52 protein-coding genes, 1 tRNA gene and 1 pseudogene (1 of these 54 running past the window's edge) are annotated in these 55,538 nt (G+C 70.8%); 23 read left to right on the top strand and 31 right to left on the bottom strand.

Going from position 1 to position 55,538, the window contains the following annotated elements; translation table 11 throughout:
• From SSP08S_RS27625 to SSP08S_RS27600, 6 genes are all read left to right on the top strand, one after another.
• Positions 1–244, top strand: the 3' portion of a protein-coding gene (locus SSP08S_RS27625) for an ABC transporter substrate-binding protein (RefSeq protein WP_019070882.1). Its footprint begins 728 nt before the window's first position; 244 of the gene's 972 nt are visible here — the last part of the coding sequence; the start codon falls outside the window, past its left edge; it ends in the stop codon at positions 242–244.
• A 216-nt stretch (positions 245–460) separates the two neighbouring features.
• The gene (locus tag SSP08S_RS27620; protein WP_043259743.1) at positions 461–2,899 is read left to right on the top strand and encodes a GcvT family protein; all 2,439 of its coding nucleotides are present in this window, start codon (positions 461–463) and stop codon (positions 2,897–2,899) included.
• A 21-nt stretch (positions 2,900–2,920) separates the two neighbouring features.
• Positions 2,921–4,204 (top strand): serine hydroxymethyltransferase, encoded by a 1,284-nt coding sequence (gene glyA, locus SSP08S_RS27615; RefSeq protein WP_019070880.1) that lies wholly within the window; start codon positions 2,921–2,923, stop codon positions 4,202–4,204.
• Positions 4,201–5,433, top strand: a complete 1,233-nt coding sequence (locus SSP08S_RS27610) for a sarcosine oxidase subunit beta family protein (RefSeq protein ID WP_019070879.1) — start codon at positions 4,201–4,203, stop codon at positions 5,431–5,433. Before glyA ends, SSP08S_RS27610 begins: the two co-directional genes overlap by 4 nt.
• 12 nt (positions 5,434–5,445) lie before the next feature.
• The gene (locus SSP08S_RS27605) at positions 5,446–8,673 is read left to right on the top strand and encodes a sarcosine oxidase subunit alpha family protein (protein WP_019070878.1); all 3,228 of its coding nucleotides are present in this window, start codon (positions 5,446–5,448) and stop codon (positions 8,671–8,673) included.
• Complete coding sequence (locus tag SSP08S_RS27600) at positions 8,666–9,277, top strand: sarcosine oxidase subunit gamma (RefSeq protein ID WP_026178874.1); 612 nt, start codon at positions 8,666–8,668, stop codon at positions 9,275–9,277. The genes SSP08S_RS27605 and SSP08S_RS27600 overlap by 8 nt, the downstream gene beginning before the upstream one ends.
• A 64-nt stretch (positions 9,278–9,341) precedes the next feature.
• Here SSP08S_RS27600 and SSP08S_RS27595 read toward each other — a convergent pair whose 3' ends face one another.
• Positions 9,342–10,802 carry an MFS transporter gene (locus SSP08S_RS27595; protein ID WP_019070876.1) on the bottom strand — a complete coding sequence of 487 codons (1,461 nt, stop codon included), beginning with the start codon at positions 10,800–10,802 and terminating at the stop codon, positions 9,342–9,344.
• A gap of 264 nt (positions 10,803–11,066) precedes the next feature.
• On the opposite strand from SSP08S_RS27595, the gene SSP08S_RS27590 reads away from it, so the two are divergent.
• Both SSP08S_RS27590 and SSP08S_RS56090 read left to right on the top strand, forming a co-directional pair.
• The gene (locus SSP08S_RS27590; protein WP_019070875.1) at positions 11,067–12,842 is read left to right on the top strand and encodes a tannase/feruloyl esterase family alpha/beta hydrolase; all 1,776 of its coding nucleotides are present in this window, start codon (positions 11,067–11,069) and stop codon (positions 12,840–12,842) included.
• A 141-nt stretch (positions 12,843–12,983) separates the two neighbouring features.
• On the top strand, positions 12,984–13,316 hold the full coding sequence (locus SSP08S_RS56090; RefSeq protein WP_043259746.1) for a DUF2218 domain-containing protein: 333 nt from the start codon (positions 12,984–12,986) through the stop codon (positions 13,314–13,316).
• A gap of 19 nt (positions 13,317–13,335) precedes the next feature.
• Here the strand turns inward: SSP08S_RS56090 and SSP08S_RS27580 are convergent, their stop codons facing one another.
• From SSP08S_RS27580 to SSP08S_RS27555, 6 genes are all read right to left on the bottom strand, one after another.
• A complete protein-coding gene (locus SSP08S_RS27580) occupies positions 13,336–13,863 on the bottom strand; it encodes an NUDIX hydrolase family protein (RefSeq protein ID WP_019070873.1) in 528 nt (175 codons plus the stop codon).
• Between the two features lie 24 nt (positions 13,864–13,887).
• Positions 13,888–15,027 (bottom strand): amidohydrolase family protein, encoded by a 1,140-nt coding sequence (locus SSP08S_RS27575; RefSeq protein WP_019070872.1) that lies wholly within the window; start codon positions 15,025–15,027, stop codon positions 13,888–13,890.
• 2 nt (positions 15,028–15,029) lie between these two features.
• The gene (locus SSP08S_RS27570) at positions 15,030–16,433 is read right to left on the bottom strand and encodes a glutamine synthetase family protein (protein WP_019070871.1); all 1,404 of its coding nucleotides are present in this window, start codon (positions 16,431–16,433) and stop codon (positions 15,030–15,032) included.
• 36 nt (positions 16,434–16,469) lie between these two features.
• Positions 16,470–17,282, bottom strand: a complete 813-nt coding sequence (locus SSP08S_RS27565) for an SAM-dependent methyltransferase (protein ID WP_019070870.1) — start codon at positions 17,280–17,282, stop codon at positions 16,470–16,472.
• Between the two features lie 113 nt (positions 17,283–17,395).
• Positions 17,396–18,244, bottom strand: a complete 849-nt coding sequence (locus SSP08S_RS27560) for a hypothetical protein (RefSeq protein ID WP_019070869.1) — start codon at positions 18,242–18,244, stop codon at positions 17,396–17,398.
• A 97-nt stretch (positions 18,245–18,341) separates the two neighbouring features.
• The gene (locus SSP08S_RS27555) at positions 18,342–18,689 is read right to left on the bottom strand and encodes a hypothetical protein (protein ID WP_019070868.1); all 348 of its coding nucleotides are present in this window, start codon (positions 18,687–18,689) and stop codon (positions 18,342–18,344) included.
• Positions 18,690–18,860: 171 nt separating this feature from the next.
• Between SSP08S_RS27555 and SSP08S_RS27550 the strand changes: the two genes are divergently transcribed.
• A complete protein-coding gene (locus SSP08S_RS27550; RefSeq protein WP_019070867.1) occupies positions 18,861–19,328 on the top strand; it encodes a potassium channel family protein in 468 nt (155 codons plus the stop codon).
• 16 nt (positions 19,329–19,344) lie between these two features.
• Here the strand turns inward: SSP08S_RS27550 and SSP08S_RS27545 are convergent, their stop codons facing one another.
• The 4 genes from SSP08S_RS27545 to SSP08S_RS27530 all read right to left on the bottom strand — a co-directional run bounded on the left by SSP08S_RS27545 (position 19,345) and on the right by SSP08S_RS27530 (position 24,878).
• Positions 19,345–20,883 (bottom strand): carboxylesterase/lipase family protein, encoded by a 1,539-nt coding sequence (locus SSP08S_RS27545; protein ID WP_019070866.1) that lies wholly within the window; start codon positions 20,881–20,883, stop codon positions 19,345–19,347.
• Positions 20,884–20,991: 108 nt separating this feature from the next.
• A complete protein-coding gene (locus SSP08S_RS27540; protein ID WP_019070865.1) occupies positions 20,992–22,473 on the bottom strand; it encodes an MFS transporter in 1,482 nt (493 codons plus the stop codon).
• 86 nt (positions 22,474–22,559) lie between these two features.
• Positions 22,560–23,771 carry a sensor histidine kinase gene (locus SSP08S_RS27535; RefSeq protein ID WP_019070864.1) on the bottom strand — a complete coding sequence of 404 codons (1,212 nt, stop codon included), beginning with the start codon at positions 23,769–23,771 and terminating at the stop codon, positions 22,560–22,562.
• A gap of 69 nt (positions 23,772–23,840) precedes the next feature.
• Positions 23,841–24,878: a zinc-dependent alcohol dehydrogenase gene (locus SSP08S_RS27530; protein ID WP_019070863.1), complete on the bottom strand. Its 1,038-nt coding sequence runs from the start codon at positions 24,876–24,878 to the stop codon at positions 23,841–23,843.
• Between the two features lie 252 nt (positions 24,879–25,130).
• Between SSP08S_RS27530 and SSP08S_RS27525 the strand changes: the two genes are divergently transcribed.
• The gene (locus tag SSP08S_RS27525; RefSeq protein WP_019070862.1) at positions 25,131–25,628 is read left to right on the top strand and encodes a MarR family winged helix-turn-helix transcriptional regulator; all 498 of its coding nucleotides are present in this window, start codon (positions 25,131–25,133) and stop codon (positions 25,626–25,628) included.
• A gap of 4 nt (positions 25,629–25,632) precedes the next feature.
• On the opposite strand, the gene SSP08S_RS27520 is transcribed toward SSP08S_RS27525, so the two are convergent.
• The 4 genes from SSP08S_RS27520 to SSP08S_RS27505 are packed head-to-tail and all read right to left on the bottom strand — an operon-like array spanning position 25,633 to position 29,462.
• Positions 25,633–26,325: a response regulator transcription factor gene (locus SSP08S_RS27520; RefSeq protein WP_019070861.1), complete on the bottom strand. Its 693-nt coding sequence runs from the start codon at positions 26,323–26,325 to the stop codon at positions 25,633–25,635.
• Between the two features lie 38 nt (positions 26,326–26,363).
• The gene (locus SSP08S_RS27515; RefSeq protein WP_019070860.1) at positions 26,364–28,361 is read right to left on the bottom strand and encodes an FtsX-like permease family protein; all 1,998 of its coding nucleotides are present in this window, start codon (positions 28,359–28,361) and stop codon (positions 26,364–26,366) included.
• Between the two features lie 16 nt (positions 28,362–28,377).
• The gene (locus SSP08S_RS27510) at positions 28,378–29,100 is read right to left on the bottom strand and encodes an ABC transporter ATP-binding protein (protein WP_019070859.1); all 723 of its coding nucleotides are present in this window, start codon (positions 29,098–29,100) and stop codon (positions 28,378–28,380) included.
• A complete protein-coding gene (locus SSP08S_RS27505) occupies positions 29,097–29,462 on the bottom strand; it encodes a hypothetical protein (RefSeq protein ID WP_019070858.1) in 366 nt (121 codons plus the stop codon). The genes SSP08S_RS27510 and SSP08S_RS27505 overlap by 4 nt, the downstream gene beginning before the upstream one ends.
• 152 nt (positions 29,463–29,614) lie before the next feature.
• Here SSP08S_RS27505 and SSP08S_RS27500 point away from each other — a divergent pair, with 152 nt between their 5' ends.
• Complete coding sequence (locus SSP08S_RS27500; RefSeq protein ID WP_019070857.1) at positions 29,615–30,778, top strand: sensor histidine kinase; 1,164 nt, start codon at positions 29,615–29,617, stop codon at positions 30,776–30,778.
• 31 nt (positions 30,779–30,809) lie between these two features.
• Here SSP08S_RS27500 and SSP08S_RS27495 read toward each other — a convergent pair whose 3' ends face one another.
• Together SSP08S_RS27495 and SSP08S_RS27490 are read right to left on the bottom strand one after the other, a co-directional pair.
• Positions 30,810–31,622 (bottom strand): SAM-dependent methyltransferase, encoded by an 813-nt coding sequence (locus SSP08S_RS27495; RefSeq protein ID WP_019070856.1) that lies wholly within the window; start codon positions 31,620–31,622, stop codon positions 30,810–30,812.
• Positions 31,623–31,689: 67 nt separating this feature from the next.
• A complete protein-coding gene (locus tag SSP08S_RS27490) occupies positions 31,690–32,514 on the bottom strand; it encodes an alpha/beta hydrolase (RefSeq protein WP_019070855.1) in 825 nt (274 codons plus the stop codon).
• A 119-nt stretch (positions 32,515–32,633) separates the two neighbouring features.
• Between SSP08S_RS27490 and SSP08S_RS27485 the strand changes: the two genes are divergently transcribed.
• Together SSP08S_RS27485 and SSP08S_RS27480 are read left to right on the top strand one after the other, a co-directional pair.
• Positions 32,634–33,407, top strand: coding sequence for a sulfite exporter TauE/SafE family protein (locus SSP08S_RS27485; protein WP_019070854.1), 774 nt, complete (start codon positions 32,634–32,636; stop codon positions 33,405–33,407).
• Positions 33,408–33,429: 22 nt separating this feature from the next.
• Entirely contained in the window at positions 33,430–34,179 is a 750-nt protein-coding gene (locus SSP08S_RS27480; RefSeq protein ID WP_019070853.1) for a cobalt-precorrin-6A reductase, read from the top strand.
• Here the strand turns inward: SSP08S_RS27480 and SSP08S_RS27475 are convergent.
• From SSP08S_RS27475 to SSP08S_RS27460, 4 genes are all read right to left on the bottom strand, one after another.
• On the bottom strand, positions 34,166–34,651 hold the full coding sequence (locus SSP08S_RS27475; RefSeq protein ID WP_019070852.1) for a hypothetical protein: 486 nt from the start codon (positions 34,649–34,651) through the stop codon (positions 34,166–34,168). The two genes, SSP08S_RS27480 and SSP08S_RS27475, sit on opposite strands and share 14 nt — an antisense overlap.
• A gap of 43 nt (positions 34,652–34,694) precedes the next feature.
• Positions 34,695–36,773 carry an MDR family MFS transporter gene (locus SSP08S_RS27470; protein ID WP_019070851.1) on the bottom strand — a complete coding sequence of 693 codons (2,079 nt, stop codon included), beginning with the start codon at positions 36,771–36,773 and terminating at the stop codon, positions 34,695–34,697.
• Positions 36,774–36,830: 57 nt separating this feature from the next.
• Complete coding sequence (cobF, locus tag SSP08S_RS27465; protein WP_019070850.1) at positions 36,831–37,604, bottom strand: precorrin-6A synthase (deacetylating); 774 nt, start codon at positions 37,602–37,604, stop codon at positions 36,831–36,833.
• A gap of 91 nt (positions 37,605–37,695) precedes the next feature.
• Positions 37,696–38,226 (bottom strand): DUF309 domain-containing protein, encoded by a 531-nt coding sequence (locus SSP08S_RS27460; RefSeq protein ID WP_019070849.1) that lies wholly within the window; start codon positions 38,224–38,226, stop codon positions 37,696–37,698.
• 100 nt (positions 38,227–38,326) lie between these two features.
• Between SSP08S_RS27460 and SSP08S_RS27455 the strand changes: the two genes are divergently transcribed.
• Positions 38,327–38,400, top strand: a tRNA-Pro gene (locus SSP08S_RS27455).
• A gap of 64 nt (positions 38,401–38,464) precedes the next feature.
• Here SSP08S_RS27455 and SSP08S_RS27450 read toward each other — a convergent pair.
• The 3 genes from SSP08S_RS27450 to SSP08S_RS27440 form a co-directional block, all read right to left on the bottom strand.
• Positions 38,465–39,280: an SAM-dependent methyltransferase gene (locus tag SSP08S_RS27450; RefSeq protein ID WP_026178871.1), complete on the bottom strand. Its 816-nt coding sequence runs from the start codon at positions 39,278–39,280 to the stop codon at positions 38,465–38,467.
• A 63-nt stretch (positions 39,281–39,343) separates the two neighbouring features.
• Positions 39,344–39,580 carry a DUF397 domain-containing protein gene (locus SSP08S_RS27445; protein WP_019070847.1) on the bottom strand — a complete coding sequence of 79 codons (237 nt, stop codon included), beginning with the start codon at positions 39,578–39,580 and terminating at the stop codon, positions 39,344–39,346.
• A gap of 1 nt (position 39,581) precedes the next feature.
• The gene (locus SSP08S_RS27440; protein ID WP_019070846.1) at positions 39,582–40,457 is read right to left on the bottom strand and encodes a Sco1979 family transcriptional regulator; all 876 of its coding nucleotides are present in this window, start codon (positions 40,455–40,457) and stop codon (positions 39,582–39,584) included.
• Between the two features lie 309 nt (positions 40,458–40,766).
• Between SSP08S_RS27440 and SSP08S_RS56085 the strand changes: the two genes are divergently transcribed.
• The 5 genes from SSP08S_RS56085 to SSP08S_RS27415 all read left to right on the top strand — a co-directional run bounded on the left by SSP08S_RS56085 (position 40,767) and on the right by SSP08S_RS27415 (position 43,816).
• Positions 40,767–41,291 carry an ATP-binding protein gene (locus tag SSP08S_RS56085; protein ID WP_026178870.1) on the top strand — a complete coding sequence of 175 codons (525 nt, stop codon included), beginning with the start codon at positions 40,767–40,769 and terminating at the stop codon, positions 41,289–41,291.
• Between the two features lie 58 nt (positions 41,292–41,349).
• Positions 41,350–41,859 carry a hypothetical protein gene (locus SSP08S_RS27430; protein WP_019070844.1) on the top strand — a complete coding sequence of 170 codons (510 nt, stop codon included), beginning with the start codon at positions 41,350–41,352 and terminating at the stop codon, positions 41,857–41,859.
• A 151-nt stretch (positions 41,860–42,010) separates the two neighbouring features.
• Positions 42,011–42,658 carry a hypothetical protein gene (locus SSP08S_RS27425; protein WP_026178869.1) on the top strand — a complete coding sequence of 216 codons (648 nt, stop codon included), beginning with the start codon at positions 42,011–42,013 and terminating at the stop codon, positions 42,656–42,658.
• 55 nt (positions 42,659–42,713) lie between these two features.
• On the top strand, positions 42,714–43,142 hold the full coding sequence (locus tag SSP08S_RS27420; RefSeq protein WP_245607970.1) for a DUF6153 family protein: 429 nt from the start codon (positions 42,714–42,716) through the stop codon (positions 43,140–43,142).
• 74 nt (positions 43,143–43,216) lie between these two features.
• Positions 43,217–43,816 (top strand): DUF305 domain-containing protein, encoded by a 600-nt coding sequence (locus SSP08S_RS27415; protein ID WP_019070841.1) that lies wholly within the window; start codon positions 43,217–43,219, stop codon positions 43,814–43,816.
• A gap of 64 nt (positions 43,817–43,880) precedes the next feature.
• Here the strand turns inward: SSP08S_RS27415 and SSP08S_RS27410 are convergent, their stop codons facing one another.
• Entirely contained in the window at positions 43,881–45,008 is a 1,128-nt protein-coding gene (locus SSP08S_RS27410) for a DUF5954 family protein (protein WP_026178868.1), read from the bottom strand.
• 165 nt (positions 45,009–45,173) lie between these two features.
• Between SSP08S_RS27410 and SSP08S_RS27405 the strand changes: the two genes are divergently transcribed.
• Together SSP08S_RS27405 and SSP08S_RS27400 are read left to right on the top strand one after the other, a co-directional pair.
• A complete protein-coding gene (locus SSP08S_RS27405) occupies positions 45,174–45,836 on the top strand; it encodes an NUDIX domain-containing protein (RefSeq protein WP_019070839.1) in 663 nt (220 codons plus the stop codon).
• 88 nt (positions 45,837–45,924) lie between these two features.
• Positions 45,925–46,923, top strand: coding sequence for an aldo/keto reductase (locus SSP08S_RS27400; RefSeq protein WP_019070838.1), 999 nt, complete (start codon positions 45,925–45,927; stop codon positions 46,921–46,923).
• On the opposite strand, the gene SSP08S_RS27395 is transcribed toward SSP08S_RS27400, so the two are convergent.
• The 6 genes from SSP08S_RS27395 to iolC are packed head-to-tail and all read right to left on the bottom strand — an operon-like array spanning position 46,913 to position 53,928.
• Positions 46,913–47,698 (bottom strand): GntR family transcriptional regulator, encoded by a 786-nt coding sequence (locus SSP08S_RS27395; protein WP_019070837.1) that lies wholly within the window; start codon positions 47,696–47,698, stop codon positions 46,913–46,915. The genes SSP08S_RS27400 and SSP08S_RS27395 overlap by 11 nt on opposite strands.
• A gap of 33 nt (positions 47,699–47,731) precedes the next feature.
• Complete coding sequence (locus SSP08S_RS27390; RefSeq protein ID WP_019070836.1) at positions 47,732–49,225, bottom strand: CoA-acylating methylmalonate-semialdehyde dehydrogenase; 1,494 nt, start codon at positions 49,223–49,225, stop codon at positions 47,732–47,734.
• Between the two features lie 29 nt (positions 49,226–49,254).
• A complete protein-coding gene (iolD, locus tag SSP08S_RS27385) occupies positions 49,255–51,132 on the bottom strand; it encodes a 3D-(3,5/4)-trihydroxycyclohexane-1,2-dione acylhydrolase (decyclizing) (RefSeq protein ID WP_019070835.1) in 1,878 nt (625 codons plus the stop codon).
• Positions 51,129–52,028 carry a 5-deoxy-glucuronate isomerase gene (gene iolB / locus SSP08S_RS27380; RefSeq protein ID WP_019070834.1) on the bottom strand — a complete coding sequence of 300 codons (900 nt, stop codon included), beginning with the start codon at positions 52,026–52,028 and terminating at the stop codon, positions 51,129–51,131. The genes iolD and iolB overlap by 4 nt, the downstream gene beginning before the upstream one ends.
• A 14-nt stretch (positions 52,029–52,042) precedes the next feature.
• Positions 52,043–52,921 (bottom strand): Cgl0159 family (beta/alpha)8-fold protein, encoded by an 879-nt coding sequence (locus SSP08S_RS27375; RefSeq protein ID WP_019070833.1) that lies wholly within the window; start codon positions 52,919–52,921, stop codon positions 52,043–52,045.
• Between the two features lie 38 nt (positions 52,922–52,959).
• Positions 52,960–53,928: a 5-dehydro-2-deoxygluconokinase gene (gene iolC, locus SSP08S_RS27370; protein WP_019070832.1), complete on the bottom strand. Its 969-nt coding sequence runs from the start codon at positions 53,926–53,928 to the stop codon at positions 52,960–52,962.
• A gap of 291 nt (positions 53,929–54,219) precedes the next feature.
• On the opposite strand from iolC, the gene SSP08S_RS27365 reads away from it, so the two are divergent.
• Positions 54,220–55,239 (top strand): sugar ABC transporter substrate-binding protein, encoded by a 1,020-nt coding sequence (locus SSP08S_RS27365; RefSeq protein WP_026178867.1) that lies wholly within the window; start codon positions 54,220–54,222, stop codon positions 55,237–55,239.
• Positions 55,239–55,538, top strand: a pseudogene (locus SSP08S_RS56080) (ABC transporter permease); the annotation flags it as partial. The gene SSP08S_RS27365 and the pseudogene SSP08S_RS56080, both read left to right, overlap by 1 nt.

Genomic DNA, 55,538 nt, shown 5'->3' with positions numbered 1-55,538 from the left:
CTGTGACGCCGTCGCGTCGAAGATCGCCTGCGACTACCCGGTCTACAACCTCGACAAGATCGTCAGCGCGAAGTTCGCCAAGTCGGGCAGCCCCGCCTACAACCTGGTGAAGAACTTCAACTGGACGAACGAGGACCAGAACACCGTCGCCAAGTACATAGCGCAGGACAAGCTGTCCGACGACGCGGCGGCGAAGAAGTGGGTCGACGCCAACCAGGCCAAGGTGGACGCCTGGCTCAAGTAGCCGTAGCGGAAAGCCGGTTGACCATGCCCGGTGGGCGGTGCGCGCAGGTGCGTACCGCCCACCGGGCATCGCCGTGTTCCGGCCGGTGATCAGGGGCGCCGCCCGGCGTCCCGGACCCCTTGACACCCGCTCCTCGCGCCGGGCACATTGAGTTGCGCAACCTGAAGCATGTTGCGCAGACAGCAACCGGATTGCTTTCTAGCCGGAGGTGCGGCGATGGCGGGACCCCGAGTGGTCATCATCGGAGCGGGTGTCGTGGGGGCGGCGCTCGCGGACGAGATCTCCGCGCGAGGCTGGACCGAAGTGACCGTGGTCGACCAGGGCCCGCTGCCCGCCACCGGGGGCTCCTCTTCGCACGCTCCCGGGCTGGTCTTCCAGACCAACTCCTCAAAGACCATGACCGAGTTGGCCCGCTACACGGTCGAGAAGTTCTGCTCCCTCGACGTCGACGGCAAGCCCTGCTTCCTCCAGGTCGGCGGCCTCGAAGTCGCCACGACCCCCGAGCGCGTCGCCGAACTCCACCGCCGCCACGGCTGGATCACCGCCTGGGGCATCGAGGCCCGCCTGCTCACCCCCGAGGAGTGCCTCGCACAGCACCCGCTCCTCAACCCCGACAAGGTCCTCGGCGGCCTCCTGGTCCCCACCGACGGCCTCGCGAAGGCCGTCCTCGCCGTCGAGGCGCAGATACGCCGCGCCACGGACCGGGGCGTGACCTTCCTGGCCCGCCACGAGGTCCTGGACGTCCAGCGGGCCGACGGCCGCGTCACCGGCGTCCTCACCGACCAGGGCGAGCTCCCCGCCGACATCGTGGTGTGCTGCGCCGGCATCTGGGGCCCGAAGATCGCCCGCATGGTCGGCATGAACCTCCCGCTGACCCCGCTCGGCCACCAGCTCGCCTGGACCGGTCCAGTACCGGCCCTCGCCGGCCAGACCGAGGAAGCGGTCCGCCCGATCCTGCGCCACCAGGACGCCGACCTCTACTACCGCGACCGCTTCGACGCCATCGGCATCGGCTACTACGGCCACCGCCCGATGCCGATCTCGGCCGACGAGATTCTCTCGGTCGACGAGGCGGCCGACATGCCGTCGGTCCTGAAGTTCACCGAGGACGACTTCGCACCCGCCTGGACCGAGACCCAGTCCCTGCTCCCCGCGACGAAGGACGCGAAGGTCGAGGAGGGCATCAACGGCCTCTTCTCCTTCACCACCGACAACTTCCCGCTCCTCGGCGAGTCCCCGGAGGTCAAGGGCTTCTGGGTCGCCGAGGCGGTCTGGGTGACGCACTCGGCGGGCGTCGGCCGGGCGATGGCGGAGTGGCTGGTCGACGGTTACTGCTCGTCCTTCGACCTCCACGAGTGCGACGTCAACCGCTTCGAGCAGCACCAACTCGCCCCGGAATACGTCCTGGCCCGCGACTGCCAGAACTTCGTCGAGGTCTACGACATCCTCCACCCCCTCCAGCCCTCCGGTAGGCCCCGCCCGATCCGCACCAGCCCCTTCCACACCCGCCAGCAGGAACACGGCGCGGTCTTCCTGGAGGCGAACGGCTGGGAGCGCCCCCAGTGGTACGAGGCCAACTCGGGCCTGGTGGAAGGCCGTTCGATCCCGACCCCCAACGACTGGGCGGCCCAGTACTGGTCCCCGATCGTCGGCGCCGAGGCCCAGGCCACCCGCGAGACCGTCGCGATGTACGACATGACGGCCCTCAAGCGACTCGAAGTGACCGGTCCAGGCGCCGCCGACTTCCTGGAGGGCCTGGTCACCGGCAAGGTAGCCAAGTCGGTCGGCTCGGTGACGTACACCCTCCTCCTGGACGAGGACGGCGGCATCCGCAGCGACATCACCGTCGCCCGCCTCGCCCGCGACCAGTTCCAGGTCGGCGCCAACGGCAACCTCGACCTCGACTGGTTCACCCGTCACCTCCCCTCCGACGGAACGGTCCAGGTCCGCGACATCACCCCCGGCACCTGCTGCATCGGCCTGTGGGGCCCCCTGGCGCGCAAGGTCCTCCAGCCTCTGACGGACGAGGACTTCACGAACGAGGGCCTCAAGTACTTCCGCGCCAAGCGGGCCTACATTGGAACGGTCCCGGTCACCGCCATGCGCCTCTCCTACGTCGGCGAACTCGGCTGGGAGCTCTACACCACCGCCGACCAGGGCCAGAAACTCTGGGACACCCTGTGGCAGGCCGCGCAGCCCCTCGGCGGTGTCATCGCGGGCCGCGGCGCCTTCAACAGCCTCCGCCTGGAGAAGGGGTACCGCTCCTTCGGCACCGACATGACCTACGAGCACGACCCCTACGAGGCCGGCGTCGGCTTCGCCGTCAAGCTCGACAAGGGCGACTTCATCGGCAAGGCAGCCCTGGAACGCCGAAAGGCAGACGTACAACGGCAGTTGACCTGCCTCACCATCGACGACCCCGGCTCGGTCGTCATGGGCAAGGAGCCGGTCTACGACGGCGAACGCGCCGTCGGTTACGTCACCAGCGCCGCCTACGGCTACACGATCGGCAAGGGCATCGCCTACGCCTGGCTGCCTACCGAACTCGCAACCCCCGGCACCCAGTTGCACATCGGCTACTTCGACGAGCGCGTCGAGGCAGTCGTAGCGGCGGAGCCACTGTTCGACCCGACGATGTCCCGCCTCCGCGGTTAGCCGGAAGGACACCAACGCCGAATGAACGCGCTGAACACCCCCCTCGCCGAACTGGACCCCGAGGTCCACGCCGCGCTCCGTGCCGAACTCCACCGCCAGCAGTCCACGTTGGAGATGATCGCCTCCGAGAACTTCGCCCCCTCCGCCGTACTGGAGGCGCAGGGCTCGGTTCTCACCAACAAGTACGCGGAGGGCTATCCCGGCCGCCGCTACTACGGCGGCTGCGAACACGTCGACGTCACCGAGCGGTTGGCGATCGAGCGGATCAAGTCCCTCTTCGGTGCGGGCTACGCGAACGTCCAGCCGCACTCGGGCGCCCAGGCCAACACGGCGGTCTTCTTCGCCCTGTTGAAGCCCGGCGACACGATCCTCGGCCTCGACCTCGCGCACGGCGGCCACCTCACCCACGGCATGCGCCTCAACTACAGCGGCAAGATGCTGAACGTGGTGCCGTACCACGTCTCCGAGACCGACAACCTGGTCGACATGGACGAGGTGGAGCGCCTCGCCAAGGAACACGGCCCCAAGATGATCATCGCGGGCTGGTCGGCGTATCCACGCCAGTTGGACTTCGCGGCCTTCCGGCGGATCGCCGACGAGGTGGGCGCCCTGCTGATGGTCGACATGGCGCACTTCGCGGGCCTGGTGGCCGCGGGCCTGCACCCGAACCCGGTCCCGCACGCCCACGTGACCACGACGACAACGCACAAGACCCTCGGCGGCCCGCGCGGCGGAGTCATCCTCACCAACGAGGCCGACCTCGCCAAGAAGATCAACTCGGCGGTGTTCCCCGGCATGCAGGGCGGCCCGCTGGAGCACGTCATCGCCGCGAAGGCGGTCTCGTTCAAGGTCGCGGCCTCACCCGAGTTCGCCGAACGCCAGGCCCGCACGCTCGCCGGCTCCCGCATCCTCGCCGAACGCCTCACACGGCCGGACGTGGCGGACACCGGGGTGAAGGTCCTCACGGGTGGCACGGACGTCCACCTGGTCCTGGTCGACCTGCGCGACTCCGAGCTGGACGGCAGGCAGGCGGAGGACCTCCTCCACGAGATCGGCATCACCGTCAACCGCAACGCCGTCCCCTTCGACCCGCGCCCGCCCATGGTCACGTCCGGCTTGCGCATAGGCACCCCGGCACTCGCCACGCGAGGCTTCACGGAGGAGGACTTCGCGGAGGTCTCGGACGTGATCGCGCTCGCCCTCCAACCGGCCCCGGACACAGGCGAGTTGCGCACCCGCACGGAGGCCCTCGCCGCGAAGCACCCGCTCTACCCGCACCTGTCCGAGGAGGACGACCCCCGATGACCCCGCGCACCCCGGGCGCCGACCTCCCCGAACACCCCGACTGGCTCTGGCGCACACCCGAGCCGAAACGCTCGTACGACGTGATCGTGGTCGGCGGCGGAGGCCACGGCCTGGCCACCGCCCACTACTTGGCGAAGAACCACGGCATCACGAACGTCGCGGTGCTGGAGAAGGGCTGGCTCGCGGGCGGCAACATGGCCCGCAACACCACGATCATCCGCTCCAACTACCTCTGGGACGAGAGCGCGGGCATCTACGAGCACGCGCTGAAGCTGTGGGAGGGGCTGGAGGAGGAGTTGGACTACCCGATCCTCTTCTCCCAGCGAGGAGTGCTCAACCTCGCCCACAGCCTCCAGGACGTCCGGGACAGCGTGCGCCGCGTGGAGGCGAACCGCCTGAACGGCGTGGACGCCGAGTGGCTCGACGAACGGCAGGTCAAAGAGGTCTGCCCGATCGTCAACATCTCACCGGACGTGCGCTATCCGGTGATGGGCGCCACCTATCAACCACGCGCGGGCATAGCCAAGCACGACCACGTGGCGTGGGGCCTGGCCCGCTCGGCGGACGCCGCCGGCATCGACATCATCCAGAACTGCGAGGTCACGGGCCTGGACATCGTCGACGGCAGGGTGGTCGGCGTACAGACGACACTCGGCCCGATGGCGGCGGGCAAGGTGGCCCTCTGCTCGGCCGGCCACACATCCGTCCTGGCGGCCATGGCAGGCATCCAACTCCCGCTCCAGAGCCACCCGTTGCAAGCACTGGTGTCGGAACTCCTGGAGCCGGTCCACCCCACGGTCGTCATGTCCAACGCGGTCCACGTGTACGTAAGCCAGGCACACAAGGGCGAGTTGGTGATGGGCGCGGGCATCGACTCGTACAACTCCTATACGCAGCGAGGCGCGTTCCACATCATCGAGGAGCAAATGGCGGCGGCGCTGGAGTTGTTCCCGGTCTTCGCCCGTGCGCACGTCCTGCGCACGTGGGGCGGCATCGTGGACGTCACCCCCGACGCCTCACCCATAGTGGGCCTCACCCCGATCGACAACCTCTACCTGAACTGCGGTTGGGGAACCGGAGGCTTCAAGGCCACCCCGGGCGTCGGCTGGGTCTACGCACACACCATCGCCCACGACACGCCCCACCACCTCAACGCCCCCTTCTCGCTCGACCGTTTCACCACCGGCGCGCTCGTCGACGAGCACGGCGCCGCCGCGGTGGCCCACTAGGGAGCCCGAACCATGCTGCTGATCCCCTGCCCCTGGTGCGGGCCCCGCGACGAAGCCGAGTTCCACTACGGAGGCCAGGCCCACGTGGCCTACCCGGAGAACCAGGCCGACCTGACCGACGAGGAGTGGGCCCGCTACCTCTTCTTCCGCGCCAACCCCAAGGGCCCCTTCGCGGAACGCTGGAGCCACGCGGCAGGCTGCCGCCGCTGGTTCAACGCGGTACGAGACACGTCGACGAACGAGATCCTGACGGTGTACAGGTCGGGCGAGCAACGCCCGGCCACATACGAACCACGTCAGGCAAAGTCAGCCCGTCCGGCGTTTGAGGACGAGGCCCTTTCGGGGCCGACGGGGGTCCAGGGGGCAGAGCCCCCTGGGAACGGGACGGGTAGGGGCGGCGGGGGCGAATCTCACCCCTACCGCCACCCCACTCACGGCCGAATCCACCGAGACACCCCCCTCACCTTCACCTTCGACGGCACCGAATACACGGGCTACAAGGGCGACACCCTCGCCTCCGCCCTCCTCGCCAACGGCATCATCCAGACCGGCACCAGCATCAAACTCGGCCGCCCCCGAGGCATCTTCACCGCCGGAGTCGAAGAACCCAACGCGGTCATCCAGATAGAGGCCCCGTTCCCCGAGCCGATGCTCCCCGCGACCACGATCGAGCTCTACGACGGCCTCGTAGCGACCAGCCTCCCCGGCCAGGGCCGCCTCGCCACGGACCCGGACCCGGCCCGCTACGACGCGGTCCACGCCCACTGCGACCTGCTCGTGGTCGGCGCAGGCCCGGCAGGCCTCGCAGCCGCCGCCGCGGCAGCCCGCACCGGAGCCCGAGTCATCCTCGCCGACGACCGCCCCGAACTCGGCGGCAGTCTCCTCGACACAGCCCAACTCCAAGACTGGGTAACGGAGTTGAGCGAGGAGCTCACCACCACCCCCGACGTACGGGTCCTGCCCCGCACCACCGTCTTCGGCCACTACGACGACAACCACCTCCTCGCCGTAGAACGCCGCACGAACCACCTCGGCGCGGCAGCCCCCACCCACGTCTCCAGGGAACGCGTCTGGCGCATCCGAGCCCGCCGGGTCGTCCTCGCAACGGGCGCCCACGAACGCTCACTCGCCTTCGCGGACAACGACCGCCCCGGAGTGATGCTCGCCGCCTCGGCCCGCGCCTACGTCAACCGCCACGGCGTCCTGCCCGGCCGCCAGGCCGTCGTCTTCACCACCAACGACAGTGCGTACGCAGCCGCGTTGGACCTCGCGAGGGCCGGAATCCACATCGCGGCGATCGTGGACACCCGCCCGTCCGGGAACGAGCCGACGGAGTGGGCACGCCGAGCCCGAGAAGCCGGCATCGAGGTACTGACCGGACACGCAGTCGTCGCCACCGAGGGCACCCCGCGACTCACCGCCGTCACGGTCGCCCCGTACGCCGAAACCACAGGCACGACACGGCACTTCGCGACCGACCTCCTCCTGGTCTCCGGCGGTTGGAACCCGGTAGCCCACCTCTTCAGCCAGGCCGGCGGCAAACTCCGCTACGACGACACCCTCGGCTCCTTCGTCCCCGACAGCTGCCGCCAGGCGGTCGAGGTCGCGGGCAGCGCGAACGGCGCCCTCGATCTGGCCGAGGCCCTCGCGCAGGGCGCGGCCGCAGGCACCCGCGCGATCGAGGCCGAGGGCTACACCGCCGAGGCACCGAACCTGCCCCAGCTGCCCACCGAACCCGCCCCCACCCCCGCCATGCAGGTCTTCCTCGTCCCTTCCACCACCGACGCCCCCCGCTTCGTGGACCTCCAACGCGACGTCACCGTAAGCGACTTGACCAGAGCCACCACCGCCGGCCTCAACTCGGTCGAACACACCAAGCGCTACACAACAGCAGGCACCGCCAACGACCAGGGCAAGACCTCAGGCGTCCTGGCGAGCGGGGTGGTCGCCGAACTCCTCGGCGTCGACATCTCTGACCTCGGCACCACAACATTCCGCCCGCCCTACACCCCCGTCTCCTTCGCCACCCTCGCCGGTCGTGACCGGGGCGCGCTGCACGACCCGATCCGTACAACCGCGCTGCACGACTGGCACGTCATGCAGGGCGCCCTGTTCGAGAACGTCGGCCAGTGGAAGCGTCCTTGGTACTACCCGCAGGACGGCGAGGACATGGAGACCGCCGTGTTGCGCGAGTGCGCGGCGGCCCGTGAGGGCGTCGCGTTCATGGACGGGTCCACCCTCGGCAAGATCGACGTACAGGGTCCGGACGCGCCCGTCTTCCTCGACCGGCTCTACACCAACATGATGAGCAACCTGAAGGTCGGCATGATCCGCTACGGCGTCATGTGCCGCCCGGACGGCATGGTCTTCGACGACGGTACGGCCATCCGCCTCGCCCCGGACCGCTACCTGGTCACCACGACCACGGGCAACGCGGCCGCCGTACTCGACTGGATGGAGGAGTGGCACCAGACCGAGTGGCCCGAACTCCGCGTCCACTGCGCCTCGGTGACCGAACAGTGGGCCACCGTCGCCCTGGTCGGCCCTCGCTCGCGCGAGGTCCTCGGCTCGCTCGCGCCCCAACTGGCCGTAGGGAACGACGACTTCCCGTTCATGGCCTGGCGGGACACGACCGTCGCGGGCATCGAGGCAAGGGTGTGCCGGATCAGCTTCTCCGGCGAACTCGCCTACGAGATCAACGTGTCACCGTGGGAGGCCCTCGCCCTGTGGGAGGCGCTGTACGAGGCCGGTGCCCCCTTCGGCATCACCCCGTACGGCACCGAGACCATGCACGTCCTGCGCGCCGAGAAGGGCTACCCGATCATCGGCCAGGACACCGACGGCACCGTAACTCCCCAGGATCTCGGCATGAGTTGGGCGGTGTCGAAGAAGAAGCCCGACTTCATCGGCAAGCGCTCCTACGCCCGCGCCGACGCCGTCCGCCCCGACCGCAAGCACCTGGTCGGCCTGCTCCCGGACGACCCCGCCGCCTTCCTCCCCGAGGGCACCCAGCTGATCGCCGACAGCGTGCTCCCGGCCCCGCCCGTCCCGATGCTCGGCCACGTCACCTCCAGCTACCGCAGCGCCGCCCTCGGCCGCACCTTCGCCCTCGCCCTGATCAAGGGCGGCCGCGACCGCATCGGCGAACGCCTCTACGCCCCGGTGGGCGACCAGTTGATCCCGGTCACCGTCGCGAGCCCCGTCCTCTATGACCCCGAAGGAGCCCGCCGCGATGGCTGACACCGCCCTTTCCGTGCCGCGCCGCAGCCCCCTCGCGGGTGCCGCGGGCGGGCTGGCCGCCGCGACCCGCTCCTCCGGCGGCGCGGTCCGGCTGGCCGAGCTGCCCTTCCTGGCCCAGGTGAACGTCCGGCTCGACGCGAAGGGCGCGGCGGCGGACGCCGTAGGACTCGCTCTTGGTCTGTCCCTGCCTCTGGAGCCCAACACGGTGGTGCGGGCGGGGGAGTTGAGGGCGCTGTGGCTCGGGCCCGACGAGTGGCTGGTGGTGGGGCCGCCGGACACGCAGCGGGACGTGGAGGACCGGATCCGGGCGGCGAGCGGTGACGAGCATGTGGCCGTCACCGATGTGTCCGCCCAGCGGACCACTCTTCTCGTCTCGGGCGCACGGGCCCGCGACCTGCTCGCCCACGGCTGCCCCCTGGACCTGCACCCGCGTGCCTTCGGCGCCGGGCGCTGCGCTCAGACCACCGTGGCCCGCACCCAGGTCGTGCTGGTCGCCCGGGACGAACCCGGGGCCGGATTCTGGGTGTTGGTGCGTTCGTCCTTCGCCGGGTATCTGACGGACTGGCTGCTGGACGCGGCGGCCGAGTACATGCGGGGCGACTGAACAGACCGTATGCCGAAGGCCGTTCGCCCGTCGCCGGGAGAACGGCCTTCGCAGCGTGCCGACTTCAGACCGCCTGGCCGACCTCCACCTCGTCGAGGCGCTTGCTCCTGGGGATCAGGGCGACGAGCACCGCCCCCACGGCGACGCAACCGACCACCAGCCAGAGCCCGTTGGTGAACCCGGCGTCGAGATAGAACTGGGTGCCCTTGAGGACCGCCCCGTGCTGGGCCATCACGACGAAGGCCAGCTGGGAGACGACGATCTGGGCGACGCCCTGGCCGAGGTTCTGGACGCCGTTGGCCAGCGCCTGTTCCTCGGGAGTGACCACCTCGATGATCATGATGGGCACGATCGCCATGGTGATGCCCGTACCCAGCCCCGCGATCACGCCCATCTCGATGATCTGCGGGGCACTGTGGTGCAGATGGGTGCCGATGCCGTAGCCGAGGACCGCGAGTGAGGCGCCGGTGCCCAGGAGGATGCGTGCGTCCAGCCGGCGGGCGAGGAAACCGGTGGCCACTGCCCCGATGATGATCATGGCGCTGATGGGGCTGGTCACGATGGCGTTGTGGGTTCCCGACCAGCCGAGGCCCGCCGAGACGGTGGGGATGTCGGGCATCAGGATCAGGAGCTGGATCACCACGCCGACGGCGCTGAGCGAGCCGGCCGCGATGGACGTGGCCAGCAGAACGGTCCACACGGGGCGACGCCGGGTCATGGAGAGGGGGAACAGGGGTTCGGCGACCCGGCGCTCCACGAAGACGAAGACGACCAGCGCGACGGCGGCTCCGATGACGTAGCCGATGAACTTGCCGCTGCCCCAGCCCCAGTGCGAGCCCTGGCCGACGGCGTAGACGATCGCCGTGACCCCGCCGCCGAGGAGGATTCCGCCGACCCAGTCCATCCGGCCGGCCGCCGCGCGGACCGGGCTCTCCGGCACGAAGGCGCCCACCAGCAGGAAGCTCACGGCGGTGCTGATGGCCATGAACCACAGGACGCCGCGGAAGCCGTAGTCGTCCAGCAGCCAGCCGGACAGGAACGGTCCACCGAAGGCGACGAGACCGACACCGCCGGCCAGGATGCCGCTGGCGACGCCGACCCACTTGCGGGGGAACACATCGCGGGTGATGGCGTAGGCGAGCGGCGCGCTGGCGGTGTAGATGCCCGCGATGCCGCGGCCGATCAGCAGGGTGCGGTAGTCGGTGGCGACTGCGGAGAGCAGGTCACCGACCAGGCCGAGCCCGATGGCGACGAGTAGGACGCGCTTCTTGCCGAAGATGGCCGCTGCCTTGACCACGAACGGCAGGAAGAACGTTCCGGTCAACAGGGTCATCAGGGTGAACCACGCGATCTCCGTGGTTCTGAAGTGGATCGCGATGTCGGCCTGTGCGATGCCGGACAACGCGGCCATGAGCGCGACGAGTTGAACGGTCCACACGAGCGCGATGACCACGAGGGCATTGCGTGCGGTGGAGGGTGGCGTCTCGTCGTCCTGCGGGGGACTGATCTGGGTCTGGGAGGACATCGGCGGCCTTCCGTAAGTGAGCGGAGCGAAGGTCCAGAGAGCCGATAAATTAGACCTAACGGTCGGTACAATCAATAAGTTGCGCAGAAAGAAAACTGATGTTGCGGCGGGCGTCGGCTCCGGGCCTGGTCAGCGGTATCGGGCCAAGTCTTCGACGAAATCGTCAACAATAGAGTCGACGCTATTGCCTGCGGATTACCGGAGAGCTACGTTCCTCGCCGTGCCTGCACGACCCCGGTCCGGCGAGCGAACGGAGTACTCAGCATGCCCAAGCTGTTCAGAAGGTGTCGGTGGAACTCGGCCACCTTCCTGGCCACCCTCGCGGCAGCCGTCGCCCTGGTGATCGGGGCGAGCCTGGTACTGGCCGACAGCGCCACCGGCGGTGCGCAGGCCGCCGACTCGGCCTCGGCGAGAGCCGTTTCGGCGAACACCGCGACCTCGGGCATCGCTCCGGCCATGTCCTGCTCCGGCGTCGCCCAACTCGACCTGGCCGCCGCCGTCCCCGGGGTGCCCTTCGAGATCAGCTCGGCCACCGAACTCGCCGCGAGCGCCAACACCCTTGGCAACTGGGCGGCTTGTGACGTCAAGGGCGTCATCGCCCCGCAGATCCACTTCGAGATCAAGCTCCCCGAGACCGGCTGGCAGGCCAACTACCTCCAGCTCGGCTGCGGCGGCCTCTGCGGCAGCACCAACGTGACCAGCGCCCCGGCCTCGGCCGGCTGCGTCCCGCTGACCACCGGCGCCTTCGCCGTCGCCTCCAGCGACGAGGGCCACTACCAGGGCGGCGGCCTCTTCTCCACCGACCCCACCCTGAGCGCAGACTTCGGCTACAAGTCCGACCACGAACTGGTCCAGGCGGCCAGGGCGATCATCAAGCAGTACTACGGCCGGTCGGCCACCCACTCCTACTTCGACGGCTGCTCCCAGGGCGGCCACCAGGCCCTCACCGAGGCCCAGCGCTACCCGACCGACTTCGAGGGCATCATCGCCGGCGCCCCGGCCAACAACTTCACCGCGCTGAACACCTTCTCGCACGCCTGGACCGCCCAGTCCGTGTACCTGAACGGCGGTCCGGCGACGATCACCAACGCCGACCTGGCCGACCTCCACAAGGCCGTCCTCAAGGGCTGCGGCGCCCCTGCCGACGGCATCATCGCCGACCCGCTCAGCTGCACCTGGGACCCCGGCACCATCCAGTGCGAGGCGGGCCGGACCTCGACGTCCGACGCGTACTGCCTGACCGCCGACCAGGTCACCACCCTGCGCCGCATCTACGCCGGACCCACCGACGAGCACGGCCGACTCCTCTACCCGGGCTACCAGTTGCGCGGCTCCGAGCTGAACTGGGCCGGCATCATCACCCCGGCCACCGCGACCGGCGCGAGCGGCGACATCAGCTTCGTCCGGGAGACTCTGCGCTACCAGGTCTTCGACAGCCCCCAACCGGCCCTGACCTACAAGGACATCAAGTTCACGGCCGCCTACTACGACAAGGTGATGCGGCCCAACGAGGGCATGTACGACGCCACCGACCCCGACCTCATCGCGTTCAAGAAGGCCGGCGGCAAGCTGATCCTCTGGCACGGTCTCAGCGACCAGCACATCCCGGCCGTGGGAACGATGGCCTACTACAAGGCGGTTGAGAAGGTCGTCGGCGGTGAGGCGGCCACCGAGTCCTTCGCCCGGCTGTTCCTGCTCCCCGGTGTCGCGCACTGCGGCGGCGGCCAGGGCCCCGACACCTTCGACGCGCTGACCGCGATCACCGACTGGGTCACCAAGGGCGACGCCCCGGCGAGCCTGACCACCAAGTCGGTCGACAGCAGCGGCAACACCACCGCCTCCCGCCCGGTCTACCCCTTCCCGTACTACGCCAAGAACACCACGGGCGGTCCGGACACCGACGCGAGCAGCTACACCCCGGTCAAGTCCACCGCCGAGGCCGGCCTCGAGCTCAACTGGCTCGGCTCCTTCCGCTCCGGCTACGAGACGGTCGGCAACTGGGTCGGCCGCAAGTGGATCGTCAGCAAGGGCAAGAACTGACGTAGAGGGGAAGCCGACGGGCACGGCATCCATACGTTGCGGATCGTGCCGGGTGTCGTGTCCGTGCGGTCGGCGCAACTCTCCGGCACCATCGAGTCGTTGCGCACCCCCGTCGTGCACCCCCGTCACCCTGGAGCCGTCATGTCACGATCCGAAGCCCGCGTCGTCACCGACCGACCGCAGCGCTACGCCAAGCAGCTCGCCTCCCACCTGGGCCGGCGCAGCGAGACCAGTTGGGACGAGGAGGCCGGGGAGGGGCGTCTCGTCTTCCAGGACGGCACAGGATCGCTGACCGCCACCGAGGGGGCGTTGCTGCTCGCGGTGGAGGCGGAGCCCGAGTTCCTCGATCGGCTGGAAGACGTGGTGGGCCGGCATCTGGTCCGCTTCGGCACCAAGGACGAGCTGGTCGTCGAGTGGCGGCGGGACAACGGCGAGCCCGGCAGCAGTCAGCGCAGCCCGGGCGACACTGCCTGAGCCGCGGTGACGGTCCAGGTCAGGACACGCAGCCCACGTGCGCCAGCGCCTGCTTGAGCAGCACTCCGTGCCCGCCCGGCATCTCGCTGCGCAGCGCCTCCGAGGCGGCCTCCTCCGGGCTGAACCACACCAGGTCGAGAGCGTCCTGCCGGGGCCGGCAGTCACCGGTGACCGGCACGACGTAGGCGAGGGACACCGCGTGCTGCCGGGGGTCGTGGTACGGGGTGACGCCGTGCGTGGGGAAGTACTCGGCGACCGTGAACGGCTGCAGCGAGGTCGGGATGCGGGGAAGCGCGACCGGGCCGAGGTCCTTCTCCAGGTGGCGCAGCAGGGCGTCACGGACCCGCTCGTGGTGCAGGACGCGGCCGGAGACGAGGGTGCGGTTCACCGTGCCGTCGGGGCCGATGCGCAGCAGCAGGCCGATGCTGGTCACCTCGCCGCTGTCGTCGACGCGGACGGGCACCGCCTCGACGTACAGGATCGGCATGCGGGCGCGTGCCTGTTCGAGGTCGTCGGCGGACAGCCAACCGGGCGTGGTATCGGTCATGTCAGACATTGCTTGATCATACTTTCAGTGTCCGTCGGATAGCCGGTAGACCCGGCGGGCGTTGTCCGCTCCCGCCCAGCGCGCCAGTCGCAGCGCGTCGGACAGGCCCACTTCGCCGGCGTCCACCCGGTCCTGGAGAAGATCCCCCAGACCCCGGCGGAACGCCAGCGCGCCGAGCCCGTAGAACTCGGCCAGACCATAGGCGTCGGAGCTGTACAGCAGTTTGCGGAAGGGTGTGATCTCCAGCGCCTCAGCCAGTACCGCCCGAGCCCGGACCGGACCTACATGATGCAGGGTGAGTCCCACATCCAGGTACACCCGCTCGAAGACGGCCGCCAGGTAGCCGGCCTGGCGCTGGTACGGCCAGCAGTGCAGTAGCAGCACCGGGATCGTGCCGGAGATCAGGTGCAGCCAGTCCGTGAGGAGAGCCGGGTCGGTGCGGTGCAGCCGGATGTCGTTGTCGCCGAAGCCCGTGTGGAGCTGGAGGGGGAGCCCCAGGTCGACCGCGGTCCACAGCAACTCCCGCGTCAGCACCGGGTCTTCGAGCCGTCCGCCCCGGGCCAGCCAGCCGCGGGCCGCCCGGGTCACCTCCGCCTCCGAGGGCCGGGCGGGGTCGAGATCGAACCCGGTCCGGTACGCGGCCACCGACTTCACCCCCACCACGCCCGGCCGCCGCACCGCGTCCAGGGCGGCGGCCCGGAACGCGTCCGCGTACCCGTCCGGCTCGACACCCCGCGCGGCCACACCCTCCGCGACGGTCTCGAGTCGTACGACCTCGTGGGCGACCGCACCCGCCGCCCCGGCGAGTTCGGCGGGCGTCGTGATCGCGTGCGGGGCGAACCCCGTGTCGACGCAGAACACACCCGTCCCCGCGGCGGCGAGGAAGCGCCGGTTGACCTCGTCCGTCCCCAACTCGGCCCGCCGGGCGAGGTATTCGTCGGCGGGCGCGTGCCGCTCCAGGTCCAACAGGGGTGCGCAGTAACGGCGTACGGCGATCCCGACCGGGCTGTCGAACGGTGAGATCCCGCTGCCGGGCCAGACGTCGCCCTCGGTGAGCAGCGACTCGAAGGCCGTCCGGTCCAGGTCCTCGGTGACGACTCCGTGGCAGTGGTGGTCCACCAACTCCAGCGCGGCGAGCGCCTCGTGGACCGGTCCAATGCCCATCGTCAGTACTTCCAGCGGTAGGCCGCCGCGATCCGCTCGTCGTCCAGCTCGGCCACGGCCGCGATCTCGCCCTGTCGTACGGCGATCACCGCGTCGGCCAGGACCGGTCCAAGTGCGGCCCGCAGCAGCTCGTCCTTGCGGAACTCGGCGACCGACTCGGCCAGCGAGGTCGGAAGTCGCCGTACACCACGGGCCGTTGCCTCCACCGTGCCGAGGTGCGCGGGTTCTCCGGTGGTCTCCTCGGGCAGGGCGGCCGACGAGGTGAGGCCGTCGAGTCCTGCGGTGATCAGGCAGCCGAGGGCGAGATAGGGGTTGGCGGCCAGGTCGACCGGCTTCACCTCCAGGTTCGCCGCCTGGGCACGCAGCCCGGCCGTACCGGTGACGACACGCACCGCCGCCTCGCGGGTCTCGCGGCCCCAGGCGGTGAACACCCCCGCCCACTGGGAGGGTTGGAGGCGGAAGTAGCTGGCCGGGCTCGGCGCGGTGACGGCGGTGAGGGCCGGGAGGTGGGCGAGGACACCTGCCGCGAACGACTCGGCCCCGGCCGTCATGCCGTAGCGCCGGTCGCCCCCGGTGTGCAGGTTCGCGCCGTCGCGCCAGGCGGAGAGGTGGATGTGCCCGCCGTTGCCGACGCCCTGGGCGAGGACGGCCGGCGTGAACGAGGCGCGCAGGCCGTGCCGTTGGGACACCGCGCGCACGGTCTGCCGTACGAGGACACTGCGGTCGGCCGCCGCAACCGGGTCGAGCGCGCCCACCGACAGTTCGAACTGCCCGGCCGCGTACTCGGGATGGAACTGGTCCACGTCCACGCCCTGCGCCGCCAGGGCCGACAGCAACTCGGCGCCGTAGTCGCTCAGTTCGACCTGCCGGGTCGCGCTGTACGCCGGGCCGGTCGTGGCGGGGACGAACTCGCCGACGGGTGCGGTGTCCAGGCCGAGCACCCACTCGATCTCGATGCCCGACCGGAAGGTGACCCCGTGCCGCCGCTCCGCGTCCGTGACGACGCGGCGCAGGAACGTGCGGCTGCAGCCGGGGTGTCGCTCGCCCTCCTGGGTGATCCGGTCGACCGGCGCCCAGGCCCAGCCGGGCTGCCCGGCCAGGACGGCCAGCTGGTCGAGGTCGGGGTACAGGCGCAGGTCGCCGTCGGGTGAGCCGAGGACGTCGGTGGTGACGATGGAGTCGTTCGCCAGGAAGGTGTCGAACACCGGGGACATGCCGACGCCCCAGGCCGCGGCCGAGGCGAGCCTCGCGGTCGGGACCGTCTTCACCCGGCCCACGCCCGCGGTGTCGACGTAGGCCAGGACGATCCCGTGCACCCCCCGTCCGGTCAGCTCCGTGGCCAGTGCGGTGGCGCGCTCGACCTCGCCGGGGCGTCCGCCGGGCAGTGGGTCGGCAAGGGTGGTCATACGTCCTCCACGGTCGCGTCCTGGTCGGCTGCGCCGTCAGGGTTTCACGGCCACCGCTCCGAACTGCGGTACCACGGCCGGGGAGTCGGAGTCCGGGCGCCACTGCGAGCAGGGCACCAGACCGGGTTCGAGGAGGTCGAGACCCTCGAAGAAGGCGGCGACGTCGGCGCGGCTGCGGGCGGTGATCGGGGGAGTGGCGTTCTCGTTCCAGAACTCCATCGCCGGGACGTTGCCCTCGCCGCCGAGGTCCGCGTCGAAGGTGGGGTGGGTGAGGACCAGGAAGCTGCCCGAGGGGACCGCGGCCATCACGTTGCGCACGACCTCCCGCGCGGCCTCGGTGTCGAGGACGAAGTTCAGGATGCCCAGCATCATCACCGCGACGGGACGCTCGAAGTCCAGTGTGGCGGCGGCGCGTTGGACGATCGTCTCCGGGTCGTGAGCGTCCGCGTCGATGTAGTCGGTGACGCCCTCGGGGGTGCTCGTCAGCAGGGTGCGGGCGTGGATCAGCACCAGCGGGTCGTTGTCGACGTACACGATCCGAGCGTCCGGTGCGACGCGCTGGGCGATCTCGTGCGTGTTGTCGACCGTCGGCAGCCCGGTGCCGATGTCGAGGAACTGCCGTACCCCGAGCTCGCCGGCCAGGAACCGCACCGCCCGGCCGAGGAAGTCCCGGTCGGCGCGCGCCACTTCACGGATCACCGGGAACATGCCGGCCACGTGCTCGCCGACCCGCTGGTCGATCTCGTAGTTGTCCTTGCCGCCGATCCAGTAGTTCCACACACGCGCGTTGTGCGCCACGCCGGTGTTGAGCCGGGTCGGTCCCTCTGCCGGGGTGTCGCTGTCACTCACGTCCTGGCTCCTTGTCGCCCGCGTTGCCGTCCCCGCCATTGTGCCGCGAGTTGATCACTGGGCCCAGGGATTCGCGACGATCGGGCGCATGTTCGTCGGGGGTCGGTGAACTGTCAGTCCAGGTTGCCGGGTTGGGCGGGCGGAGTCTTGCCGGCCAGGATGTCCTTCAGGCGCGAGGTGCCCTGCTCCAAGGCGGCCTTGGTCGTACCCGACTCCGTGCCGTTGAGGCCGCCCGACGTCACGGTGATCGCGTCGGTACCGACCCGGACGACCGCCAACTGCAGGGTGAGCGTGGTGGGTTGGGAGGCGCCTGTGCTGGTGACGGTCACCTGGAGACCCTGCCGGGCGTCGCCCACGGCGGGCACGTCGTCCTCGATGACCTGGACCGTGCGCCGGCCGCCCTTGGAGTCGGTCGCGGTGAACTGGTCGCACTTCACCGGCAGCGTCTTCAGCCAGTTCAGGGAGGCGCCGAGCCTGGCGCGGTCGTAGGCGGCGACCTGGTAGAGAAGCCGGGACTCGCTCTGCTCGAACCCGGTCAGCGCGGACGCGCCGGACGGCTTGCCGAGGAGATCGTCGCCGTAGAGCGCGTCGAGCAGTTTCTGGCAGTCGACCGCGTTCGTCTTCGCGGTGAGGAGGGCGCCGACGTCCACCTTGCCGATGACGAGCTTGTCGCCCCAGGTCGCGGCGTCCTTGACCTGCGTCCAGTTGTCCTCCAGGTCGGCCTCGCTGATCAGCGCGGCCCGGGCTCCCGCCTCGGTGAGGACGGGCGAGGCGGACCTCCCGGTGCGGGGCGAGGCGAGCGGGGACTTCGCGGCGAGCGGGGAGGCCGCGATGTCCGAGGCGCCGTCACCGCCCGCACTGCCACCGCTGCCGCCGGAGCAGGCCGCGCAGGTCAGCAGCGTGCCCGCCGCCAGGGCTGCGGCGAGGACACGGACGGGGCGGGAGGACGGGCGACGGCGCATGACGGGGCCTCCAGGGGGAGTGGCGGTCCCCCTCAGGGCACCATCGGGCCGCCCGGCCCTCCAGCGCAGGGGGCCGTTCGGGTGAGAGGTGTGGTTGTCAGGGCGCGCCGTCCGGCGGCGGCTCGGACGGGCTGGAATGCCGGTGCGGCAGATGCAGATGGTGCTCATGCGGCGGGTGGGGTTCGTGTTCCGCGCGTCGCGCCCGTTCGGCGAGCCCGGCCTCCAGCACATGCACCGTGCGCCCGCCGCACTTCGGGCAGACCGCGTCGGCGAGCGGCGACCTCATGGCCCTGCCCTCCTCGTCGACGTACTCCTGCGTGGTCAGACCGGAGGCGTCGGTCGGGTCGGTGAAGAACATGACCTGAAAGGTCGCCTCCCAGAAGTGGCCGCAGTCACCGCAGGTGAACGCGAAGGTCTCCGGAACGGCTCGGGGTTCCGCCGTCATGGCACGGTCCTCCCTCTCGACGGGGCGGGCAGTCGGAGCAGGCAGCAGTGCCCTCCAGCGCACAACGCCGAACGTCGTACGGCAACTCGAACGCCCCGTCCGGCATGCCCGCACCCGCGCCCGCACCGACACTGGCCCCAGGCCCCGGCACCGTGACGCGAAGGAGTGACCATGCTGCCCGGATTCCTCACCAGGGCGGTCGAGTTGCTGCTCGGCCGGGAGGGCCGCTCCCTCCATCTGAAGGCGGCGGGCGCGGCGACGGCGGTCCTCGGCGTGGTGATGCTCATCGGCTCATGGGCCGTGGTCGCCGCCGAACACGGAGCCCGCGGCGCCAACCTGACGACGTACCCGAGGGCCCTGTGGTGGTCGATCGAGACGGCGACGACGGTCGGGTACGGCGACTTCTATCCGGTCACGCTGTGGGGCCGTGTCGTCGGCTCGGTGGTGATGGTCGTCGGCATCACCACCTACGGCCTGGTCACCGCGGCCCTGGCCACCTGGTTCGTGGGCCGCGAACAGCGCCGACGCCATCATCTCGCCCACGGAGCAAAGGAGTTGAGCGAGGAGACCGCCCGCGCCCTGCACGAACGCTTCGACCGGCTGGAGCGGTTGCTCGCGGGGCAGCGGGAGAACCCGTGACGGCGGATGGCCCCGGCTACGCGGTCAGCGGCAGCGCGCGGAAGGTGTACCCCTCCCACAGTCGCCGCGAGGTCTCCTCGGGGTAGGCGCTGACCACGGGGTGGGCGTCGAGGATCTGCACCGACCGCCGATCGGTGTCGTAGGCAGGCCAGCCGGGGTCGCCGGTTCGCGCGAACTCCGCCCAGGACGACCGGAATCGGGACGACAGCGCCAGGGCCTCGGGGGAGGGCTCGACGTCGGCGAACAGCAGATTCCCCAGGTCGGCGGTGAACGTGCCGAACAGCAGCGGGATGTCCAGGCCGTGGCAGGCGCCCAGCACACCGCCCAACCCCGGGGCGGGCCAGGTGAGTTCGTAGACATGCGCGCGACCGCCGCCGGCGAGTTGCGCCTCGGCCAGGTGCAGCGAGGGGGCGCCGAACAGCCAGTCGGTCTGGATGCGTTCGTACAACTCCCCGGGTGAGGCGTCCGGGAAGGCGTCGAGGTACGCCGCCTCGGCGTCCGGACCGGGGCCGAACCGCCGCAGCGCCGTATTCGCGTCCGCCGGCCCGATCTTCCCGGCCTGCCCGGAGAGTACGACGAACAGCCGGTACTCCTCCCTGTTGTGACCGACCATCAACTCCACTTCTCGGGCCGCACCGGCCGCCAGCCCCTCCCAGGGCGCGACGGGCAGTACCTCGCCGTCCACGACGGGCGAGAACGGCGTCACCGTGTGGACCACCGAGCCCCAGCGGTCCTCGTACTGGGGCATCTTGGGGCCCAAGGTCTCGCCCAGCGAAGGCAGTTGGCGCGGGTCCACGGTCGCCAGGTCGGCGGCCGTGGGGCGCAGTCCCGCCTCGGCCGCCAGCGCGACGGCGATGTCCTTGGCCAGCGAGTCGGAGAAGAAGGTGCCGGGCACGCTCTGCGCGATCGCCCGCCGGAACAGTCCGGACGCGCTCGGCATGACCAGCAGCGAGGCCACCGATCCGCCGCCGGCCGACTCGCCGAAGACCGTGACCTGCTCGGGATCACCGCCGAACGCCGTGATGTTGTCCCGCACCCACTCCAGTGCGGCGACCTGGTCGAGCAGCCCCCGGTTGGCGGGCGCCCCCTCGATACGCGCGAACCCCTCAATTCCGACACGGTAGTTGAGGCTCACGACCACGACATCGCCGTCGCGCGCGATGTGCTGGGCGTCGTAGCCGGGGCTGCCCGCGTGCCCCAGTTTGTAGGCGCCGCCGTAGACCCACACCATGACCGGACGGCGGGCCGCAGGATCGGGGGCGGGTGTCCACACGTTGACGGTCAGCCAGTCGTCGCCCGTCGGTCCGGGCAGCACGCCCCGGCGGCCCTGGATGCCGGACTCCTGCGGGGGTGGCGGCCCGAACTCGAGGGCGTCGCGCACACCGTCCCAGGCGCGTGCCGGGCGCGGTGCCTGGAACCGGGCGTCCCCGACGGGCGGTTGGGCGAACGGGATGCCGCGGAAGACCGCGAGCCCGTCCTCCAGCCGTCCGCGCACCGCGCCGGCGGCGAGCCGCACCACGGAATCGGCGGCTTTGTCACGGGAGTTGGTCGTCATCGTGGACTCCTCGCTGGGGAACGACGGGCGCGCGGGCAAGCCGAGGGCGGTCGCCGTCCCGCCGGGTGCGGGGCGGCGACCGCCGTGTGCTCGATGAACCAGAATGCCTCAGGCCTTGGCCTCGGAGACCTCCGGAGCCGAGGTCGGCGTCTCGTCGGCCGGTGTCTCGACGGCCGCGCGGGCCTTGGGGATCAGGCTCGCGAGGAAGAAGGCCAGCAGCGCGGCGCCCGCACCGATCGCCATGACCACCTTGAAGCCGTTCTCCGACGGAAGCGCGGCGCCGCCGAAGTCGGTGGTCATCTGGGCCAGGATCACACCGGCGATGGCGCTGGCGAAGCTGGTGCCCAACGACCGCATCAGGGTGTTGAGGCTGTTGGCGGCACCGGTCTGGGACGGGTCGACCGCGCCCATGATCAGGGCGGGCAGGGCGCCGTAGGTGAAGCCGACACCCGCGCCGATGATGCAGGAGACGAGGATGAGGTGCCACACCTCGGACATCAGCAGGATGTTCAGGGCATAGCCGGAGGCCACGATCAGTGCGCCGATCATCAGGGTGACCTTGGGGCCCTTGGCCTTGGTGACACCCGCCGACACCGCCGACATGGCCATCATGACCAGACCCTGCGGAGCCAGCACCAGGCCGACCGTCAGCATCGACTTGCCCAGGCCGTAGCCGGTCTGCGTGGGCAGTTGCAGCAGCTGGGGGAGGACCAGGGACATCGCGAACATCGAGAAGCCGAGGGCGATCGAGGCCAGGTTGGTGAAGAGCACCTGCGGCTTGGCGGTCGTGCGCAGGTCGACCAGCGGCTGCGAGCTCCGGAGCTCGTACCAGCCCCAGGACAGCAGGATCACGACGGCGGCGGAACCGAGGACCAGGGTGGTCGCGCTGGTCCAGCCCCAGTCGGAGCCCTTGGAGATCGCGAGCAGCAGCGAGACCAGTCCGGCGGAGAGGCCGAGCGAGCCGACCAGGTCGAAGCGGCCTCCGGTGCGGACCTTGGACTCGGGCACCAGGACCAGGACCAGCAGGAAGGACAGGACACCGAGGACGGCGGAGATCCAGAAGAGGGAGTGCCAGTTGTAGTGGTCCGCGATGAAGGCGGCCGAGGGCAGACCCAGGGCGCCGCCGACGCCGAGCGAGGCGCTCATCAGGGCGGTGGAGCCGGCCAGCCGGTCACTCGGGAGCACGTCCCGCATGATGCTGATGCCGAGCGGGACGACCGCGGCGGCCAGCCCCTGGAGCGCGCGGCCGATGACCATCGGGACCAGTGAGTCGGCCAGGGCGCACACGACCGAGCCGGACACCAGCAGCACGATGCTGGTCAGCAGCATCCGCCGCTTGCCGAACATGTCGCCGAGCCGCCCCACGACCGGGGTGGCCACGGCGGCGGCCAGCAGGGTGGCGGTGACCGCCCACGCGGTGTTCGACGCGGAGGCGTCCAGGTACTTCGGCAGCTCCGGGATGATCGGGATGACCAGCGTCTGCATCAGCGAGACGACGATCCCCGCGAAGGCCAGCACCGCGACGACGGCGTTCGACCTCGGCGGAGCGGAGGAACCCGCTTCGGCGGGTCGGGCAAGGGCGTCGGACATGGCAGAGCCTCCATCGGGAACGAGCTGCGACGATCAGGGACGAGCAGACTTGCTTGACTCACTCAACCATAATGAGATTGATTGAGTTACGCAAGTACATCTTGGGTGTGGGTCGGTGAACGGGGGAGCAACGGCAGCTCGGTGACCACCTCGAAGCCGCCCTCGGGGCGATGACCTGCGCGGAGCCGGCCACCGGCGGAGAGCGCCCGCTCCCGCATCCCGATGACGCCGTACCCGCCACCGGCGGCGGGGGAGGAGGGTGCTGCCGTACCCCCGCGGTCGGTGACGGTGATGCCCAGCCGGTCGTGCGAGTAGCAGAGCCGTACCTCGGCCGAGCCGGTGCCCGCGTGCTTGGTCACGTTGGTGAGCGCCTCCTGCACGATGCGGTACGCCGTGAGATCCGTACCGGCGGAGAGCGGCTGCGGCCTGCCCTCCGTGCTGACGCTGACGACGAGCCCGGCGGGCTCGAACGAGGCGGCCAGCTCCGGGAGTCGGGCCAGACCGGGCGCGGGCCCCGAGGGCGTCTCCGAGTCGTCCGCGTGCCGCAACAGGCCCACGGTGGCCTTGAGTTCGCGGACGGCCGACAGCGTGGTGCCCGCGAGTTCGCCGGCGATCCGCTCGGCCTCCTCGGGGCGGCTGCGCATCAGCCGTACGACGGTGCCGGCCTGGAGGTTGGCCAGGACGAGGTGATGGGCGACGACGTCGTGCAGATCGCGGGCGATCCGCATCCGTTCCTCGGTGACACGGTGCCGGACCTCCTGCTCGCGGGTGCGTTCCGCGTGCTCGGCGCGGGCCTGTACCGCCTCCAGATAGGCCGCGCGGAGCCGGGTCGTGGTGCCCAGCGAGGTGGGCAGCAGCAGCCAGAAGACGGGACCGAGCAGTTTCAGAACCAGCGGTTCGTTGTTGGGGCCCACGATCAGGGCGGTGCCCACCAGCAGGGTGATGCCGGCGGCGGTGAAGAGGTTCGCGGTGGTCCGCTCGGAGCGCAGGGCCAGCGTGTACAGCGCGACCATCAGCGGCCCGATCACCAGGACCGTGACGATGTAGCCGAGCCCGGCCACCACCATCGCGCAGCAGAGGGTGACCACCACGGTGGTGCGCGGCAGGGTGCGCCGCCACAACAGGGCGAGCGAGGCGAGACCCGAGACCAACACGCCGGGCCACCAAGGGACTTCGAGGTCGCGGCCCGGGATCGTCAGCATGCTGCCGGGGAAGGCGCAGGCGAGGAGTACGGCGGCGAGGACCAGGTCGACGGTACGGGGATGGCAGCGCAGCACCCGCTGCAGGCGGTGGATCATGGTGTGGGGGTCCTGTCCGAGGCGGCCGGACGCGCGCCGGGTGGGACCGGCGCGCCGTCCGCTGCTCGTCTACTCGTCGAAGGTGACGACGATCTTCTCCGCCGCGCCCGGCGTCAGCGCGAGCTCGAAGGCGTGCTCGACCTCGCCGAAGGGCACCCGGTGGCTGATCAGCTTGGCGAACCGCTCGTGGTGCTCGACGATCTCCTGGGTGACCTCGAAGATCTCGGTGGGGTAGCCCTGCGAGGCGATCAGTGTCAGCTCGCTGCGCAGCATCCCGCCGAGGTCGATGTCGGCGCCCTTCTTCTGTACGGCGACCATGACCAGCTTGGCGCCCCACTTCGCGGAGTCGACCGTGGTGTTGACGACGGCGGCGACACCGGCGGCGTCGATGTAGATGTCGGTGCCGGGACGGGGCTGGCCGAGCGCGTTGGCGGCCTGCCCGTGCAGCTCGGTGAGGCGTGAAGTCACGTCCTCCTCGGCGGAGTTGATGACGGCGTCCGCGCCGACCGCGAGCGCGGTCTCCAGGCGGGAGGCGATGACGTCGGCGACGACGACGTGCTCGACCCCGCGCAGCTTCAGCCAGATCGCCGCGCCCAGGCCGATCGGCCCGGCACCGAAGATGACGACCTTGTCGCCGGGCTTCGCCTCGGAACGGTTCACGGCGTGCCGGGCCACCGCCATCGGCTCGTTGAGGGCGGCGACGTCGAAGGGCACGGTGTCGGGGAAGACGGTGACGCTCTTGCCGACCTCGCAGTCCTCCAGCAGGAGGTAGTCGCTCATGGCGCCGTGCTTGCCGCCGCAGCCGATGATCCCGGAGGGCGAGCCCTGCGGGTTGACGACCACCCGGTCCCCGGCCTTCAGTCCGTCGACCTCCGCGCCGACCTCGACGATCTCACCGGCCGGCTCGTGGCCGAGGGGGACCGGGACCATGGCACCGCCCGCTCCGAAGGGGCCGCCGGCGATGTGCAGGAAGAACGTGTCGGTACCGCAGATCCCACAGGCGCGGATCTTCATGAGGGCGTCCTTGGGCCCGGGCGCCGGACGCTCGACGTCCACCACGTCGATCTTGTCTACGGCGCCGGTCTGGACGGACTTCATCGTGGCCATGAGGGAGCTCGCTTTCCATGTGCGTGAGGGGTGTCACCGGCCCCGGCGGTGGACGGGGGGAGTGCTCCGACCGCCGGGACCGGTGACGGCGCCATACTCCGTCCCCACGGCGTACGGCGCGACGGGGACACCTCCGCTTCGGTGACCCCAGCTCTGGACTTGCTTGAGTTAGGCAACCATAAATGCATTACTTAAGTCAAGCAACCGTTTCGACCTTGCTTAACTCAGGCAAGTACCTGTTACGGTGGACGCATGTCCACACCGCCACCCGCAACAGCGTCCGTCCCGGCGGACGTAGTCGAGATCGAGCGGGTCCTGACCCGGATCTCCTATCTGGCCGGGCGGGCCCGGCAGCACGAGCGTCTGATGGCGCTGGTCGGGCTGCCCCTGGACCGGGCCGCCGTGGCGATCCTGCGCTACATCGCCGAGAGCGAGCCGCTGCGCCCCGGGGTCCTCGCGGTCCGGATGTCGGTGGAGGCCTCCCATGTCACCCGCCAGCTGCGGCAGTTGGAGCAGCTCGGCCATGTGGTCCGCATCCCGGACCCCGACGACGGCCGCGCCCAGCGCATCCAGCTCACCGACAGCGGACTGGCCGCCGTCGACCGCATCCGGGACGTGAGTCGCAGAGGCATGGAGATGGCGCTGGCGGACTGGTCCTCGGAGGATCTGCGCCAACTCGCCGCGCTCTTCCACCGGTTGGTCGACGACTTCGTCACGCACGCCGAAGCGGCCGTGGACATCTCGGCCTGACGGCCTAGGGACCGGGGCGCACCTGGCCGTGCTGCCAGGCCCAGGCCGCGATCTCGACGCGGTTCCGCGCGGCCAGTTTCAGCTGCACGCTGGAGAGGTGCGTCTTCACCGTGGACAGGGAGACATACAGCTCGGCGGCGATCTCGGCGTTCGTCCGGCCGAGGGCGACCAGCCGGACGACCCCGGCCTCGCGGTCGGTGAGCGGCTCACGCAACGCCGGTGCGGGCGGGGCCGGTTCGGGTGCCGCCGCCGTCGTGTCGGTGAGGTGCCTGAGCAGCCGGACGGTGACCGAGGGCGAGACCAGCGAGTCGCCGGCCGCCGCCGCCCGGACCGCCTCCGCCAGCAGCGTCGGCCCCGAGTCCTTCAGCAGGAACCCGCAGGCACCGCCGCGCAGCGCGCCGTACACGTACTCGTCGAGGTCGAAGGTCGTCACCACGACCACCCGCAGCGGATCGGCCACGTCCGGTCCCGCCAGCAACCGTGTCGCCGCCAGACCGTCCAGCTTCGGCATCCGGATGTCCAGCAGACACACATCGGGCCGCTCGCGCCGGGCCAGCGCCACGGCCTCCTCGCCGTCGACGGCCTCGGCGACCACGGTGATGTCGGGCTGCGCGTCCAGGAAGAACCGGAAACCGGTACGGACCATCTCCTGGTCGTCGGCGATCAGCACGCGGATGGGCGGGGCGGGGACGGTCATGGGTCGATCATGCCTCAGGGGGAAGGGGGCGGTCGGTGTCAGTCCGTCGCGTGGGCCGGGTCCGCCGTGACCGCGCGCAGCAGCGGGCGGCTCGCGCCGATCGCCGCGAGCATGGCGAGGGCGCCGAGGGTCACGCAGACGGCTAGCTGTACGGCGCCGGAGGTGCTGATCGTGCTGCCCGCCGCCTTGTTGACCTGGACGGCGGCGTACAGACCGGTCGCGGTGGTGCCGCCGGCCAGCACGAGCAGCGGGAGCACCGTCTCACGGACCCTGGCCCGGTCCAACACCCTCAGCGGGGTACCGGACAGCCGCAGCAGACCGTACGTACGGCGCCGGTCGAGGACGTTCGCGGCGGCGGTCAGGCCCGCCGAGGCCGTCGCGACGAGGAAGCTCACGGCCAGTGTGGCGGTGCCGAGTTGGGCGAGGCGGTCGCTGACGGCCGTGTCCTGCGCCTCCGCGTAGGCACCCGCGTACGGCAGCCGTCCCGCGCCGAGCGGCTGGAGGACGGTGACGGCCGTGTCGAGGGCGGCCGGTCCGCCGGAGACACGCGCGACCACGCCGTCGCTGCTGCCGAGCAGGAAGCCCTCGTCGTCCGTGCCGACGGTCGCGTCCACGCCCGCCGCGCGCAGCAGCCGACGAGCCTCGCCGACCGCGTGCCGTGCGTCGGCGGCGTTCGCGGTCGGGACGGCGACCTGGCCCCGGTGGTCGAATCCGACGATGCCGAGCAGCCCGACGGTGAAGAACCCGGCGACGAACCCCGCCAGCACCAGACCACTCACCGTCCGCCAGGCACCGCGCGGATCGTCGCTGAGCCGACGGGCCGCCAGCAGGGTCGCCGGGCGGCGGGCGAACCGCCCCACGACCCGGCCCAGCCGGTCCACGATCCATGGCCCGAACATCCAGAACGCGCCGTAGAACAGCACCATCAGCGCGACCAGTGTCCCCGGCTTCAGGGCGCTGCCGTCCGTGCTGACCCGGATGTAGACCAGCACCGCAACGAACAGCACGAGCCGGACCAGCCGGGTGCGGCGCGGGTCCGACTGCTGGGCGACACCGAGCGGCGAGGACGCGACCTGACGCAGCGTCGACATCGCGCTCACCGCGATCAGCCCGGCCACCCCCACCACGACCGCCGCCACCCACGGCAGTCCCACCCACAACTGCCCGACGTACCAGGTCCCGATGCCGTACGGCACCTCGGCGAGCGCGGGCAGCAGCGCCCCGTAGGCCACCGCACCCACCAGGGCACCGGCCGCCCCCACCGCCGCCGCCTCCACGCCGGTCATGGCGAGGATCTGCCGGGGAGTCGCCCCCGCGAGCCGCAGCGCCGCGAGGCGTTGTTCCCGGCGGGCGGCGCCGAGCCGCCCGGCCGCAGCGGCCAGCACGATCACGGGGACGACCAGGAGACCCACACCGAGGAGTACGGCTGCCTGGTCGTCGGCGGTGAACACACTGCGCCGGGTACCGGCGAACCCGGAGACGACGGAGCGTGCCGTCAGCCCGTCGTCGTAAATGCCCTGCCTGTCGGCCGACTTGGAGACCGTCGGGTCCGTGGGAGCCCGGCCGATCACCGCGACGAGCTCGTCGGGCGAGGCGAGCCCGGCGGCGCTGATCGTGGCGTAGGGCGTCGACTTCGGGAAACGGTAGGCCAGTTGGGTCGGGGGGAGGGTGCGGAGGAGTCGTGCGAGTGCCGGGGAGACGTACCAATCTCCCTGCTTCGGGAAGGAGTTCAGGCCGGGTGGGGCGGGTGTCCGTGCGTGGTGGGGGAGTTGGGCCAGGGAGACGACGGTGATCGGTTCGTCGCGGACGTAGGTCGTGGTGAGGGCCTGGATCGCGGTGCCGTGGCGGTCCGGGGCGGGGGTGCGCCAGGCGGTGCGGTCGGCGCGGGCGCCCGCGCCCAAGTAGGCGGCGAGCAGGGTGAGTAGGACGAGGGAGCCCACGGCGGCCGCGGCGGCGGCGAGGAGTTGGCTCTGTAGGCCGCGGCGGCCGGAGGACCTCGCGAGGTGCCAGGTCAGGTGCAGAACGGGGGAACGCATCGAGGGCTCCGGGGGCTCAACTGACGGTGAACTGGCTGTAGTTGCTGATCCGGCCGTCCCGGACCTGGAGGATCCGGTCGCAGTGCGCGGCCACCTCGGCGTCGTGCGTGACCATCACCAGCGCGGCACCCTGCTCACGGGTCACCGACGTCAGCAGCCGTACGACCTCCGTGCCGGTCGCCTGGTCCAGGGCGCCGGTCGGTTCGTCGGCGAAGACCACGTCCGGCGCCACGGCCAACGCCCGTGCGATGGCGACCCGTTGGGCCTGGCCGCCGGACAACTGGCCGGGGCGGCGCCGCTCCAGGCCGTCCAGACCGAGCGGGGCGAACCAGCGCCGGGCGCGCTCCACCGCCTGCGCCCGGGGCAGTCCCTCCAGCATCAGCGGGAGGGCGACGTTCTCCTCGGCGGGCAGTTCGGGCAGCAACTGGCCGGACTGGAAGACGAATCCGAACCTCTTGCGCCGCAGGGCGCTGAGCCGGTTCTCGCCCAGGTCGTCGATACGCCCCCAGCCTTCGGCCGGGGGGACCCCCATCTCGCTTCGCTCGCCGCGCAGCAGCACCTGGCCGCCGTCCGGGCGGACGATCCCGGCGAGGGTGTGGAGCAGCGTGGACTTGCCGGAGCCCGACGGGCCCATGATCGCGAGGGAGTCGCAGGCACCGACCTCCACGTCCACGCCCGCCAGGGCCGTGGTGGAGCCGTACTTCTTGATCAGGCCGACACCGGCCAGGACGGCGCTCATGAGCGGTCGAACTTCCACGTGACGGAGTCGGCCGAGGCCTTGACCACGGTGACCGGGATGTCCACCGCCGTGCCGTCGCTCTTCCTGCCCGTGCAGGTGACGGTCGCCCCGGCGACGGCCTTCAGGCAGGTGACCCCCGAGACCTTGTCGCCGACCCAGGGGAGCGGGTGGTACCTGCTCTGGGCGCGGCCGGCCACGATGTCCGCGGACAGCGCCTTGTGGCCGTCGACCGTGACCGTGCTGTGCGCGTCGAGTTCGGTGGTGGACTGGGTGCCGGACAGCAGATGGGTGCCGAGCGCACCGAGGGCGACCGCGGCCGTCGCGCCACCGATCACCCCGACGATGAACCTGGTGGACTGCATCACGTACTCCTGAAGCGTGGGAGGGAGGAAGCGGTCCCACTCTCGTCGGCCCGGACCCGGGCCCGCCTCGGCCGAACGGCCAGGGTTCGCACCACCCCCGCTCGACCGTTCGGCCGATCCCACCCCACCACGCCTCGCATACCGTGACCAGCATGAGATCCGTCACCGGCCGGGGCTGCGCGCGGGGGCTCGCCGTGGGCGCCCTGCTCGGTCTCGCGGCCTACGACCTGAGTTTCACCGCCTCCACCGGCCGGTCCGCCTGGCCCGGGGTCGTGGTGCTCGGCACCGGCCTGGCCGCCGTCCTGTGGCCCGTCGCCCGGCGCCCGCGATGGCTCACCCCGCAGCTGCGCACCGCCGCGCCCGCCGTCCTCTCGCTGCTGTACAGCGCGGGCGCGATCCTCGCCGAACACTCGGAGCTGTTCGGCCCCGGCGAGATCGTGATCCTGCTGACCCTGACCTTCATCGCCGTACGGCACTGTCCGCAGCCCTGGGCCGCGGTGTGCGGCGTCCTGGACGGCCTCGCGCTGCTCGCCCTGCCGGCCCGCTACTTCCACTCGGTCACCGACGACAACCTGCCGCTGGTCACGACGATCGGACTGGTCCTCGTCGGGGCTGTTGCCGGGTTCGCCGGGTATCTGCGCTCGCTCGACTACCGCCGCACCGTCGCGGTCACCGAGACCCGGCGCGCCGAACGTCTCGCCATCGCCGCCGACCTGCACGACTTCGTCGCCCACCACGTCACCGGCATCCTCGTGCAGACCCAGGTGGCCCGCATGATGGCGACCAGCAGGCCCGCGGACCTCGACCCCGTGCTCTCGGGGATCGAACGCGCCGCGACCGAGGCACTGGCCTCCATGCGGCGCACGGTGGGTGTGCTGCGCGACGCCGGCCCGGACGCGGCCGACCGCCGCCCGGCCGGCGACCTCGCGGCCGTCGCCGAACTCGTCGACGGTTTCGCGAGCCCGGTCCAGAAGGTCACCCTGCGCCGCGACCCCGCCCTGCCCGACGACCTCCCGCACGAGGTGCAGGCCGCCGCCTTCCGGGTCGTACAGGAAGCCCTGACGAACGTACGACGGCACGCGGCCGACGCCGCCGAGGTCACCGTGGGGCTGCGCCGCGCGGGCCGTCGGCTGGAGGTCACGGTGACGGACGACGGCCGGGGCGGCACGCAGCTCCCGGCCGCCGCGCACGGCGGGGGTTTCGGTCTCGTCGGCCTCACGGAACGGGTGACGGCGCTGGGTGGCGAACTCCGGGCCGGTCCGCGCGCAGGCGGCGGGTGGGAGGTGCGGGCGGTGTTTCCGGCGGGGCGGCCGTGAGGGGGCGTGGCTTCCCGGGCGGTCCGGTCAGTCAGGCCTTGAAGCCGATCCCGCCGTACAGCGAGATCGGTCCCTCGCCGAGTGGTGTCTCGCCCTCCGCGAGTTCCGGGTGCCAGTCGGCCACGGACACGATGCCCGGTTCGATCGGCTCAAGTCCCTTGAAGAAACTGCTCACTTCGGCGTGCGAGCGGGCCACCAGCGTCACCCCGCCCGCCGCGTAGGCGGCGATGCCCCGCTCCACCTTCTCGCGCTCGAAGTCGGCGGTCATCGCGGACAGCACCAGGCAACTGCCCGGCGCCAGCGCGCCGATCAGGGTGTCGACCAGTTCGTGGGCGCCGTCCTCGTCCGCGATGAAGTGCAGGAGCGCGATGAGCGAGAGGGCGACCGGCTTGTCGAAGTCGAGGACGCGGGCGGCCTGTTCGAGGATCGTGAGCGGTTCGCGGGCGTCGGCCTGGAGGTACTCCGTCGCACCCTCGGGCGTGCCGCGCAGCAGCGCCGCCGCGTGCGCGAGCACGATCGGGTCGTTGTCGACGTACACGATCCGCGCGTCCGGCGCGGTGGACTGGGCGATCTGGTGGAGGTTGGGCGCGGTCGGTATCCCGGTGCCGACGTCCAGGAACTGCCGGATGCCCGACTGCCGGACCAGCAGCCGCGTCGCCCGCTGCATGAACCAGCGGTTGGCCCGCGCGGTGCGCGGGGCGCCCGGGTCAAGTGCCGTGATGTGACGGCCCAGTTGCTCGTCGACCGGGTAGTTGTCCTTGCCACCGAGGAACCAGTCGTACACCCGGGCCGGATGCGGCTTCGACGTGTCGATCCGCCGGCCGGCTGGTTCTGTCCCGGTCACACGAGGCTCCTCTGCTCGACTCTGTTCCACGACGACCCCGACGGGGTGTGCGAGCAGTTTGGCACGGTCATGCCGACCCGGTGCGGCCGATCAACACGCCGTCCAGGAAACGGATCAGGTCCGCGAAGACCTCCGCCCGGTTCGTCTCGTGGAACACCTCGTGCCGGGCGCCCGGATACACGTGCTCGGTCGACTCGCCGCCGCTCAGCCGCTCGACGCCCACGCGACTGCCGGACAGCGGGACGAGCCGGTCGTCGCCGCCGTGCAGCCAGAGCAGCGGCAGCCGGCCGATGTCGCCCGCGTCGGCGACGGTCGTCAGGGTGCGGGCGAAGGCCTCCAGCGTCGGCCGCTTCATTGGACCGTGCCAGACCAGTGGATCCGCGGCGTAGGCCGCACCGACCTCCGGGTCTCGGGAGAGCGCGGCCGGGCTGATCGGGACGTCCGGGATCTCGTCGAGGGCGAGCAGCCGGCCCGGCAGCTCCCAGGTGCCGATCACCGGCCCGGACAGCACCAGCGCGGTGAGCTCGTCGCCGTGGCGCTGTGCGAAACGGGACGCGATCAGGCCGCCCATGGAGTGACCGATCAGGACGAGGGGGACGCCCGGGTAGGTGGCACGGGCCAGATCGGCGACGGAGTGCAGGTCCGTGACCACGTCCTCGAAGTCGCCGATCAGCACCCGCTCACCGCCCGACTCGCCGTGACCCTGGTGGTCGGGCCCGATGACGGCGGCGCCGTGCGCCACCAGTACGGCGGCCAACCCGGCGTACCGGCCGATGTGTTCGCCGTATCCGTGCGCGACGAGGGCGACGTACCGCGGGCGCTCGTGCGGCCACTCACGTGCGGTGATCGTGCTGCGGGTACCGGGGAGGACATGCTCGCGGGTGTCGGCCACAGCCAGAAACTAACACCGCCGGGGGATGTCATGATCCGCCGCTGCGCGGCAGCGGCAGGGGCCACCTGGCGAGACACTCCTTACGCGGACAGATGTAAGGACATACGATCGGTCCTCGCATGGACACGATGACGCTCTGGCACATATCCGGCTGGGAATTCGCCGCGCTCGCCGCCGCGGCCCTGCTCGTCGGCTTCTCCAAGACCGCCGTGAGCGGGGCCAACACGGTCAGCCTGGCGATCTTCGCGGCCGTCCTGCCCGCCCGCGCCTCCACCGGCGTACTGCTCCCGATCCTGATCGTCGGCGATGTCCTCGCCGTCCTCACCTACCGGCGGCACGCCCACTGGCCCACTCTGTGGCGGCTCTTCCCGGCGGTCGCGGCGGGAGTCGTGATCGGGACCCTGTTCCTGGTGTGGGCCGACGACGCGGTCGTACGGACGTCGATCGGCGCGATCCTGCTGCTCATGGCAGGGGTCACCCTCTGGCGCCGCCGCAAGGCGGAGGCCGACGAGGAGCCGGACTCGGTGGCCACCAGGTCCGGCCGCGTGAAGGCCCGCTCCTACGGAGTGCTCGGCGGTTTTACGACGATGGTCGCCAATGCCGGTGGCCCGGTCATGTCGATGTACCTGCTCTCGGCGGGCTTCCGGAAGCTCGGCTTCCTCGGCACCTCGGCCTTCTTCTTCCTGATCGTCAACGTCACCAAGGTGCCCTTCAGCGTCGGCCTCGGCCTCATCGACGGCCACTCACTGCTGCTCGACGCGGCACTCGCGGCGTTCGTCGTGCCCGGAGCGCTGATCGGCAAATGGGCCGTGAACCGCATCAACCAGCGACTGTTCGAGCAACTCGTGATCGCGGCGACGATCATCGGCGGCCTGCAACTGCTCCTGCGCTGACATGACCTCGTACGCTCGCCCCATGCCCCCGCACATCCTGATCCTCGGCGGCACCACCGAGGCACGAGAGCTGGCCGCCGGGCTGGCGGTACGGCGTCCCGAGGTCCGGGTGACGACCTCGCTCGCCGGGCGGGTGTCGCGGCCCGGGGTACTGGCCGGGGAAGTGCGGATCGGCGGGTTCGGCGGCGCCGAGGGGCTGGCCGAGTGGCTGCGGGAGCACCGCGTGGACGCGGTCGTCGACGCCACGCACCCCTTCGCCGAGTCGATCACCGCGAACGCGGCACGGGCCGCGGCGGACACCGGGCTGCCCGTCGTGGTCCTGCGCAGGCCCGGCTGGCGGCCGGTCCCCGGAGACCGCTGGCATCCGGTCGCCTCACTGCCCGAGGCCGCCGACGCGCTGCCCGCACTCGGCCACCGCATCCTCCTCACCACCGGCCGCCTCGGCCTCGCCGCCTTCGCCCACCTGCCCCAACTGCACTTCGTCGTACGGTCGGTGGAGCCGCCCGAGCCTCCGACGCCACCGGACATGGAGGTACTGCTCGCGCGCGGACCCTTCACGGTGGCCGACGAGGCTGCGCTGCTGCGCGAGCACCGGATCGACGTGGTCGTCACGAAGGACAGCGGGGGAGCGGCGACGGCGGCCAAACTCACGGCCGCGCGGGAGGCGGGCGTCCCGGTGGTGGTCGTAGGACGGCCGCCGTTGCCGGAGGGGGTGAGCGCGGTGCCTGATGTGGCGGGGGTGCTGGAGTGGCTGGGGTTCAGCCCGGGGTGATGACCGTGGCCCGGAGACGGTCCACGGCGCGCAGCACCTCGTCCCGGTTCTTGGCGCTCTTGATCCATGCGGGGAGCCGGGCGACCAGGGTCATCTTCTGCCCGGTGTCGTACCAGGGCGCGCGTTCGCGCAGGTCGGCGGCGACGAACCGCCTGATGAGGTCCAGGTGTTGAAGGTTGTACGCCCACAGCTCCCCGTGCCGGGTTCCGGTCCGCAGCCACAGGTCCGGGCAGGAGCAGGCGCTGGAGTACCGCGAGGAGTGGCCCGCGCCGGCCCCGATCCGGCACAGGCCGCAGGACCGGCAGACCAGGCGGGTGTGCGGACGACTCATGCGGTCGGCGTCCCGAGGTGTGCACGGGCGCCGCTCGAAGTGGGCGATCCGTGCGCAGCGCGGGCACCGGACCAGCACCGACGACGCGAAGTCGGAGAGCGTGGCGCGCGGGTCGTGGAAGCGCACGGGTGTCGGGGACATGCCGTGAGTGTGACAGCGGCTCCGCTCGCCCGGCACCCGGTTTTCAGGAGGTGGAGCTCTCCGCCAACTCCGCCGGGCGCTGCGGGAGTCCGGAGCTCAGGTCCTCCACCAGGAGGCGCTTGGCGATGGTGTCGACCGCGGCGCGCAGGTCGGCGTTCGAGGGGCGGCCGATGTCCTGCTGGACCCGGGCCTCCAGCCAGTTGCCCCAGGCCCTGCCGATGACCTCGGCCTCGCGTTCGCCCGCCGTGGTGTGGGAGAGGAGGTTGCCGGTGCGGGTGAGGTAGCCCTCCTCGACCATGCGATCGAAGACCGGGAGGAGCACCTCCGGGGGCATGTGCCGGCGGGCGGCAATCAGGCCGAGGCTCGCGTGGCCGACCATCCTGCCGAACAGTTCGACCTGCATCACGGCCCAGGCGCCGGCGATGTCCAGCCGGGTGTCGGAGTCCGTGATGATCCGCCGGGCGGTGTCGAGGTCCGTGCTGCCGATGACCTTGCCGACGGCCGCTTCGAGGAGGCGTTGCGAGTCCGCGCCGCGCGGTGACGCGAAGCCCTCGCCCATGTCGGTGGAGCCCATCCGCGCACTGTCGCGCAGCTCGACCTGCTTGAGGAACAGGGCCACGACGAAACCGATCACCGCGACCGGGACCGTCCACCGGAACACCGTCTGGATGGTGTCGGCGTACGCGTTGATGATCGGCGCGGCGGCGGCGTGCGGCAGCTTGTGCAGGCCCTCGGGACTGGTCGCCGCCTTGGTGATGACGACGGGGTTCAGCGCGCTCGTCCTGGCGGCGGCCGCGATTCCGTCCTTGAGGTTCGGTCCCAGGGTGTTGGCGTAGATCGTGCCGAAGACGGCGGTGCCGAAGGAGCTGCCCAGCGTACGGAAGAAGGTGACGCCGGAGGTCGCGGTGCCCAGGTCGGCGTACTCGACGGTGTTCTGCACGGCGATCGTCAGCACCTGCATGCACAGCCCGATGCCGGTGCCGAGCACGAACATGTACACCGACTCCAGGAACGCGCCGGTGCCCGGACCCATGAGCGACATCAGATACAGCCCGACGCCCATCACCGCGGAGCCGATGATCGGGAAGAGCCGGTACTGGCCGGTCTTGCTGACCACGTTGCCGCTGAACACGGACGCGATCAGCAGCCCGATCACCATGGGCAGCGTCCGCACACCGGAGACGGTGGCCGAGTCGCCGTCGACGTACTGCAGATAGGTCGGCAGATACGTCAGCGCGCCGAGCATCGCGAAACCGACGATGAAGCTGAGGATCGAGCAGACCGCGAACACCGGATTGCCGAACAGCCGCATGGGCAGCATGGGTTGCTCGGCCCGCGTCTCCACCCAGCAGAACAGGGCGAGCGCGATCGCGCCGCCCACGAACAGGCCGATGATGGTCGCCGAACCCCAGGCGTACTCGTTGCCGCCCCAACTCGTCGCCAGGATCAGGGAGCTCGCGCCGACCGCGACCAGCGCGATGCCCAGGTAGTCGATGACCGGCCGTACCGCCGACTTGACCACGGGGATGGTGCGGGCCGCCGCGATGACGACGACGATCGCGATGGGCACGTTGACGTAGAACGCCCAGCGCCAGGTCAGATGGTCGGTGAACAGGCCGCCCAGCAGCGGTCCGATGACCGTGGCCACGCCGAACACCGCGCCGATCGCGCCCTGGTACTTGCCGCGCTCCCGCAGCGGGATGACATCGGCGATCAGCGCCATCGCCGTCACCATCAGCCCGCCCGCGCCGATGCCCTGCACCGCGCGCCAGGCGATCAGCAGCGTCATGTTGGTGGCGAGACCGCACAGGAACGAGCCCGTGATGAACACGATCGCCGAGACCTGGAAGACCACCTTGCGGCCGAACAGGTCACCGAACTTGCCGACCAGGACGGTCGCCACGGTCTCCGCCAGCAGATAGGCGGTGACCACCCACGACATGTGCGCGGCACCGCCCAGGTCCGACACGATCGTCGGCAGGGCGGTGCCCACGATGGTCTGGTCGAGGGCCGCCAGCAGCATGCCGAGCATGATCGTCACGAAGACGACGTTGCGGCGGCGCGAGTCCAGCACAGGGGGCTGCTGCGCGGAGGGCAGCGCGGTTTCCTCGGCGACTGTCACGAGGTCACCATCACACCGATGGACCCTTCCTGCACAGTGGGCGGGTCCGCCCGGGTGCTACTCCGCTGCCGGGTGACGGCGCAGCAGATACGTGTCCATGATCCAGCCCTTGCGCTCCCGGGCCTCCGCGCGCAGCCGCTCGATGCGCGGGGCGGCCTCGGCTATCGGTCCGGAGGCGAGGATCTCGTCCGGGGTGCCGATGTAGGCGCCCCAGTAGATGTCGATGTCCTGGTCGGCGTACTGCCGGAAGGTCTGGTGCGCGTCGAGCATCACGACCACGTCGTCCACCCCCTCGGGGAACCCCTCGGACAGCCGTCTGCCGGTGGTGATCTGCACCGGCCGGGCCACCCGGTTCAGCCCCGTGCGGTGCCGGGCGACGAGCGCCGAGACACTGCTGATGCCGGGCACGACGTCGTACTCGAAGGCCACCGCGCCCCGCTCCAGGATCTCCTCCAGGATCCCGAGCGTGCTGTCGTACAGCGAAGGATCCCCCCAGACCAGGAACGCGCCGCTCTCGTCCTCGCCCAACTCCTCGGTGATCAGCCGCTCGTAGATGTCCGCGCGGGCACTGCGCCAGTCCCCGACCGCGGGGGAGTACGCGGCGCCCCCGGCCTTCCGGTCCCGCTCCGGGTCGCGCGCCTCGACCAGGCGGTACGTCCCCTCCGGTATGTGCGCGTCGAGCATGTCCCGGCGGAGTCCTGTGAGGTCGGACTTCACCTCGCCCTTGTCGAGGAGGAAGAACACGTCGGTGCTCCGCAGCGCCCTGACCGCCTGGAGGGTGAGCTGCTCGGGGTCGCCCGCGCCGATACCGATGACATGAATCTTTCGCACGCCCCCGAGTCTGCCCCACGCCACTGACAGTCCGTACACCGCACCGGCACCGACCGGCTACGACGTCCCGCGCGGCACCGGCACCGACCGGCTACGACGCCCCACGCAGCCGGGGCGCCCGCGCCCGCGCGTCCACGTTCCCGCCGCCCCGCTCCACGTCGTCGCCGAGCCCCCGCGCCCACGCGGCGACTCCCGCGAGATCCATCCCGTACGGCCGCTCCCGCCCGGTCAGGGACGCCCACTCCTCCACGCCGCCGGCCCCGCGCCGCAGCAGCCGGGCCCCGCCGGTGACGTTCCCCCGGGCCGCGTGCGTGAGCCCCACCGCGAGCTGGGCGAGCCCGCGCCACAGGGCACGCTCCTCGTCCGGCCCCGACTTCCAGGCGTCCTCGAACACCTCGTGCGCGTGGAACGGCTTCCCCTCGTCGAGCAGCGCCTGCGCCTCGACGACGGTCTCCTCCGGCGCCCGCACGACCCCCTCGGGCTGCCGCGCCACACCGTCCGCGCCGTACGGCAGCGGCCGCCCGAGCCCGTCCCGGGGCCGGGCATTGCGCGCCCGCCCCGCTTGGTCCCGGTCCCGCAGGTCGTCCGTACCGTCCGCACCGGCCGAGGATGTGTCGCTCATACGACGATTGTCCCGCGCCCGGCACCGGCTTCGGCGCACCCCCGGGCGTGGGGTAGGCTGCTGTTCGCGCGATCACGCGGTTCACCGCAGGAAAGCGCACCGGGACGTGGCGCAGCTTGGTAGCGCACTTGACTGGGGGTCAAGGGGTCGCAGGTTCAAATCCTGTCGTCCCGACTCTATGGAGTCGCAGATGAGGGGCGGTTCCGGAGGAATCCGGAACCGCCCCTCGATCATTCGGTCACGGCTTGCGCGCGACCGCCCCGTACATCGCGATGTCCTCGTCGCGTATGTTCTGCTCGCCCGTGCCGTCCGGGTGCCACTTGTGGACCTGGACGATGCCGGGTTCGACCAGCTCAAGCCCCTCGAAGAACTCGTGGGCCTCGTCGATGGTGCGCAGCCGCATGGGCATGTCGCGGGCCGCGTACTCGCGGGCGACGCGGCCCACCTCCTGCGGCGCGAACTCGGCGGTGCCGATCGACATCGCGAGGTAGCTGCCCGAGGGGAGGGGCTCCAGCAGCCGCCGTACGACGCCCACCGCGTCGTCCGCGTCGAGCATGAAGTGCACGATGGCGATCACCGTCAGCGCCACCGGCCGGGAGAGGTCCAGGGTCTCGCGCAGCTCCGGCGCGTCGAGGATCGTGGCCGGTTCACGGAAGTCGGCCTCGATGTACGACGTCCTGCCCTCGGCCGTGCTGGAGAGCAGACCCTGGGACAGGGTGAGGACGATGGGGTCGTTGTCGACGTAGACGACCCGTGACTCGGGAGCCACCTGCTGGGCGATCTCGTGCAGGTTCGGCGAGGTGGGGATGCCGGTGCCGACGTCCAGGAACTGGCGTACGCCCGCCTCCTCGGCGAGCCAGCGCACGGCCCGGTTCATCCAGTCCCGGTTGGCGCGCATGTGGATCGGGAGCGCGGGCCACTCCCGGGACATGGCGTCGCCCGCCTCCTTGTCGGCGGGGTAGTAGTCCTTCCCGCCCATGATGTAGTCGTAGATCCGCGCGGAGTGCGCGTGCTCGGTGTCGATGCGGTCGGCCGGCCATCCGTTGTCGGGCAACGCCGTGTCTCCCATGCGAGTGGTGAAGGTTCGGGATGAACGCTCAATAAAAACAAGGGGGGTTCACAGAAGGAAGTCGGCGTCACCCGCCTTCACGCCCGTGACGAAGCTCGTCATCTCGTGGGGGGTGAAGACCAGCGCCGGGCCGTCGGGGTCGGTCGACTGCCGTACGGCGACGCGTCCGTCGGCGAGCTTCTTCACTTCCACGCAGGCGCCCCCCGCGTCGTCGCTCCACGGCTTGGTCCAGCCGCGCGCGCCCAGGTTCCGGGACGGTATGCCGTTGCGTATGGGGTGGTGCACGTCAGAGCTCCTTGCGAATCGCACCGAGGAGGGCCTCGGTCTTGCGGGCGGGCGCCGCCTGGGCACCCAGCCGGTCCAGGGCCTCGCGATACACCACGACGTCGTCGCTCTTGTCCAGATAGACAGCGCCCACCAGACCGTTGAGATAGACGACGTCGGGCAGTTCGGCTGCCCGGAACCGGAAGAGGTGGAACGCCCCGGCCCGCATGGCCGGGTGCGGGCCGTTGGCGAACGGCATGATCTGCAGGGTCACATGGGGCAGACGGTTGACCTCGATCAAGTGGTCGACCTGGGCGCGCATCACCGCGGCACCCCCGACCGGCCACCGCAGCACCGTCTCGTCCATCACGACCCACACCCGCGGCGGCGCCTCGCGGGTCAGCAGTTCCTGGCGGCGCATGCGCAGGGCGACCCGGCGTTCCGTGGCCTCGGTGGGGGCGTGCGGGTTGCCCGCGCCGAGCAGGGCCCGCGCGTACTCCTCGGTCTGCAGCAGCCCGTGCACGAACTCGTTCTCGTAGGCGCGTACTTGGAGCGCCGCCTGCTCCAGGCTCAGATACGCGGCGAACCAGTCCGGCATGACATCGCGGTACGTGTGCCACCAGCCGCGCTTGCTGGCCTCGCGGACCGACTTCAGGAAGGTGTCGATCTCCTGACGGTCCGTCACCCCGTAGACCTGCAGCAGCTTTTCGGCGTCCGTCAGGCGCAGCCGGGCCACCTTGGCGGCCTCCATGCGGCGGATCGTGGAGTGGCTGACCCCGATGGCCGCGCCCGCCTCCTCGTACGTGAGGCCCGCGCGGGTCCGCAGTTCCTCCAGCTGGCGGCCGAGGATCATGCGCAGGACGGAGGGGACGCCGCCCCAGTCGGTCTCTGCGGTCACGGTCTACCTCCCTTGCGCCTCCAGCTCCGGGCGGCAGTCTGGCAGGGTTTCGCTCTTCACAGACTCTTTCGATCACTTCCTGGCGGAAGCAGCATGCACTTCGCGACGTGCAATTTTCAACTTGCCGGTTGCGATGCGTTGTTGGCAGGTGCCACAGTAAGCAGGTCGTCACAGCTCGTCGAAGAGCGGGACGGCGCAGCCCAGTTGGGGGAAAGGGCTGTGACCTGCGTTGGCCCGGCAGGGTCGCCGTCCGCACCTCGTGCGCGGCCGGTCGGCGCGATACCGGCACCGCACGAAAGGCGTACGGCGATGGCTCCGCCCTCTGTCCCCCAGCCGCTGGACCGACCTCCCGGAGGCGGGCGTCCTGGCCGACTCCCTGGGCCGCAAGGCCCCGGCCGGCTCGTCTCCGGGAACCAACACCCGCGCCACAGCCATCTGTTCGGCCTGCCGGCGACCCCGGCGTCGGTCGGCCTGGCCCGCAGAACCGTGGACGAACTGCTCATCGCGTGGGGCGTCCGCGAAGCCGTCCGGGACAACGCTGTCGTCGTGACCTCCGAACTCGTCACCAACGCGCTCACGCACTCCGCGAGCGACTGGATCGTCTGTGAGGTGCGGAGCACGCACGGAGTCCTGCGGATCGAGGTCGAGGACCAGAACCGCGGCGCCACGCTCCCGGCACCCGGCCGGCCAGGCCCCGACGACCAGGGCGGGCGCGGTCTCCTGCTGGTCACGGCGCTCAGCAGCGACTGGGGCACGACGGACGTCCCGCACCGGTCCGGGCGGATCGTCTGGGCCGAACTGACCACGGACGAGGACAAGCCCGCCCCGCCCTGACACCCGCCCGCGCCTCCCCGCCCGGCCCATCCCCCCACCCGGCCGAAGGGTCCCCCACATGTACCGATCACGCAGCCGCGACCCGATCCCGTCCCCCTCCGAACCGTCGGCTCACAGCTTCGCCCAGCCCCCGCATCCCGCCGAGCCGCCGACCCATGACCGCGTCCGCTCCGGACGCCTGGTGATCCCCTCGCCGTTACGCGCGAGCCTCGGCTACGACGCCGTGGGCATGCCCCGGGAACACGGGGAACGCATCCTGGACCGGCTGCAGCGCGTCGGCTGCATCTTCGCCGACGCGCGGCGCTGGTGGTGGATCGTGCCGGCCGGTTCGCACATCGGCGTCATCTGGCCGCCGTCCATCAGCTACGCGATCGGCGCTCAGGTGGCCGACCCCTCCTGGACGAGCACCCGCCCGAAACCGGGCCGGGAGCATCCCCGGCTGATCCATTCCCCCGAGACCGGGCAGCCGTACACGCCGCCGATACCCCTGTACTTCCTCACCTGCCGCGTCGCCGGCAGCACTCCGCTCTGGTCCCTGGACGCGGCGAACCGGCCGGCCGCACAGTGATCCGACGCGGCCTCCGACCGCGTTTCCGGTCCGGTGGGGGTGTCGGTAGGAACACCCCCGATCCGGTCCTCAGGCCCAGGGACCGTGTGGGCCGTCGACGGCAGGATTCAAGGTGTACCGAATCCACCACACGGAAATCCCGGGGGACACCATGAACGAAATGTCGGCCAGGCGTCTTGCGGGCGGTGCGGGAATCGCCGCCGCTGCCCTTCTCATCGTCGAAGTTCCGCTGTACTTCATCTATTCGGGACCGCCGCCGGACGCGAATGTTCTCTCCCGGCTGCTGATCGGGATCGTCGCGCTGGCGTTTCTGCTGGTGTTCGTGACGGCCTTCCGGGAACTGGTGAAGCGGGTGAATCCCGCGTACGAGTGGGCCGGTTCCATGGCCTTCACCGCGGGGCTGGTCTACACGACGGTCACGCTGGTCTCCAGCGGTCTGGAAGCCGGTGCCGTCATCGCCGCCGACCATCCGATCGACCCGACGATCGACGTCAGCGGCACCTACATCCTCTACGGGTCGATCTCCCGGCTCATGCTCGCGTTCTTTCTGACCACGCTGGGATTCATCATCTCCCGCACGGAACTCCTGCCGCGCTGGACCAGCAGGTCGGCCTATGTCCTGGCCGGGATCAATCTGGCTTTCGTACCGTCCCTGTTCTTCGGGAACTCTCCCGCGAATTTCTACGCGGCGAACGGCTGGGGCACCACCGCTCTCATGGGCGCGATTCTCAGCTATTGGCTGCTCGCGCTGGGCATCTCCACCTATCGCAGCGCGAAAGCGCCGGCAGTGGGAAACTGACCGGAGGCAGACCCCCTTGTACGGTCACCATACCCAGGGAGGGTATGGTGACCGCATGGCCCGTCCCGAGCATCCCGTAGCGCCGCACCCTCGGGTGCGGCGCTACGGGATGCTCGTGGCCACCCTGCTTCTGGGCCTCCTGGGCATGCACGGACTCGGGCCCGTTCCCCTGGCCCACACCGCGCCCGGGCACGCCGCGACCGCCGTGACCGCGGCCATGGGCCAGAAGATCATGGGCCAGAAGATGTCGACACCCGACCCCTGCGATCACGACGCGGGCGACTGCGACCACCACATGACCCACGCGGACGCCACCTGCGCCTCCGCCTCCGTCGCCGGTACTCCGGCCGTGGTTCCGCTGCTGGTGCCCGACGTGGCCGCCTGCGCCCAACTGCCGGACGCACTCGGGTCCTTGACCGGCAGCGGCCCCGACGGCGGGCGGGCCCCACCCTCCCTCTCCGAACTCCAACTCCTGCGGATCTAGAGCGGCCCGCGCGCCAACTCGCGCGCTTCGGCACGCCCTGCACAGACAACCGTTCGAGTTCCAGGAGTACCACCATGACCGCACGACGCGGGTTCGCCCGTCGTACCGTCGCTCTCGCCGTCACCGCCTCGGTGGCCGCCCTCACGCTTGCCGCCTGTGGCGACAACAGCGACAGCAAGGGAAGCGGCGGGACCAAGACCGGCGGGCACAACGCCGCCGACGTCTCCTTCTCCAAGGAGATGATCCAGCACCACCGGCAGGCCGTGGAGATGGCCGGACTTGCCGCCGACCGGGCCTCCTCGGCCCAGGTCAAGAGCCTCGCCACGAAGATCAAGGGCGCGCAGGACCCCGAGATCAAGACCATGTCCGGCTGGCTCACTTCGTGGGGCGAGAAGGTGCCCCAGGACATGACCGGCATGGGCCACGACATGTCGTCCTCCGCGTCCGGCATGATGACCGAGGCCGACATGGGCAAGCTGGAGAAGGCCTCCGGCACCATGTTCGACAGCATGTTCCTCAACATGATGGTCGAACACCACGAAGGCGCCGTGACGATGGCCAAGACCGAGAAGGCGGACGGCAGTTACCGCCCCGCCACCGAGCTCGCCGCCGACGTGATCACGGCGCAGAGCGCCGAGATCACGCAGATGAACAAGATGCTCGGCAAGGGCTGACGGCCACACCCGCTGAATGAGGAAGGGGGTCGGCCGCGCACCGCGCGGTCGGCCCCCGACCGGTTCAGGACCCCTCCGCCGCCTCCCGCTTCCGGCGCTGCTCCTCGAACAGCCGCAGGAACTCCTTCGCCTGCTCGTCCGCCACCCGCTGCTGCTCGGCCTCCTCCTCGCTCACCACCCGGTTCTCGTCGAACAGACCCTCCGCGCGCAGCTGTTCCTCCTGGACTGCGGTCGGCAGTTCCGGGTCGTGGTCGGAGGGGCGGGGGCCCTCGGGACCGTCGGGGCCGATGCGCACGAGCCGTTCGACCCGCACGATCCGCGTCCGGCACCCGTCGATCACGATCTCGTCGCAGCGCTCGGCGTCGATCCGGTCGGCCGCCCGCGCGTACTCGGCCCGCGTCTCCTCGTCGAGCTGCTCCATGGCCGGCGCCATCACCCGCAGATAGGTGGTGAGCGTGTCCCGCGCCCCCTGCGGGCTCTGGTTGGTCATCTGCGTCGGCTGCCAGCCGCCGTCCGTGTACTCCGCCGCGGTGAACTCGGCGGGCAGCAGCACGCCCCCGGGATGCGTCTTCAGGGCGCGCACCGAGTCCTTGCGCACGGGGGCGGGCGCGGTGCCCGGGGCGCGGACCAGCGAGAGCAGTTCCATCCGCAGGATGCCCTCGGACATGCCGGTCGCGGTGAACGGGTCGATCACGAACCCCGTGGTGCGGCTGGGGAGTTCATGCCCGTGCCCGACCTTCGCCGGGTCGGGGTCGGACGGCCGGGGCGGCTCGGGTCCGGTGGGTCCCATCCGGATGAACTGGTCCGCCCGCACGACCCGGAACCGGCGGCCGTGCACCGTGAGCTCGTCCACCTTCTCCCAGTCCAGCCGCTCCGCCCCGCGCAGCCACTCCTGCTGGGTCGCGGTGTCGCCCGCGTCGCCGGCTTCTCGCGCGCGTTGGCGGAAGGTCATCGCCAGGGTGTCGCGGGAGCTCTGCGGGGCCATGTTGCCGAACCGGGAGATGACCTGCCAGCCGCCGGAATCCAGCTCCTCGGCCACTCCGAACACCGGGCCGCCGCCGGCCAGGACGTTCGGGTAGGCCTCGCGGGCCTGCCACGCCTCCACGTCCGCGAGGGCGGCCGCCGGGGCTTCCTGCAGCGCTTCCATCCTGATCACCCGGTATCCGGGAACCTGATCACCGTGCTCAGACATGCTCCCAGCATGCCCAGCGGACGGGACGGCAGGCGACGAATCAACGCAACCGGCACATCGGTTGGGCTTGCGGCTCACCGGTTTCGGCCACACGTTCCACACCACGGGGTGATAGACGTCGAGCATGAACAACTCGATCGTCTCCTCCTCTCCGGCCGGCATCCGATGACCGCGGGCGCCGACACCCCCGACCGCCGGGGCCGCACCGGCCTGGACCGCACCGGCCTCGACCTGACCGGCAACCCCCGGGTCAGGGTCCGCGACGTGACACTGCTCTCCAGCCACTGGTACGTCGAGCGCACCACCACCTTCGACTTCCGGCACGCCGACGGCACCTGGACCACCCAGGAGCGCGAGACCCACGACCGCGGCAACGGCGCGACCCTGCTCCTCTACGACGCCGAGCGCGAAACGGTCCTGCTCACGCGCCAGTTCCGCTTCCCCGTGTACGTCAACGGCCACCCCGACGGCATGCTCGTCGAGACCCCGGGCGGCCTCCTCGACGACGAGGACGAGCACCCCGAAGAGGCCGTACGGCGTGAGGTGGTCGAGGAGACCGGGCACACCGTCGGCGAGGTGGAGCACGTCTTCGACGTCTACATGAGCCCCGGCTCGGTCACCGAACGCATCGGTTTCTACGCCGCCTCCTACGGCCCCTCGACCCGCACCCACGAGGGCGGGGGCCTCCAGGAGGAGGGCGAGGACATCGAGATCCTCGAACTGCCCTTCCGCAGCGCCCTGGAGATGATCCGCACCGGGGAGATCGCCGACGCCAAGACCATCATGCTGCTCCAATGGGCGGCGCTGGACGGGCCGTTCGCCAAGTAGGCGCCCGGAAGCTTGACTTGAAGTGCGCTTCAAGCGCGAGACTCCCGTTCGTGCCCGGAGAACCCGGGTGCGAACGGGAGGGATCATCATGAAGTACCGCACCATCGGCACCGATCCGGCCCACCGCCGCGAGGTGAGCGTGCTCGCGCTCGGCGCCATGCTGTTCGGCTCCCGCACCGACGAGGCGACCTCCTTCGCCGTGCTCGACCGCTATGTCGAGGCCGGCGGGAACTTCATCGACACGTCCGACAACTACGCGTTCTGGACCGACGGCGGCCAGGGCGGCCAGAGCGAGAAACTGCTCGGCCGGTGGCGGCGCAGCCGCGGCATCGGCGACGAGATCGTCATCGCCACCAAGCTAGGCGCCCGCCCGCTGGCACCCGGCACGGGATTCGTCGACAACCCGGAGGGCCTGTCCGCCAAGGTCATCCGGGAGTCGGCGGAACGCAGCCGTGAACGCCTGGGCGTGGACAAACTCGACCTGCTGTACGCCCACATCGAGGACCGGAGCGTTCCGCTCCAGGAGACCGTCGAGGGATTCGCCGAACTGGTCGCCGAGGGCACCGTCGGCCTCCTCGGCGTCAGCAACCACGCCGCCTGGCGGGTGGAACGGGCCCGCGCGCTCGCCGCCGCGGCCGGACTGCCCGGCTACGAGGTCCTCCAGTACCAGCACAGCTATCTGCGCCCCCGGACCGACGTACCGTCCGGCCTCTTCCCCGACGGCAGCCTCGGCAGCGCGGGACCGGACCTGCTCGGCTATCTGCGCGCCGAGCCCGCCCTCACCCTGGTCGCCTACTCACCCCTGCTGGCCGGCGCCTACACCCGCGAGGACAAACCCCTGCCCGCCGACTACGACCACCCCGGCACCCCCGGCCGCCTCGCCGCGCTGCGGGAGGTGGCGAAGGAGACCGGGGCGAGCGTCAACCAGGTCGTACTCGCGTGGCAGTTGGGCGGTCCGCTGCCGATCGTCCCGCTCGCGGGAGCCTCGTCGGTGGCCCAGCTGGAGGAGAACCTCGCGGCCGTGGACCTGGAGCTGACGGCGGAGCAGCGCGAACGACTGGACTCCGCCGGCCAGGTCACGGCCTGACCAGCAACTGGAAGTCGAACGCGTACCGGGACGCCCGGTAGATGTGCGTCCCGTACTCGACCGGCCGTCCGGTGTCGTCGTACGCCGTGCGCTGCATCGTGAGCAGCGCCGCGTTCTCCTTCTCGTCGAGCCGGGCGGCCTCCTCCGGGGTGGCCGAGCGGGCGCCTATCGTCTGGTGGGCGCTGTGCAGGGTGATGCCGGCGGTGCGCAGCATCCGGTACAGGCCCGTCGACTCCAGCCGGGCGGTGTCGAGTTCGAGCAGATTGGCCGGAAGGTAGTTGCACAGGAACGCGACCGGCTGACCGTGCGTGGAGCGCAGCCGTTCCAGGAGCGTGACCTCGCTGCCCTCCGCGACCCCGAGGGCCGCCGCGACATCCGCGGTCGCGGGCACGCCCTCGTTGCGCAGCACCTCCGTGGTCGGTCCCTGTCCGGCCGACTCCAGGTCGTCGTAGAGGCTGCTGAGTTCCAGCGGTCTCTTGACCTGGCTGTGCACCACCTGGGTGCCGACCCCCCGCCGCCGGACCAACAGCCCCTTGTCGACAAGGGACTGGATGGCCTGGCGGACGGTGGGGCGGGACAGGCCGAGGCGGACCGACAGGTCGATCTCGTTGCCCAGGAGGTTGCCCGGCGCGAGGGTGCCGTGCTCGATCGCCGCCTCCAGCTGCTGTGCGAGCTGGTAGTACAGCGGCACCGGACTGTTGCGGTCCAGGGCGAAATGCAGGCCGTCGAGCGGGGAGCCGGTCACGGCACGCGAGTAGCCACCGGTCTTCGCCACAGAAGGCACCTCCTCACATGGGGTGACGGATCGTCAGGAGTTGCTGGGGAAACCGAGGTTGATGCCACCGTCGGCCGGGTCCGGCCAGCGGGTGGTGATCACCTTGCCCTGCGTGTAGAAGGCGATGCCGTCGTTGCCGTAGATGTGGAGGTCCCCGAAGAGGGAGTCCTTCCAGCCGCCGAAGGAGTGGTAGCCGACGGGCACCGGGATCGGCACGTTCACGCCGACCATGCCCGCCTTGACCTCCATCTGGAAGCGGCGGGCCGCGCCGCCGTCCCGGGTGAAGATCGCGGTGCCGTTGCCCCAGCGGGAGCTGTTGATCAGGGTGATGGCCTCGTCGTAGGACTCGGCGCGGACGACGACCAGGACCGGTCCAAAGATCTCGTCCTTGTACGCGTCCGCCGTCAGCGGGACCTTGTCGAGGAGGGAGACACCGAGGAAGAAGCCGTCCTCGTGGCCCTCGACCGAGAAGCCGGTGCCGTCGACGACGACCTCGGCGCCCTGGGCCGCGGCCGAGGCGACGTAGGACGCCACCTTGTCGCGGTGCTCGCGGGTGATGAGCGGGCCCATCTCGCTGGCCGGGTCGTTGCCGGGGCCGATGCGCAGGTTGCCGGCGCGCTCGGCGATCTTGCCCACCAGCTCGTCGCCGGTGTCGCCGACCGCGACCACGACGGAGACGGCCATGCAGCGCTCGCCGGCCGAGCCGTAGGCCGCGTTGATCGCCTGGTCGGCCGCGAAGTCCAGGTCCGCGTCCGGGAGGACGAGCATGTGGTTCTTGGCGCCGCCGAGGGCCTGCACACGCTTGCCGTGCTCGACCGCCTTGAGCTGGATGTACTTCGCGATCGGCGTCGAGCCGACGAAGGAGACGGCCTCGATGTCCGGGTGCTCCAGGATGCGGTCGACGGCGACCTTGTCGCCCTGCACGACGTTCAGCACACCCTGCGGCAGGCCCGCCTCGGAGGCGAGCTCGGCCAGTCGGAAGGACGCCGACGGGTCCTTCTCGCTCGGCTTCAGGACGAAGGTGTTGCCGGTCGCGACGGCGAGGGGGAACATCCACATCGGCACCATGGCCGGGAAGTTGAACGGCGTGATACCGGCAACTACCCCCAGCGGCTGGCGAATTGACGCCACGTCCACGCGGGTCGAGACCTGCGTCGACAGCTCGCCCTTCAGCTGCACGCTGATCCCGCAGGCGAGTTCGACGATCTCCATGCCGCGCGCGACCTCACCGAGCGCGTCCGAGTGGACCTTGCCGTGCTCGGCGGTGATCAGCTCGGCGATCTCGTCGCGGTGCGCGTCCAGCAGCTCGCGGTACTTGAACAGGATCGCGGTGCGCTTGGCGAGCGAGGAGGTGCCCCAGCTCTCGAACGCGGCCTTCGCGGAGGCGACGGCGGCGTCCACCTCGTCGACGGTCGCGAAGCCGACCTGCTTCTCCTGCGCGCCGGTCGCCGGGTTGTAGACGGGACCGAAGCGGCCGGACGTGCTCTCGACGGGCTTGCCGTCGATCCAGTGGGTGATCGTCTTCATGGTGCGAGTGCCTTTCGGGGGAGGGGAGTTCAGAGGTGGCGGCGACGGTCGACGACCTGGCGGTCGTACTCCTCGCGGGCCTGTACGGCCGATGCGCGCGAGGCGGTCTCGGCGACCGGTACGTCCCACCAGGCCTCGGCCGGGGGAGCGGTGGGCGTGGCGGTGTCGGTCTCGACGTAGACGCACGTCGGCCGGTCGGAGGCGCGGGCCGCGGCGAGCGCCTCGCGCAGATCGGCGACCGTCTTGGGTCGCAGCACGTCCATGCCGAGGCTGGCCGCGTTGGCGGCGAGGTCGACCGGGAGCGGGGCGCCGGAGAAGGTGCCGTCGGCCGCCCGGTAGCGGTAGGCGGTGCCGAAGCGCTCGCCGCCGACCGACTCGGAGAGGCCGCCGATGGAGGCGTAGCCGTGGTTCTGGATCAGCACCAGGTTGACCGGCAGGCCCTCCTGGACCGCCGTGACGATCTCGGTCGGCATCATCAGGTAGGTGCCGTCGCCGACCAGCGACCACACGGCGGTGTCGGGCGCGGCCTGCTGGACACCGATGCCGGCCGGGATCTCGTAGCCCATGCAGGAGTAGCCGTATTCGAGGTGGTACTGGCGCGGGCCGCGCGCCCGCCACAGCTTGTGCAGGTCGCCCGGGAGCGAACCGGCCGCGTTGATCACCACGTCGTCGTCGCCGACAACCGAGTCGAGGACACCGAGGAGTTGGGTCTGGGTCGGTACGGCGTTCTCGTCCGGGGCGGTGAACGCGGCGCTGACCACCCGCTCCCAACTCTCCTTGCCCGCGCGGTACTCGGCCTCGTAGGCGGGTGTCACGCGGTGGCCCTCGAGTCCCGAAGTCAGCGCCTCCAGACCGGACTTCGCGTCGGCCACCAGTGTGCGCGCGGCCAGCTTGTGGGCGTCGAACGCGGCGATGTTGAGGTTGACGAAGCGGACGGCCGGGTTCTGGAAGAGCGTGTTCGAGGCCGTCGTGAAGTCGGTGTAGCGGGTGCCGACGCCGATGATCAGGTCGGCGGCGCGCGCGATGTCGTCGCTGACCGCGGTGCCGGTGTGGCCGATGCCGCCCAGATCGGCCGGGTGGTCGTGACGCAGCGAGCCCTTGCCCGCCTGCGTGGAGGCGACCGGGATGCCGGTGGCGTCCACCAGGGCCTTCAGCGCCTCCTCGGCGCGGCTGTGGTGGATGCCGCCGCCCGCGACGATCAGCGGGCGCTCGGCGGACCGGATCGCCTCGACGGCCTCGGCCAGCTCTGCGAGGTCCGGTGCGGGACGCCGTACGTGCCACACGCGGTCGGCGAAGAACTCCTCCGGCCAGTCGTACGCCTCGGCCTGAACGTCCTGCGGCAGAGCCAGAGTTACGGCCCCGGTCTCGACCGGGTCGGCCAGCACGCGCATCGCGTTCAGCGCGGCCGGGATCAGCGCCTCGGGGCGGGAGATCCGGTCGAAGTAGCGGGAGACCGGGCGCAGGGTGTCGTTGACCGAGAGGTCGGCCTCGACCGGGTGCTCCAGCTGCTGGAGCAGCGGGTCGGCGGCGCGGGTCGCGAAGTAGTCGCCGGGGAGGAGCAGGACCGGCAGACGGTTGATCGTGGCGAGCGCGGCGCCCGTGACCAGGTTGGTGGCGCCCGGTCCGATCGAGGTCGTCACGGCCTGCGCGGAGAGCCGGTCGAGCTGGCGGGCGTACCCGACTGCCGCATGAACCATGGCCTGTTCGTTGCGGCCCTGGTGGAACGGCATCGTGTCCTCGCCCGCCTCCAGGAGCGCCTGACCGAGGCCCGCGACATTGCCGTGGCCGAAGATGCCCCAGGTCCCGGCGATCAGCCGGTGCCGTACGCCGTCGCGCTCGGTGTACTGGGCCGACAGGAACTGCACCAGGGCCTGGGCGACGGTCAGGCGGCGGGTGGGGGTGCTCATGAGGACTTCTCCGGTGCCGTGTAGAGGGGGAGTCGGGGGTCGACGGGCTGCTCGGGCCAGGTTCCGCGCACCCAGGCGTGATCGGGGTGGTCGCAGATCAGCCAGGAGCGGTCGTCCTCGGGACCCGCCATGACGTTGAGGTAGTACATGTGGTGGCCGGGCACCGCCATCGAGGGCCCGTGCCAGCCGTCCGGGATCAACACGACGTCCCCGCCCCGGACTTCGGCCAGGACGTCGGTGTTACGGCCCTGCCCCGACGGCGAGACGCGCTGGTATCCCAGTCCCGGCGTGCCCTCATGGTCGGCGAACTCGAAGTAGTAGACCTCTTCGAGGACGGACTCCTCACCGGGCCGGTGCTCGTCGTGCTTGTGCGGCGGGAAGGAGGACCAGTTCCCGCCGGGAGTGATCACCTCTACGGCGATCAGCTTGTCGCACTCGAAGACGCCGGCCGCGCCGAAGTTGTTGACCTGACGGCTGCTGTTGCCGGTGCCGCGCAGCTCCACCGGGACCGACGAGGCCGGGCCGTAGCGGGCGGGCAGCCGGCGGGTGCAGCGGGCGCCGTTGAGCGCGAAGCGGCCGCCGCCGGCCGACGTGATCGTCGTACGGGAATCCCTCGGGACGTACGCGAAGTCGCTCACGGAGGTGAACACGCTCTCGCGGCCGTCGAGTTCGAAGGTGTCGTGGCCGAAATCGTCGGAGGCCGAGACCGTGCAGCCGCCGGTGAGCGGGAGGACGATCCACTCGCTGTCCTCGGTGTCGAAGGTGTGCGTGCCGCCCGGCGGGAGTTCCAGGACCCGCAGGCTGGAGTAGCCCCACGCCGCCGACTCGGGGGTGACGTCCACGACGTAGGGGCCGCCCAGGGCCTTTCCGGCGGGAAGGTGGTACGCGCTCGTCATCGTGTGCCTCCGGTTCACAACAGACCCACGGCGGTGTCCACCGCCGCTTCCACGCCGCCGTCGGCGGGGTACAGCAGGGAACGGCCCACGACCAGGCCCTGGACGGTCGGCAGCCGCAGCGCCTTGCGCCACTTCTCGTACGCGCCCTCCTGGTCGTCGCCGACCTCACCGCCGAGCAGCACGGCCGGGAGCGTCGAGGTCTCCATGACCTCGGCCATGTCGTCCGGGTCTTCGGTGACGGGCAGCTTCAGCCAGGTGTAGGCCGACGTGCCGCCCAGGCCCGAGGAGATGGCGATCGAGCGGGTCACGGCCTCCGCCGACAGGTCGTTGCGGACCTTGCCGTCGATCCGGCGGGAGATGAACGGCTCGACGAACAGGGGGAGTTGGCGCGCCGCCATGTCGTCGATGGCGCGGGCGGTGGACTCCAGGGTGGTCAGCGAGCCCGGGTCGTCGTAGTCGATGCGGAGCAGCAGCTTGCCCGCGTCGAAGCGGAGCCGCTCGATGTCCTCGGCGCGGTGGCCGGTGAAGCGGTCGTCCATCTCGAACGCGGCGCCGGAGAGGCCGCCGCGGTTCATCGAACCCATGACGACCTTGCCGTCCAGGACCCCCAGGAGCAGCAGGTCCTCGAGTATGTCGGCGGTGGCGAGCACCCCGTCGACGCCCGGCCGGGACAGCGCGACGCACAGGCGTTCCAGCAGGTCGGCGCGGTTCGCCATGGCCGTACGGCGGTCGCCGACGCCGAGCGCGCCGCGTGCCGGGTGGTCGGCGGCCACGATCATCAGGCGGCCGCTGTCGCCGAGCAGGGGGCGCCGCACCCGGCGGGCCGCCGCCTCGGCGATCGCCTCGGGATGCCGTGCTCTGACCGTGACCAGGTCGGGGATGCTGATGCTCAAGAGAAGCTCCGTTCAGGGATGGCTCGGGCGGTCACGGGTCAGGCGTCCACGCGCGCGCCGGCGAGCAGGTCCTCGACCTCGGACTCGGTGGGCATCGCGGTGGAGCAGGCGAGGCGGGAGGCGACGAGGGCGCCGGCCGCGTTGGCGAACCGCATGGTTTTGGCCAACTCCCAGCCGGACAGCAGTCCGTGGCACAGCGAGCCGCCGAACGCGTCGCCCGCGCCGAGACCGTTGAGCACCTCGACCGGGACCGGCGGCACCTCGGCGGTCGTGCCGTCGCGGTGCACGGCCAGCACACCCTTGGGGCCCTGCTTGACGACGGCCAGTTCCACGCCCGCCTCCAGCAGCGCCTCGGCGCAGGCACGGGGCTCGCGGAGACCGGTGGCGATCTCGCACTCGTCGAGGTTGCCCACCGCGACCGTCGTGTGGCGCAGCGCCTCCGCGTAGTACGGGCGGGCCTCCTCCGGGTCCTTCCAGAACATCGGGCGCCAGTCCAGGTCGAAGACCGTGGTGCCCGCCTTGTCGCGCGCCTTGAGGGCGGCCAGCGTGGCGGAGCGGCTCGGCTCCTCGCTCAGACCGGTGCCGGTGATCCAGAAGACGCGGGCCTGGCGGATCGCGAAGTAGTCCAGCTCGTCGGTGCGGATCTCCAGGTCGGGGGCCTTGGGCTGCCGGTAGAAGTACAGCGGGAAGTCGTCCGGCGGGAAGATCTCGCAGAACGTGACCGGGGTGGGGTACTCGGCGACCGGCGTGACCCAGCGGTCGTCGACCCCGAAGTCCTTGAGCGCCTCGTGCAGGTACGCCCCGAAGGGGTCGTCGCCGGTGCGGGTGATCACCGCGGTGCCCCGGCCGAGCCGGGCGGCGGCCACGGCCACGTTGCTCGCCGAACCTCCGAGGAACTTCCCGAAGGTCTCCACCCGCGCCAGCGGCACGCCGGACTGCAAGGGGTAGAGATCGACCCCGATACGGCCCATGGTGATGAGATCGAAGGGCTGGGCTGACTCGGCCATGCGCGGCACTCCTCTGAGCTACTGGGGGGTGGGCGGGTCCCGCGAGGGCCTGCCGACTCCCAGGTGTAGGACTCCGAGGGGCGCTCTGTCAATAGTTTGTACTTACATTCGGACCTGCTTGTGAAATGATGTCTTAACAAAGTATTGACAGCGGGCGCGACCGGGGATTGGATTCCGTCCCAGCGCAACAGCCGTGTTTCACGGCTACGACCCGGGGCCGCACAGGCCCCGAGCCCTGATCTCTGAGATCATTGCTCCCTTTCCCCTGAAGCACAGTGAGGTGCAGGAAAGATGGACCGTTCTTCCCACTCCCGTACGCGCAGAATGGCCCCCTTCGTGGCGGTCGCCGCGGCAGCGGCACTGACCCTCGCCGGCTGCTCCAGCAGCTCGGGCGGCAAGAAGTCCACGGAGGACACCTCCGGCGCCTCGGCGGGCAAGGCCAGCACTCCCCGGATGACGGTCGCCCTGGTCACGCACCAGGCGCCCGGCGACACGTTCTGGGACATCGTCCGCAAGGGCGCCCAGGCCGCCGCCGACAAGGACAACATCAAGCTCATCTACTCGGCCGACCCGAACGCGGGCAACCAGTCGAACCTGGTGCAGAACGCGATCGACCAGAAGGTCGACGGCATCGCGGTCACCCTCGCCAAGCCCGACGCCCTCAAGGACGTCATCAGCAAGGCGAAGACCGCGAACATACCGGTCGTCGGCCTCAACTCCGGTCTCAGCGACTGGAAGAAGCTCGGACTGCTGGAGTTCTTCGGCCAGGACGAGACGGTCGCCGGCGAGGCGCTCGGCAACCGGCTGAACACGGAGGGCGCCAAGAAGGTCGTCTGTGTCATCCAGGAGCAGGGCAACATCGGTCTGACCCAGCGCTGCGACGGCGTGAAGAAGACCTTCAGCGGCAGCGTCGAGACGCTGAACGTCAACGGCACCGACATGCCGTCGGTGAAGTCGACGATCACCGCCAAGCTCACCCAGGACAAGGCCATCGACTACGTGGTCGCGCTGGGCGCCCCGTTCGCGCTGACCGCCGTGCAGTCGGTGTCCGACGCGGGCAGCAAGGCGAAGATCGCCACCTTCGACCTCAACAAGGACCTGACGGGCGCCATCAGCAAGGGCACCATCCAGTTCGCGGTCGACCAGCAGCCGTACCTCCAGGGCTACTTGGCCGTCGACTCGCTGTGGCTCTACAAGAACAACGGCAACTACAGCGGCGGTGGTGAGCAGCCCGTACTGACCGGCCCGGCCTTCGTCGACAAGACCAACGTCGCAGCCGTCGCCAAGTACGCCGCCAACGGAACCCGGTGATGAGCATGACCCAGCACGCCGAGCCGGCGGTGACCTCACCGCCGGCCCCCGGCCCCAAGCCCACCGACGGCCGGACCGCGGAACGCCCGCTGGCCATTCGGCTGTTGGCCCGTCCTGAGGTCGGAGTCTTCCTCGGTGCGGCAGCGGTGTACGTGTTCTTCCTGATCGCCGCCCCGCCGGTGCGCGAGGGCGCGTCGATGGCGAACATCCTCTACGGTTCGTCGACCATCGGGATCATGGCCCTGCCGGTCGCCCTGCTGATGATCGGCGGCGAGTTCGACCTCTCCGCCGGCGTCGCC

Origin of the sequence: Streptomyces hokutonensis, assembly GCF_000376565.1 — a bacterium.
Classification (GTDB): domain Bacteria; phylum Actinomycetota; class Actinomycetes; order Streptomycetales; family Streptomycetaceae; genus Streptomyces; species Streptomyces hokutonensis.
This window is presented reverse-complemented; position numbering and strand designations above follow the sequence as displayed.

What these genes read in the sequence shown, in the direction of transcription:
- SSP08S_RS27515 (WP_019070860.1), bottom strand. Translation starts at nt 28,361, where the DNA reads ATGCGTTCCCCCGTTCTGCACCTGACCTGGCACCTCGCGAGGTCCTCC.
- SSP08S_RS27530 (WP_019070863.1), bottom strand. Translation starts at nt 24,878, where the DNA reads ATGGCCACGATGAAGTCCGTCCAGACCGGCGCCGTAGACAAGATCGAC.
- SSP08S_RS27415 (WP_019070841.1), top strand. Translation starts at nt 43,217, where the DNA reads ATGACCGCACGACGCGGGTTCGCCCGTCGTACCGTCGCTCTCGCCGTC.
- SSP08S_RS27405 (WP_019070839.1), top strand. Translation starts at nt 45,174, where the DNA reads ATGACCGCGGGCGCCGACACCCCCGACCGCCGGGGCCGCACCGGCCTG.
- SSP08S_RS27580 (WP_019070873.1), bottom strand. Translation starts at nt 13,863, where the DNA reads ATGACCGATACCACGCCCGGTTGGCTGTCCGCCGACGACCTCGAACAG.
- SSP08S_RS27620 (WP_043259743.1), top strand. Translation starts at nt 461, where the DNA reads ATGGCGGGACCCCGAGTGGTCATCATCGGAGCGGGTGTCGTGGGGGCG.
- SSP08S_RS27475 (WP_019070852.1), bottom strand. Translation starts at nt 34,651, where the DNA reads ATGTCCCCGACACCCGTGCGCTTCCACGACCCGCGCGCCACGCTCTCC.
- SSP08S_RS27595 (WP_019070876.1), bottom strand. Translation starts at nt 10,802, where the DNA reads ATGTCCTCCCAGACCCAGATCAGTCCCCCGCAGGACGACGAGACGCCA.
- SSP08S_RS27560 (WP_019070869.1), bottom strand. Translation starts at nt 18,244, where the DNA reads ATGCGCCGTCGCCCGTCCTCCCGCCCCGTCCGTGTCCTCGCCGCAGCC.
- SSP08S_RS27430 (WP_019070844.1), top strand. Translation starts at nt 41,350, where the DNA reads ATGTACCGATCACGCAGCCGCGACCCGATCCCGTCCCCCTCCGAACCG.
- SSP08S_RS27500 (WP_019070857.1), top strand. Translation starts at nt 29,615, where the DNA reads ATGAGATCCGTCACCGGCCGGGGCTGCGCGCGGGGGCTCGCCGTGGGC.
- SSP08S_RS27480 (WP_019070853.1), top strand. Translation starts at nt 33,430, where the DNA reads ATGCCCCCGCACATCCTGATCCTCGGCGGCACCACCGAGGCACGAGAG.
- SSP08S_RS27545 (WP_019070866.1), bottom strand. Translation starts at nt 20,883, where the DNA reads ATGACGACCAACTCCCGTGACAAAGCCGCCGATTCCGTGGTGCGGCTC.
- glyA (WP_019070880.1), top strand. Translation starts at nt 2,921, where the DNA reads ATGAACGCGCTGAACACCCCCCTCGCCGAACTGGACCCCGAGGTCCAC.
- iolB (WP_019070834.1), bottom strand. Translation starts at nt 52,028, where the DNA reads ATGACGAGCGCGTACCACCTTCCCGCCGGAAAGGCCCTGGGCGGCCCC.
- SSP08S_RS27525 (WP_019070862.1), top strand. Translation starts at nt 25,131, where the DNA reads ATGTCCACACCGCCACCCGCAACAGCGTCCGTCCCGGCGGACGTAGTC.
- SSP08S_RS27410 (WP_026178868.1), bottom strand. Translation starts at nt 45,008, where the DNA reads ATGTCTGAGCACGGTGATCAGGTTCCCGGATACCGGGTGATCAGGATG.
- SSP08S_RS56085 (WP_026178870.1), top strand. Translation starts at nt 40,767, where the DNA reads ATGGCTCCGCCCTCTGTCCCCCAGCCGCTGGACCGACCTCCCGGAGGC.
- SSP08S_RS27540 (WP_019070865.1), bottom strand. Translation starts at nt 22,473, where the DNA reads ATGTCCGACGCCCTTGCCCGACCCGCCGAAGCGGGTTCCTCCGCTCCG.
- SSP08S_RS27365 (WP_026178867.1), top strand. Translation starts at nt 54,220, where the DNA reads ATGGACCGTTCTTCCCACTCCCGTACGCGCAGAATGGCCCCCTTCGTG.
- SSP08S_RS27510 (WP_019070859.1), bottom strand. Translation starts at nt 29,100, where the DNA reads ATGAGCGCCGTCCTGGCCGGTGTCGGCCTGATCAAGAAGTACGGCTCC.
- SSP08S_RS27575 (WP_019070872.1), bottom strand. Translation starts at nt 15,027, where the DNA reads ATGGGCATTGGACCGGTCCACGAGGCGCTCGCCGCGCTGGAGTTGGTG.
- SSP08S_RS27600 (WP_026178874.1), top strand. Translation starts at nt 8,666, where the DNA reads ATGGCTGACACCGCCCTTTCCGTGCCGCGCCGCAGCCCCCTCGCGGGT.
- SSP08S_RS27400 (WP_019070838.1), top strand. Translation starts at nt 45,925, where the DNA reads ATGAAGTACCGCACCATCGGCACCGATCCGGCCCACCGCCGCGAGGTG.
- SSP08S_RS27590 (WP_019070875.1), top strand. Translation starts at nt 11,067, where the DNA reads ATGCCCAAGCTGTTCAGAAGGTGTCGGTGGAACTCGGCCACCTTCCTG.
- SSP08S_RS27605 (WP_019070878.1), top strand. Translation starts at nt 5,446, where the DNA reads ATGCTGCTGATCCCCTGCCCCTGGTGCGGGCCCCGCGACGAAGCCGAG.
- iolD (WP_019070835.1), bottom strand. Translation starts at nt 51,132, where the DNA reads ATGAGCACCCCCACCCGCCGCCTGACCGTCGCCCAGGCCCTGGTGCAG.
- SSP08S_RS27485 (WP_019070854.1), top strand. Translation starts at nt 32,634, where the DNA reads ATGGACACGATGACGCTCTGGCACATATCCGGCTGGGAATTCGCCGCG.
- SSP08S_RS27420 (WP_245607970.1), top strand. Translation starts at nt 42,714, where the DNA reads ATGGCCCGTCCCGAGCATCCCGTAGCGCCGCACCCTCGGGTGCGGCGC.
- SSP08S_RS27425 (WP_026178869.1), top strand. Translation starts at nt 42,011, where the DNA reads ATGAACGAAATGTCGGCCAGGCGTCTTGCGGGCGGTGCGGGAATCGCC.
- SSP08S_RS27505 (WP_019070858.1), bottom strand. Translation starts at nt 29,462, where the DNA reads ATGCAGTCCACCAGGTTCATCGTCGGGGTGATCGGTGGCGCGACGGCC.
- SSP08S_RS56090 (WP_043259746.1), top strand. Translation starts at nt 12,984, where the DNA reads ATGTCACGATCCGAAGCCCGCGTCGTCACCGACCGACCGCAGCGCTAC.
- SSP08S_RS27610 (WP_019070879.1), top strand. Translation starts at nt 4,201, where the DNA reads ATGACCCCGCGCACCCCGGGCGCCGACCTCCCCGAACACCCCGACTGG.
- SSP08S_RS27520 (WP_019070861.1), bottom strand. Translation starts at nt 26,325, where the DNA reads ATGACCGTCCCCGCCCCGCCCATCCGCGTGCTGATCGCCGACGACCAG.
- SSP08S_RS27555 (WP_019070868.1), bottom strand. Translation starts at nt 18,689, where the DNA reads ATGACGGCGGAACCCCGAGCCGTTCCGGAGACCTTCGCGTTCACCTGC.
- SSP08S_RS27535 (WP_019070864.1), bottom strand. Translation starts at nt 23,771, where the DNA reads ATGATCCACCGCCTGCAGCGGGTGCTGCGCTGCCATCCCCGTACCGTC.
- SSP08S_RS27570 (WP_019070871.1), bottom strand. Translation starts at nt 16,433, where the DNA reads ATGACCACCCTTGCCGACCCACTGCCCGGCGGACGCCCCGGCGAGGTC.
- SSP08S_RS27550 (WP_019070867.1), top strand. Translation starts at nt 18,861, where the DNA reads ATGCTGCCCGGATTCCTCACCAGGGCGGTCGAGTTGCTGCTCGGCCGG.
- SSP08S_RS27460 (WP_019070849.1), bottom strand. Translation starts at nt 38,226, where the DNA reads ATGAGCGACACATCCTCGGCCGGTGCGGACGGTACGGACGACCTGCGG.
- SSP08S_RS27390 (WP_019070836.1), bottom strand. Translation starts at nt 49,225, where the DNA reads ATGAAGACGATCACCCACTGGATCGACGGCAAGCCCGTCGAGAGCACG.
- iolC (WP_019070832.1), bottom strand. Translation starts at nt 53,928, where the DNA reads ATGGCCGAGTCAGCCCAGCCCTTCGATCTCATCACCATGGGCCGTATC.